The 57,671-nt window shown below is 69.8% G+C and carries 46 protein-coding genes, 1 tRNA gene, 2 pseudogenes, 1 CRISPR repeat array and 1 riboswitch (2 of these 51 running past the window's edge); of the genes and pseudogenes, 33 read left to right on the plus strand and 16 right to left on the minus strand.

Annotation, left to right across the window (positions count from 1 at the left end):
- Nucleotides 1–981, minus strand: partial view of a tetratricopeptide repeat protein gene (locus O7623_RS03210; protein WP_282227086.1) — the 5' portion only. 384 nt of this gene lie to the left of the window's left edge; the window shows 981 of its 1,365 coding nt (coding positions 1–981); it begins with the start codon at nucleotides 979–981; the stop codon falls past the left edge of the window.
- 159 nt (nucleotides 982–1,140) lie between these two features.
- A complete protein-coding gene (locus O7623_RS03215; RefSeq protein WP_282227087.1) occupies nucleotides 1,141–1,971 on the minus strand; it encodes an alpha/beta fold hydrolase in 831 nt (276 codons plus the stop codon).
- Nucleotides 1,972–2,161: 190 nt separating this feature from the next.
- On the opposite strand from O7623_RS03215, the gene O7623_RS03220 reads away from it, so the two are divergent.
- The 8 genes from O7623_RS03220 (at nucleotide 2,162) to O7623_RS03255 (ending at nucleotide 13,666) form a co-directional block, all read left to right on the plus strand.
- Nucleotides 2,162–2,872 (plus strand): ThuA domain-containing protein, encoded by a 711-nt coding sequence (locus tag O7623_RS03220; protein ID WP_282227088.1) that lies wholly within the window; start codon nucleotides 2,162–2,164, stop codon nucleotides 2,870–2,872.
- On the plus strand, nucleotides 2,842–3,960 hold the full coding sequence (locus O7623_RS03225; protein ID WP_282227089.1) for a Gfo/Idh/MocA family oxidoreductase: 1,119 nt from the start codon (nucleotides 2,842–2,844) through the stop codon (nucleotides 3,958–3,960). The genes O7623_RS03220 and O7623_RS03225 overlap by 31 nt, the downstream gene beginning before the upstream one ends.
- Nucleotides 3,961–4,080: 120 nt before the next feature.
- A riboswitch (cobalamin riboswitch) is annotated at nucleotides 4,081–4,298 on the plus strand.
- A 115-nt stretch (nucleotides 4,299–4,413) separates the two neighbouring features.
- Nucleotides 4,414–6,651: a 5-methyltetrahydropteroyltriglutamate--homocysteine S-methyltransferase gene (metE, locus tag O7623_RS03230; protein ID WP_282227090.1), complete on the plus strand. Its 2,238-nt coding sequence runs from the start codon at nucleotides 4,414–4,416 to the stop codon at nucleotides 6,649–6,651.
- 608 nt (nucleotides 6,652–7,259) lie between these two features.
- Nucleotides 7,260–7,571 (plus strand): hypothetical protein, encoded by a 312-nt coding sequence (locus O7623_RS03235; protein WP_282227091.1) that lies wholly within the window; start codon nucleotides 7,260–7,262, stop codon nucleotides 7,569–7,571.
- A gap of 190 nt (nucleotides 7,572–7,761) precedes the next feature.
- Nucleotides 7,762–9,051 carry an RNA polymerase sigma factor gene (locus O7623_RS03240; protein WP_282227092.1) on the plus strand — a complete coding sequence of 430 codons (1,290 nt, stop codon included), beginning with the start codon at nucleotides 7,762–7,764 and terminating at the stop codon, nucleotides 9,049–9,051.
- A gap of 685 nt (nucleotides 9,052–9,736) precedes the next feature.
- Nucleotides 9,737–9,889, plus strand: coding sequence for a hypothetical protein (locus O7623_RS03245; RefSeq protein ID WP_282227093.1), 153 nt, complete (start codon nucleotides 9,737–9,739; stop codon nucleotides 9,887–9,889).
- Nucleotides 9,890–10,007: 118 nt separating this feature from the next.
- Nucleotides 10,008–11,885: an ABC transporter ATP-binding protein gene (locus O7623_RS03250; protein WP_282227094.1), complete on the plus strand. Its 1,878-nt coding sequence runs from the start codon at nucleotides 10,008–10,010 to the stop codon at nucleotides 11,883–11,885.
- Complete coding sequence (locus O7623_RS03255; protein ID WP_282227095.1) at nucleotides 11,882–13,666, plus strand: ABC transporter ATP-binding protein; 1,785 nt, start codon at nucleotides 11,882–11,884, stop codon at nucleotides 13,664–13,666. The genes O7623_RS03250 and O7623_RS03255 overlap by 4 nt, the downstream gene beginning before the upstream one ends.
- A gap of 102 nt (nucleotides 13,667–13,768) precedes the next feature.
- Here O7623_RS03255 and O7623_RS03260 read toward each other — a convergent pair whose 3' ends face one another.
- A complete protein-coding gene (locus tag O7623_RS03260) occupies nucleotides 13,769–14,104 on the minus strand; it encodes a YciI family protein (protein WP_282227096.1) in 336 nt (111 codons plus the stop codon).
- 191 nt (nucleotides 14,105–14,295) lie between these two features.
- Between O7623_RS03260 and O7623_RS03265 the strand changes: the two genes are divergently transcribed.
- Both O7623_RS03265 and O7623_RS03270 read left to right on the plus strand, forming a co-directional pair.
- The gene (locus tag O7623_RS03265; protein ID WP_282227097.1) at nucleotides 14,296–15,453 is read left to right on the plus strand and encodes an epoxide hydrolase family protein; all 1,158 of its coding nucleotides are present in this window, start codon (nucleotides 14,296–14,298) and stop codon (nucleotides 15,451–15,453) included.
- 1 nt (nucleotide 15,454) lies between these two features.
- Nucleotides 15,455–16,393 (plus strand): cyclase family protein, encoded by a 939-nt coding sequence (locus O7623_RS03270; protein WP_282227098.1) that lies wholly within the window; start codon nucleotides 15,455–15,457, stop codon nucleotides 16,391–16,393.
- Nucleotides 16,394–16,695: 302 nt separating this feature from the next.
- On the opposite strand, the gene O7623_RS03275 is transcribed toward O7623_RS03270, so the two are convergent.
- Nucleotides 16,696–17,436, minus strand: a complete 741-nt coding sequence (locus O7623_RS03275; protein WP_282227099.1) for a VOC family protein — start codon at nucleotides 17,434–17,436, stop codon at nucleotides 16,696–16,698.
- Between the two features lie 42 nt (nucleotides 17,437–17,478).
- The gene (locus O7623_RS03280; RefSeq protein ID WP_282227100.1) at nucleotides 17,479–18,699 is read right to left on the minus strand and encodes a glycosyltransferase family 2 protein; all 1,221 of its coding nucleotides are present in this window, start codon (nucleotides 18,697–18,699) and stop codon (nucleotides 17,479–17,481) included.
- Between the two features lie 343 nt (nucleotides 18,700–19,042).
- Between O7623_RS03280 and O7623_RS03285 the strand changes: the two genes are divergently transcribed.
- The 8 genes and pseudogenes from O7623_RS03285 to O7623_RS03320 form a co-directional block, all read left to right on the plus strand.
- Nucleotides 19,043–20,407 (plus strand): aspartate aminotransferase family protein, encoded by a 1,365-nt coding sequence (locus O7623_RS03285; RefSeq protein WP_282227101.1) that lies wholly within the window; start codon nucleotides 19,043–19,045, stop codon nucleotides 20,405–20,407.
- A complete protein-coding gene (locus O7623_RS03290; protein ID WP_282227102.1) occupies nucleotides 20,407–21,999 on the plus strand; it encodes a GMC family oxidoreductase N-terminal domain-containing protein in 1,593 nt (530 codons plus the stop codon). The genes O7623_RS03285 and O7623_RS03290 overlap by 1 nt, the downstream gene beginning before the upstream one ends.
- A complete protein-coding gene (locus O7623_RS03295) occupies nucleotides 21,996–23,525 on the plus strand; it encodes an FAD-dependent oxidoreductase (protein ID WP_282227103.1) in 1,530 nt (509 codons plus the stop codon). The genes O7623_RS03290 and O7623_RS03295 overlap by 4 nt, the downstream gene beginning before the upstream one ends.
- Nucleotides 23,449–24,543 carry an epoxide hydrolase family protein gene (locus tag O7623_RS03300; RefSeq protein WP_282229295.1) on the plus strand — a complete coding sequence of 365 codons (1,095 nt, stop codon included), beginning with the start codon at nucleotides 23,449–23,451 and terminating at the stop codon, nucleotides 24,541–24,543. Before O7623_RS03295 ends, O7623_RS03300 begins: the two co-directional genes overlap by 77 nt.
- Nucleotides 24,544–24,889: 346 nt before the next feature.
- A complete protein-coding gene (locus O7623_RS03305; RefSeq protein ID WP_282227104.1) occupies nucleotides 24,890–26,119 on the plus strand; it encodes a glycosyltransferase in 1,230 nt (409 codons plus the stop codon).
- Nucleotides 26,120–26,599: 480 nt separating this feature from the next.
- Nucleotides 26,600–28,108 (plus strand): MFS transporter, encoded by a 1,509-nt coding sequence (locus O7623_RS03310; RefSeq protein ID WP_282227105.1) that lies wholly within the window; start codon nucleotides 26,600–26,602, stop codon nucleotides 28,106–28,108.
- A gap of 166 nt (nucleotides 28,109–28,274) precedes the next feature.
- Nucleotides 28,275–28,730, plus strand: a complete 456-nt coding sequence (locus tag O7623_RS03315; protein WP_282227106.1) for an SRPBCC family protein — start codon at nucleotides 28,275–28,277, stop codon at nucleotides 28,728–28,730.
- A 570-nt stretch (nucleotides 28,731–29,300) separates the two neighbouring features.
- Nucleotides 29,301–29,602: pseudogene (locus O7623_RS03320) on the plus strand (IS3 family transposase); the annotation flags it as partial.
- 417 nt (nucleotides 29,603–30,019) lie between these two features.
- On the opposite strand, the gene O7623_RS03325 reads toward O7623_RS03320, so the two are convergent.
- Nucleotides 30,020–30,103 (minus strand) — tRNA-Leu (locus O7623_RS03325).
- Nucleotides 30,104–30,248: 145 nt separating this feature from the next.
- Complete coding sequence (locus O7623_RS03330) at nucleotides 30,249–31,445, minus strand: monooxygenase (protein ID WP_282227107.1); 1,197 nt, start codon at nucleotides 31,443–31,445, stop codon at nucleotides 30,249–30,251.
- Nucleotides 31,446–31,746: 301 nt separating this feature from the next.
- On the opposite strand from O7623_RS03330, the gene O7623_RS03335 reads away from it, so the two are divergent.
- The 3 genes from O7623_RS03335 (at nucleotide 31,747) to O7623_RS03345 (ending at nucleotide 35,775) form a co-directional block, all read left to right on the plus strand.
- Nucleotides 31,747–34,179, plus strand: a complete 2,433-nt coding sequence (locus O7623_RS03335; protein WP_282227108.1) for a phosphoketolase family protein — start codon at nucleotides 31,747–31,749, stop codon at nucleotides 34,177–34,179.
- Nucleotides 34,180–34,258: 79 nt separating this feature from the next.
- On the plus strand, nucleotides 34,259–34,579 hold the full coding sequence (locus tag O7623_RS03340; protein ID WP_282227109.1) for an antibiotic biosynthesis monooxygenase: 321 nt from the start codon (nucleotides 34,259–34,261) through the stop codon (nucleotides 34,577–34,579).
- A gap of 68 nt (nucleotides 34,580–34,647) precedes the next feature.
- Nucleotides 34,648–35,775: a potassium channel family protein gene (locus O7623_RS03345; RefSeq protein ID WP_282227110.1), complete on the plus strand. Its 1,128-nt coding sequence runs from the start codon at nucleotides 34,648–34,650 to the stop codon at nucleotides 35,773–35,775.
- On the opposite strand, the gene O7623_RS03350 is transcribed toward O7623_RS03345, so the two are convergent.
- Both O7623_RS03350 and O7623_RS03355 read right to left on the minus strand, forming a co-directional pair.
- The gene (locus O7623_RS03350) at nucleotides 35,765–35,980 is read right to left on the minus strand and encodes a hypothetical protein (protein WP_282227111.1); all 216 of its coding nucleotides are present in this window, start codon (nucleotides 35,978–35,980) and stop codon (nucleotides 35,765–35,767) included. The genes O7623_RS03345 and O7623_RS03350 overlap by 11 nt on opposite strands.
- Nucleotides 35,981–35,982: 2 nt before the next feature.
- Nucleotides 35,983–37,056: a LacI family DNA-binding transcriptional regulator gene (locus O7623_RS03355; RefSeq protein ID WP_282227112.1), complete on the minus strand. Its 1,074-nt coding sequence runs from the start codon at nucleotides 37,054–37,056 to the stop codon at nucleotides 35,983–35,985.
- A gap of 148 nt (nucleotides 37,057–37,204) precedes the next feature.
- Here O7623_RS03355 and O7623_RS03360 point away from each other — a divergent pair, with 148 nt between their 5' ends.
- Entirely contained in the window at nucleotides 37,205–38,374 is a 1,170-nt protein-coding gene (locus O7623_RS03360; RefSeq protein WP_282227113.1) for a mechanosensitive ion channel domain-containing protein, read from the plus strand.
- Here O7623_RS03360 and O7623_RS03365 read toward each other — a convergent pair.
- The 3 genes from O7623_RS03365 to O7623_RS03375 are packed head-to-tail and all read right to left on the minus strand — an operon-like array spanning nucleotide 38,357 to nucleotide 40,445.
- The gene (locus O7623_RS03365; protein ID WP_282227114.1) at nucleotides 38,357–39,025 is read right to left on the minus strand and encodes a Crp/Fnr family transcriptional regulator; all 669 of its coding nucleotides are present in this window, start codon (nucleotides 39,023–39,025) and stop codon (nucleotides 38,357–38,359) included. The two genes, O7623_RS03360 and O7623_RS03365, sit on opposite strands and share 18 nt — an antisense overlap.
- Nucleotides 39,026–39,067: 42 nt before the next feature.
- Nucleotides 39,068–40,099 (minus strand): hypothetical protein, encoded by a 1,032-nt coding sequence (locus O7623_RS31310; protein WP_348775122.1) that lies wholly within the window; start codon nucleotides 40,097–40,099, stop codon nucleotides 39,068–39,070.
- Entirely contained in the window at nucleotides 40,086–40,445 is a 360-nt protein-coding gene (locus tag O7623_RS03375) for a hypothetical protein (RefSeq protein ID WP_282227115.1), read from the minus strand. The genes O7623_RS31310 and O7623_RS03375 overlap by 14 nt, the downstream gene beginning before the upstream one ends.
- 241 nt (nucleotides 40,446–40,686) lie before the next feature.
- Here O7623_RS03375 and O7623_RS03380 point away from each other — a divergent pair, with 241 nt between their 5' ends.
- Nucleotides 40,687–41,874, plus strand: coding sequence for an AbfB domain-containing protein (locus O7623_RS03380; RefSeq protein WP_282227116.1), 1,188 nt, complete (start codon nucleotides 40,687–40,689; stop codon nucleotides 41,872–41,874).
- Here O7623_RS03380 and O7623_RS03385 read toward each other — a convergent pair.
- The 3 genes from O7623_RS03385 to O7623_RS03395 are packed head-to-tail and all read right to left on the minus strand — an operon-like array spanning nucleotide 41,852 to nucleotide 43,037.
- Entirely contained in the window at nucleotides 41,852–42,571 is a 720-nt protein-coding gene (locus O7623_RS03385; protein ID WP_282227117.1) for a hypothetical protein, read from the minus strand. The genes O7623_RS03380 and O7623_RS03385 overlap by 23 nt on opposite strands.
- Before the next feature lie 2 nt (nucleotides 42,572–42,573).
- Nucleotides 42,574–42,876: a flavin reductase gene (locus O7623_RS03390; protein ID WP_282227118.1), complete on the minus strand. Its 303-nt coding sequence runs from the start codon at nucleotides 42,874–42,876 to the stop codon at nucleotides 42,574–42,576.
- The gene (locus O7623_RS03395; RefSeq protein ID WP_282227119.1) at nucleotides 42,873–43,037 is read right to left on the minus strand and encodes a hypothetical protein; all 165 of its coding nucleotides are present in this window, start codon (nucleotides 43,035–43,037) and stop codon (nucleotides 42,873–42,875) included. The genes O7623_RS03390 and O7623_RS03395 overlap by 4 nt, the downstream gene beginning before the upstream one ends.
- A gap of 190 nt (nucleotides 43,038–43,227) precedes the next feature.
- On the opposite strand from O7623_RS03395, the gene O7623_RS03400 reads away from it, so the two are divergent.
- From O7623_RS03400 to istB, 4 genes are all read left to right on the plus strand, one after another.
- Nucleotides 43,228–44,256, plus strand: coding sequence for a helix-turn-helix transcriptional regulator (locus tag O7623_RS03400; protein ID WP_282227120.1), 1,029 nt, complete (start codon nucleotides 43,228–43,230; stop codon nucleotides 44,254–44,256).
- The gene (locus O7623_RS03405; RefSeq protein ID WP_282227121.1) at nucleotides 44,234–44,422 is read left to right on the plus strand and encodes a DUF397 domain-containing protein; all 189 of its coding nucleotides are present in this window, start codon (nucleotides 44,234–44,236) and stop codon (nucleotides 44,420–44,422) included. Before O7623_RS03400 ends, O7623_RS03405 begins: the two co-directional genes overlap by 23 nt.
- 132 nt (nucleotides 44,423–44,554) lie before the next feature.
- Nucleotides 44,555–46,232: a CRISPR direct-repeat array (repeat unit 29 nt; unit sequence CTGCTCCCCGCGTACGCGGGGATGGTCCC).
- An 82-nt stretch (nucleotides 46,233–46,314) separates the two neighbouring features.
- On the plus strand, nucleotides 46,315–47,544 hold the full coding sequence (istA, locus tag O7623_RS03410; RefSeq protein WP_282224673.1) for an IS21 family transposase: 1,230 nt from the start codon (nucleotides 46,315–46,317) through the stop codon (nucleotides 47,542–47,544).
- The gene (gene istB / locus O7623_RS03415) at nucleotides 47,544–48,338 is read left to right on the plus strand and encodes an IS21-like element helper ATPase IstB (RefSeq protein ID WP_282224672.1); all 795 of its coding nucleotides are present in this window, start codon (nucleotides 47,544–47,546) and stop codon (nucleotides 48,336–48,338) included. The genes istA and istB overlap by 1 nt, the downstream gene beginning before the upstream one ends.
- A gap of 1,306 nt (nucleotides 48,339–49,644) precedes the next feature.
- On the opposite strand, the gene cas3 is transcribed toward istB, so the two are convergent.
- The gene (cas3, locus tag O7623_RS03420; protein ID WP_282227122.1) at nucleotides 49,645–52,482 is read right to left on the minus strand and encodes a CRISPR-associated helicase Cas3'; all 2,838 of its coding nucleotides are present in this window, start codon (nucleotides 52,480–52,482) and stop codon (nucleotides 49,645–49,647) included.
- Between the two features lie 286 nt (nucleotides 52,483–52,768).
- Between cas3 and casA the strand changes: the two genes are divergently transcribed.
- The 6 genes and pseudogenes from casA to O7623_RS03450 form a co-directional block, all read left to right on the plus strand.
- Nucleotides 52,769–54,433, plus strand: a complete 1,665-nt coding sequence (gene casA / locus O7623_RS03425) for a type I-E CRISPR-associated protein Cse1/CasA (RefSeq protein ID WP_282227123.1) — start codon at nucleotides 52,769–52,771, stop codon at nucleotides 54,431–54,433.
- Nucleotides 54,430–55,059: a type I-E CRISPR-associated protein Cse2/CasB gene (gene casB / locus O7623_RS03430; RefSeq protein ID WP_282227124.1), complete on the plus strand. Its 630-nt coding sequence runs from the start codon at nucleotides 54,430–54,432 to the stop codon at nucleotides 55,057–55,059. Before casA ends, casB begins: the two co-directional genes overlap by 4 nt.
- Entirely contained in the window at nucleotides 55,056–56,201 is a 1,146-nt protein-coding gene (cas7e, locus tag O7623_RS03435) for a type I-E CRISPR-associated protein Cas7/Cse4/CasC (protein ID WP_282227125.1), read from the plus strand. Before casB ends, cas7e begins: the two co-directional genes overlap by 4 nt.
- Complete coding sequence (cas5e, locus tag O7623_RS03440; RefSeq protein WP_282227126.1) at nucleotides 56,198–56,899, plus strand: type I-E CRISPR-associated protein Cas5/CasD; 702 nt, start codon at nucleotides 56,198–56,200, stop codon at nucleotides 56,897–56,899. The genes cas7e and cas5e overlap by 4 nt, the downstream gene beginning before the upstream one ends.
- Before the next feature lies 1 nt (nucleotide 56,900).
- The gene (gene cas6e / locus O7623_RS03445; RefSeq protein WP_282227127.1) at nucleotides 56,901–57,581 is read left to right on the plus strand and encodes a type I-E CRISPR-associated protein Cas6/Cse3/CasE; all 681 of its coding nucleotides are present in this window, start codon (nucleotides 56,901–56,903) and stop codon (nucleotides 57,579–57,581) included.
- Nucleotides 57,578–57,671, plus strand: a pseudogene (locus tag O7623_RS03450) (type I-E CRISPR-associated endonuclease Cas1); its annotated part runs 221 nt beyond the window's last position; the annotation flags it as partial. The gene cas6e and the pseudogene O7623_RS03450, both read left to right, overlap by 4 nt.

Consider the following 57,671-nt stretch of genomic DNA (forward strand, 5'->3'; position numbering starts at 1 on the left):
GCCCCGGGCGAGATAGAACTGACCCAGCCGGTGCCGTGCCTGGGCCGCGACCCGACGGGCCCCGACATCGGTGCAGATCGTCAGGGCAGCGCGTAGCAGCCGCTCGCACTCCTCGGGTTCCGCGCGGTCGGTGCGCAGCTGGGCGAGGTTGATGAGCACATGCGCCTCGGCCACCCGGTCACCAGCGGTACGCAGGTCCGGCAGGGCGCGCAGATACCGCGACTCGGCGCGGTCCTCCCGTCCACGCAGGCGGTCGATCGAGGCCAGGCTCCGCAGGGCCAACCCCCGGCCGCGTTGATCGTCGGTGCCCTCGAACCAGGTCAATGCCCGTGACAGGTCGCTCTCGGCGTCCTGGAGCCGTTGCTCGATCAGCGCCAGACCAGCGCGCGAGCAGCGCACCGCCGCCTCCCCGTACCCGTCGCCGTGCCGGATGGTGGTCTCCAGCGCGACTTCATGCGTGTGGAGCCAGTCTTCGCGGTGCAGTTTCGCCTCGAACAACGTCACTGCGGCGACGGCGAGATTCCAGCAGAGATCACTGATCCGTAGATCGGCGGCGATCCGGACGCTGGCGACCAGGCCGGCATGCTCCGACGCGAGCCATTCGATCGGGTCGGCGAGTAGCGACTCCACCAGGTGTTGCGGAAGCTCCCATAGATCCACCGCGGAGTACAGGACGGTGTAGTCACCGCCGTACTCCCGGCGGTGGGCGGCCCGGGCCAGGAACAGCAGGCACCGCAGATACCGCTCCATCGCGGCTGCTCGCTCCGCAGCCGGTACGTGCGAGTTGAGCAACTCCCGGGCGAAGACCCGTACCAGATCGTGGAGTCGGTACCGGGCGTGCACTCCGGCGTCGGCGGACCTCGACCAGCCGGCATCGAGTCCGCGCTCCGGCTGCGCCGAGACCCACGGTTGCGCGTCGTTCGGCGCGGTCACCGGCGCCGGCGAGCTGCGCTCGGCCACGGCGAGGTCCTGCACTCTCATCGCAATCGCCCTCTCGAATCGGGTCGGTCCGCTGGTGTGACCAAGAGTCCGACCCGGGGCGTATCGATGACCTGTCCGCTGTCTATCCGCCGGTGCCGCAGGCGTTGCCCGGGCGCCGGGAGCCGTTCGCACCGCGGCGACTCCCGACGCCGCCCATGGTCAGCCTTCCCGGACGAAGTCGAGCAGGGCGGCGGTGAGCTCCGCCGGCGCGTCCTCCTGTAGCAGGTGACCGGCCTGCGGGATCAGTCGCAGGGACGCCGTCGGGAACCGCCGTGCCAACTGGCGGCCCTCGGCCGCGGGAATCCACCGGTCCTCGGTTCCCCAGCAGACGAGTACCGGGATGGCGACCTCGCCGAAGCGGTGCTCGATCTCGGCGGTGTGTGCCTGGTCGGCCTGTGCGATCTGGCGGTAGAAGCCGGCTTGGCCGGTGTCTCCGAGCCAGGGCCGCACGAGCTGTTCCAGCGTGTCCGGTAGTAGCCCGCCTGCGGTGGCCGAGCTGACGTACTCCCGTACGAGCGCCCGGTGCAGGGCGGACGGCAGCGCGCTGAACACCTCGGCGTGTCGCTGGACGAGCCGGAAGAACGGCGAGCCCCAACCGCCGAGAGCGACCGCGTCCACCAGGGCGAGCCGTCGGTACCGTGCGCCGTGCAGCAGCATCGCCCGTAACGCGGTGGCTCCGCCGAAGTCATGGGCGACCACCGTCGGTTCGGTCAGTTCCCAGTGAGCCAGCAACGCGGCGAAGGTGCGGCCCTGGGAGGCGAGCGAGACATCCTGGCCCGGGGCCATCTCCGACGAGCCGTAGCCGGGCATGTCCCATACGTAGACCTGGTGGCGTGGGGTCAGTGCCCGGACGACGTGCCGCCAGACGTAGGAGGAGAAGGGAGTGCCGTGCAACAGTACGACAGGCGGTGCCGCCGCATCACCGAACCGGTCCCACCGGACCTGTCCGGCGTCGCTTTCGTACGCTTGGGTTAGCTTCCAGTGCTCCATAGTGCGCTGACCCTACCCGCTGAGCGGACGAATGGGACGAAGCGCCGTCAGGTGGGACAGGGCCGTGCCGGCCGAGAGGCGGGAGGGCTCCAGGAGGGGGCCGGCCAGGTACGGTGGTCGATGGTCGCAAGCGGGTGTCGGCACGGGCGGCAGCGGTTGCCCAAGACGGCGGACCGGGGAGGGAGTGGGCGTGGAGCGGCGCAGAGCCCTGGTGGTCCGGGGCGGGTGGGAAGGACACCGGCCGGTCGAGGCGACGGAGCTGTTCATCCCGTTCCTGGAACGCAGCGGATACGCGGTACGGGTGGAGGAGTCGACGGAGATCTACGCCGACGCCGCCGAACTGGCCGCCACCGACCTCGTCGTGCAATGCGTGACGATGTCACAGATCACCACGGAGCAGGTGGCGGGTCTGGCCGCGGCGATCGTGGCCGGGACCGGTTTCACCGGCTGGCACGGCGGCATCGTCGACTCGTTCCGTGCCTGTTCGGACTACCTGCACCTGGTGGGCGGCCAGTTCGCCACCCACCCCGGCATCCAGCCGTGTGACCGCAGCGGCGGCGAGAAGGACAACTTCCTGCCACACTCGATCACGATCACCGACCTGGGCCGGGACCATCCGATCACCGCCGGGATCGAGGACTTCGACCTGGTCACCGAGCAGTACTGGGTGCTGCACGACGATCTGATCGAGGTGCTGGCCACCACCACCCACCCGACGCGGACGTGGCATCCGTGGCACCGTCCGGTCACCTCGCCGGCGATCTGGACCCGCAACTGGGGTGCCGGGCGGATCGTCGTGACGACTCCCGGACACAGCCTCGACGTGCTGGAGCACCCGGGTGTGCGTACCGTCATCGAAAGGGGGATGGTGTGGGCGACCCGCACGGCATCGGCGTCGTAGGTCTCGGGGTCATCTCCCGCGCGTACCTGGACACGCTCGCCGACCATCCAGCCGTGCGCGTCGTCGCGGTGGCCGACCTGGACGCGGCCCGGGCCGTCGCCGCCGCCGCCAGGATCCCGGGCGCCGAGGCGGTGAGCGTCGAGCGACTGCTGCACCACCCCGACGTGGCGACGGTGCTCAACCTGACGATCCCGGCGGCACACGAAGAGATCTCGGGCGCGGCGATCACCGCCGGCCGCAACGTCTACGTCGAGAAGCCGCTCACCGTCACGTTCCCACAGGGCCGGTCGATCATCGACCGGGCCGCGTCGGCCGGCGTCCACGTCGGGTGCGCGCCGGACACCGTCCTGGGCACCGGTACGCAGACCGCCCGCGCGGCGATCGACGGTGGACTGATCGGGCGCCCGCTCTCCGCGTCGGCCGTCATGGTCACCCCGGGGCACGAGCGCTGGCACCCCGAACCCGACTTCTACTACGCCCCGGGCGGCGGTCCGCTGATGGACATGGGGCCGTACTACATCTCGGCGCTGATCCACCTGCTCGGTCCGGTCCGGGCGGTGATCGGGGCGGCCAGCCGGCTGCGCGACGCCCGGGTCATCGGTTCGGGACCTCGCCTCGGGCAGCGGATTCCGGTCGAGGTGCCCACCCACGTGACCGGTGTGCTGGAACACGTGGGTGGTGCCCTGACCACCCTCACGACCAGCTTCGACGGTGTCGCGACGACGGCCGCGCCGATCGAGGTGCACGGGGAGGACGGCACCCTCGCCGTACCCGATCCGAACACCTTCGACGGCGAGGTCCGCCACCTCGCGCTCGACGGCCCCGGCTGGCGCGCCCTCGCACCACGGGCCGGTTACGTCGCCGCCGCCCGGGGGATCGGGCTGATCGACCTGATCCGGGCTGACCAGACGTGTCCGCCACGGGCCAGCGGCGAGCTCGCGCTGCACGTACTCGACATCATGACCGCGCTGCTCCGGTCGGCTGCCGAGGGCCGGCGGATCGAGTTGACGACGGCGGTCGACCGTCCGATGCCTGTCCCGTTCACCCCGGCCGAGGACTGGCTGTCAGCCCCGTCGTCCGGGCACTGAGGACGCTGGCGCCGCTGGTGGTGCGGGGCAGGTGGTCAACCGGGGACCGCCGGTGTCGGTTCTGCGGGTGTCGAGGGGTCGGTTCTGAGCTGAGGGTGTCGAGGGCGACGCCCGGCCCGTACGATGGCGGGCGGTGCTGGTTCGTTCCATCCCGCAGGCCGGGGTGGGGCGTCGTAAGAGGGAACCCGGTGCGAGTCCGGGACTGCCCCGCAGCGGTGAGTGGGAACGACCGCCGTCAACGAAGCACTGGACCGCAAGGTCCGGGAAGCGACGGCCAGTAGGCGACCGACGTGTCACGCCCGCGAGTCCGAAGACCTGCCAGCGCTGCGTACACCGCCCGGTGTGCGCCGCCGGCGGCCTCTCGGGAGGGTCTGGGCGGAAGTCGGTGCCGTGCCGCGACCTGCCTTCCTCCCCTCCCGTGTCCGTCGGGCACTTCGAGGGAAGGACCCATTGGTGACCACCGCATTCGGCCAGAGCACTGTGCTCGGCTATCCGCGCATCGGCGCGAATCGCGAGTTGAAGAGGGCTGTCGAGGCGTACTGGGCCGGCGGCATCGACGCCGCGTCGTTGGAGGAGATCGCTGCTGGGCTGCGGGCCGAGGTCTGGCGGACGTTGGCCGACGCCCGACTCGGCGCGATCCCGTCGAACACGTTCTCCTACTACGACCACATGCTCGACACCGCTGTCGCCGTCGGCGCGGTCCCCGCCCGGTTCGCCCGGCTCGGGCTCGGTGAGTTGGACACCTACTTCGCGATGGCACGCGGGGTCGACGCCGAGCCGGCGTTGGAGCTGACGAAGTGGTTCGACACGAACTATCACTACCTGGTGCCGGAGATCGACCCGGGCCTCGCCTTCCGGGCGAACCCGGCCAAGGCACTGGGCGAGTACGCCGAAGCCCGTCGACTGGGCATCACCACCCGGCCTGTGCTGGTCGGGCCGGCCACGTTCCTGCTGTTGGCCAAGGGGGACGATCCGTTCGCCCGCCTGGACGAGCTGGTCGAGGTGTACGCCGAGATCCTCGCCGCGCTGGCGGCGGCGGGCGCGGCCTGGGTGCAGCTGGACGAACCGGCGTACGTGGCCGACCGCACCGCGGCCGAGGTCGACGCGCTGCGCCGCGTCTACGACCGGCTCGGGGCTGCCACCCATCGGCCGAGGATCTTCGTGGCCACCTACTTCGGGGAACTCGGCGACGCCCTGCCCGCCCTGCTGGACACCCCGGTGGAGGCTGTCGGGCTGGACCTGGTGGCCGGGCCGGGCAACCTCGACCGGCTCGCCGCCGCCGGTCCGCTGCGCGGCCGGACGGTCGTGGCCGGTCTGGTGGACGGGCGGAACGTCTGGCGTACGGACCTGCGTGCCGCCTACGCCGTGGGGGCGGCCGTCGCCGGGCTTGCCGATCACGTCGCTGTCGCCAGCTCCTGCTCCCTGCTGCACGTCCCGGTGGATCTCTCGGTCGAGGTCGGACTCGACCCGGAGCTGTCCACCCGGCTGGCGTTCGCTCGGCAGAAGGTCGACGAGGTGGTCCTGCTCGGCAGGGCGGTGCGCGACGGCGTCGCCACCCTGCCCGCGCCGCTGCCGGAGGCTCCGGGCGGGTGGCGGCACGACGACGTACGTGCCCGGCTGGCCGCTCTCGGCCCCGCCGACCGTCGACGTGGCGACTACTCGGATCGGGCTGCCGCGCAGCAGCGGCGGCTGGGCCTGCCGGAGTTGCCGACCACCACGATCGGTTCGTTCCCGCAGACCGACGAGTTGCGTAGGGCCCGCGCCGCACACCGTGCCGGCCGCCTCGACGACGCCGGCTATGCCCAGCGGATGCGCGCCGAGATCGCACATGTCGTCGGGCTGCAGGAGCAGCTGGGTCTGGACGTGCTGGTGCACGGCGAACCCGAACGCAACGACATGGTGCAGTACTTCGGCGAACAGTTGACCGGCTTCGCCGCCACGGAGCACGGCTGGGTCCAGTCGTACGGCTCCCGGTGTGTCCGCCCGCCGATCATCTACGGCGACGTGGTCCGCAGAGCGCCGATGACTGTCGACTGGTCCACCTACGCCCAGTCGCTCACCAGCAGGCCGGTCAAGGGGATGCTGACCGGTCCGGTGACGATCCTGGCCTGGTCGTTCGTCCGTACCGACCAGCCGTTGGCGGAGACCGCCGACCAGGTCGCGCTGGCCCTTCGCGACGAGTGCCAGGATCTGGAGGCCGCCGGGATCCGGGTGATCCAGGTCGACGAGCCGGCGCTGCGGGAGACCTTGCCGCCGCGTCGGGCCGACCAGCAGGCGTACCTGGACTGGGCGGTCGGGGCGTTCCGGCTGGCCACCAGCGGCGTCGCCGACGATACCCAGATCCACACCCATCTGTGCTACTCCGAGTTCGGCGAGGTGATCACCGCGATCGACGCCCTCGACGCGGACGTGACCAGCATCGAGGCGTCCCGGTCGAAGATGGAGGTCCTCGACGACCTTGCCGCGATCGGTTACCGGCGCGGTGTCGGACCGGGGGTGTGGGACATCCACTCGCCCCGGGTGCCGGCCCTCGGTGAGGTCGTCGAGGCGCTGCGTCGGGCGGGCGCGGCGGTGCCGGCCGGGCGGTTGTGGGTCAACCCGGACTGCGGTCTGAAGACCCGCGGCTACGCCGAGGTCGAGGCGTCGCTGCGGCATCTGGTCGCCGCCGCTGGCCAGCTGCGCGGGAACTGACGAGATCGGTGCCTGGGCGGACACCGCACAGGTGTCCGCCCAGGCCAGTGACCTCGGCGCACCGCACGGGCGCTAGTTGCAGACATGCTGCAATAGCAAGAGATCGGCATCGACAGGGGAGGGTTCGATGAACACTTCGGCTCGTTCGGCGGACGGCATCACCGATGGCGACCTCGTCACCCGATATCGTCGCGGTAGCGTTCCTACTTCCACCCCTTGACACCCGGTCGGAGCCAGCAAACGCGAAGCGAGGCCACCAAATGGATAGTGGATTCGTCGAGGCGATCCTGTTTACCGTGCAGGTCGTCGGCAACGTACTCGCCGCCTACTCTCTGGTCGTCGTTGGCATCAAGGGACGGGTTCCGTCGAGCCGGCCAATCTGGAGAGCCGCAGCGACCATGTCACGTCCAGCGTTCGCGGCGTACTTCGGTGGACCCGGCCTCTCGGTCAGTGTCCTGACGAACGACAGGTTGGATGCCTCTTGACCAACCAGTGCTGGTGTCCGAGGGGCAGCACAACCAAGACCCAACCAGGTCCGACGCCGCCGACGTCGATCCAGTTGATCTGGCGGCTGATCACGGCGGCGTTTCGGTCTCGACACCTTCACGGTGCCCATCGGCAGCTATCGCGAGCTGTTCGCCCTCGTGGCGGTCCGCCCGCGGATGTATCTGATGCGCGACGACCTCCCCACCTCGGTCGCCTACGTCGAGGGCTGCGATCAGGGCAACGCCCGCTCGCTGCTGGGCGGCTTCCGCGAGTGGCTCGTCACCCAGGCCGGCCGTGGCGACAACCTCGTGTGGTGGGCGCTTGTTTTCGAACTCGCTCTGCCGGAGTTGGCCGTCGACCCCGGGAACCTCACGCCCGAGAACGACATGGTGGCCAAGCAGACCCTGTTCCGGCTGCTGGACGAGTTTCCCTAATTGCGCGTTGAGTACGACGTCCTGTCTCGCATTCACGTACGCACCAGCAGTGGCGCGGCCGCGCGGACCGAGAACGGGCCACGGCCTCCCGGTAACCCGCCCGCCCGGTGGCACCTGCGGTGTGTAGCCCGGCCTTGTCCGGATCCGTGCCAGTTGTCATTATGGCGGGAGTTCGGGAGAAAGGAACTTCATGGGGCGGCCGACCATCTTGGGCCCGGAGGACCAGGAGGACATCGTCCGTGCGTTCCGGGAGGAGTCGGGACGAGTCGTCGCGGCGCTGATCCGGCTGACCGGTGACTGGGACCTGGCCGAGGACTGCACCCAGGACGCCTTTGTGGAGGCACTGCGTACCTGGCCCGAATCCGGGGTGCCGCGCCGTCCTGGCGCCTGGCTCATGACGGTGGCCCGCAACCGGGCCTACGACCGGTTGCGGCGCGCGACCACGGAGAGCAGCAAGCTGCGGGAGCTCGCCGCCCTGGCCGTTGACACCGGCTCCGACGACGCCGACGACGCGGGGGCAGAGATCCAGGACGATCGTCTTCGCCTCATGTTCACCTGCTGCCATCCGGCGCTGCCGCTGGAGGCCAGGGTGGCGCTCACCCTGCGTACTTTGGCGGGCCTGACGACCGCGGAGATCGCCCGCGCGTTCCTGTTGCCCGTGCCGACCATGGCCAAGCGCCTGGTCCGTGCGAAGCGGAAGATCGCCAACGCGGCGATACCCTTCCGGGTGCCGCCGCCGAACCTGCTGCCGGAGCGTACGTCTGGGGTGCTGGCGGTGCTCTACCTGTTGTTCAACGAGGGCTACGCGTCGTCCGGCGGCGCGGAGCTGGCCCGTGACGGGCTGTGCATGGACGCGATCCGGCTGACCCGGGCGCTGGTCGGGTTGTTGCCCGGCGAGCCCGAGGCGGCCGGGCTGCTCGCACTCATGCTCTTGCAGCACTCCCGGCGCCGGGCGCGGGTCGACGCCGACGGTGACCTGATCACCCTGGAGAACCAGGACCGTTCGCTCTGGGACCGGGTGGAGATCGACGAGGCGATCGGCCTACTAGACGGGCTGGGCAGCCAGCGGATCGGCCCATACCAGGTCCAAGCCGCCATCGCGGCCTGTCACGCCGAGGCGGCCTGTGCCGCGGACACCGACTGGGCGCGGATAGTCGCCCTGTACGGACGCCTCGCAGAGCTGACCCCCTCACCGGTGGTGGCGCTGAACCGGGCGGTCGCGGTAGCCATGGTCGATGGCCCGGAGACGGCCCTGCGGCTGGTCGATGACCTGGACGACTCCGGCCAGCTGCGCGACTATCACTTGTTGCCGGCGCTGCGCGCCGACCTACTGCGCCGCCTCGGCCGCCGGGGAGACGCCGCCGCGAGTTACCGGCGTGCGCTCGGGCTCACCGGCAATGAGGCTGAGCGCCGTTACCTGAGCCGTCGGATGGACGAGATGACCAGGGCCGGGACGGGGGCGTGGACGCCTGGCCCCTGAGCGCCGGCATGCCGCCGATGGCCCCGCCGATCGGCACCGGGGCGGCGCGCATCGCGCCCCATGAATGGTTGATGGCGTTGGCGGGCGGGGGAGAAGCCGCCTTCTGCGCAGTGTCGAAGATGACCCGCTGGTACGGCCCGGCACATGATGAGGCGGCGGCCTGTCACGGGCACACCGCACTCGGCGTGGACGCGCCCCGTTCCCGCCATTCGCGATATCGAAGAAACTGTGCCGATGCCTGACGCTGTCGAGCTCATCATCCCCAACAGCGCCGAGTACCACCAGCGCAATTCCGCCCTGCGGCTGACCGGCGACGAGCGGGCGGGCGTGGTCCGTTTCTGCGGTACACCGATGCACGCCGACGGGCTGCTGCGGTATCGGGGATGTCGAGAAGGACCTTGCCGTGTCGGCGCATTTCATGCTGTCGGTCCCCGATGGAACGACCGACGAGGCGCACATCCGCCCCGCCTTCCGCCGGCTCGGCGACGCCGGCGTCCGGGCGTACCCGACCAGGCATCCGCGCCCTCGGCCCCGGGCCCGGTCAGCGCGGTGGTCATGGCGGCGCCTACTGCCGCCGGGCGCAGGACTTGGTCTCGGAGATCCACGACAGCATCCACGCGACCACCCACGGCCGCTATTGACCCACGGGCGGAGAAACCCAGACCGCAGGGGCGACGTCGTTTCCGTGACCGGCAACCGGCTGAGCCTGCTCGCCCTCTACCCCTACGCCCGTCCGGACCTGTTCCCGCGCTTCGACGAGGAGGCCCGCTCCGGGTCCGTTCCGGGATGGGCGGATCCAGTTGTCCATTTGCGGGCTCCGCGTTCGTCGTTCTCCTGAATACCCACGATCTCCGAACTGGAGGACCGGTGACAGGTCAGTACACGTGCAGCGTCATCATTCCGAACTGCCACCGCAGGACCCTGCTCAGCTGCGCCGTCGTCGCAGGAGGGACGCGATGACGCCGGAGACCCGCCTGCAGACCCTGGTCCGGCTGACCCGGGACCGGCTGGAGATCGCCCGGCTGGCCGGTCGCGCCGGCGCCCCGATGATCGTCACCATCGTGCTGGTCAACCTGGTCGCTGGGCTGTTGCCGCCAGCGTTCGTGGTGGCCTCCTCGATCCTGCTCGGCAAGGTGCCGGCCGCGGTCATCGCCGGCCTGGGATCGCCAGAGTGGGACGACCTGGTGACCGCCTTCCTACTGGCCGCGGCGGCGTTCGTCGGACAGCAGATCATCGCGCCGGTGCAGGAACTGCTCGGCAAGCTCGTGGCGCGGCGCATCGACGGCCTGGTCAGCGACGAGCTCATGTCGATCGCGACCAGGACTGCGGGTGTCGGCCCCTTGGAGGACCCGAGCCTGGTGGAGCACCTTCGGGTGGCCGCCCGGGAGCTGGAGAACTGGCTGTTCAGCCCTGGCGAGGCCGTAGCCGGCCTACTCGCCCTGATCGGGCGCTACACACAGTTGGCCGGGTACGCCGTGGTGGTCGGCGTGGTGCTGTCGTGGCCCGCTGCGGCGGCGCTGGCCGCTGCCGTGGTGCTGCAGCGTTACGGACAGCGGGGTGGCCTGCGGAAGTTCGCCGAGGAGCGGTTCCTGCTCGACCCGCAGGAGCTGAGGAACGACTACCTGCGTGAGGTGGCCACTGCGGCGGGTTCGGCCAAGGAGATGCGCGTCTTCGGGCTGCACAACTTCTTCGTGGATTTCTGGCGTCACAGCTTCCTCGAATGGCTGGTGCTGGTGTGGGAGGCGCGCCGGCGGATCTATCTGTGGCAGTTCATCCGGGTCACGGTTGTTGGTCTGGTCATCACCGGCGCGGTGTTCGCCTTCGCGGGCCGGGCCGCGACGGATGCGACGGCCGGGCTGACCCTGGCCGGGTTCGCGATGGTCATGCAGGCGGCACTCGGCGCGCTGCGGCTGGGCGAGTACTGGCCGGAGTCGGACCTGCAGACCGCCCTCGGCATGCATGCCTACCAGAAGGTCAAGCTCTTCCGCGAGGGAGTCGCCGAGTACGCCGGGCAGGCTGTGCGGGACGTCGCGGCGCCGCCCGCCCCGCCGACCGGGGCGATCCACTTCGACCAGGTGAGCTTCCACTATCCGGGGGACGACCGGATGATCTTCGAGAACCTGGACCTCACCATCCCGATCGGTCAGTGTACGGCCCTGGTCGGCGTGAACGGCGCCGGCAAGACCACCCTGGTCAAGCTGCTCGCCCGGTTGTACGAGCCGACCTCGGGCACGATCCGGCTGGACGGCGTCGACATCCGCTCATACGAACTGCACGAGTGGCGGGCCCGGCTCGGGGTCACCTTCCAGGAGTTCGCCCGGTTCGAGGTGTCGGCCGCCGACAACGTCGGCTTCGGCGCGGTGGAGCACCTGGACGACCGGGCCGGGATCCGGTCCGCGATCGAGGCGGTGAACCTGCACGAGATGCTCGACACGCTGCCGCGCGGCATGGAGACCCTGTTGGCCCGGCACCTCGTGGACGGCGCCGACCTGTCCGGGGGGCAGTGGCAGCGGATCGCGTTGGCTCGGGCGCTGTTCGGCCTGCGCCACGGTGCCTCGATCCTGGTGCTCGACGAGCCCACAGCCAGCCTGGACGTCCGCGCCGAGGCCGGCTTCTTCCGGGAGTTCACCCAGCTCACGGAGGGTGCCACAACGTTGTTGATCTCGCACCGGTTCTCCACGGTGCGGCAGGCCGATCGAATCGTGGTACTCGACGGCGGGCGGGTGGCTGAGCAGGGCAGCCACGACGAGCTGATGGCCCAGAACGGCGAGTACGCACGACTGTTCCGGTTGCAGGCCGACCGGTTCACCGACCAGACGGCGAGGGTGGCATGAGGACGACGTTGAGCGGGTCCTGGCGGCTGCTGGCGATGGCCTGGCGGGCGAACCGCCGCAAGACCATCGCTGCGACGGGCCTGATGGTGGCCGGTACCGTGAGCGGCCCGATGCTGGCTCTGGTGCTGGGAATGATGACCGACGCGGTCATCTCCGGACAGGCCGGCGCGGCCGTCTGGTACGGCGTCGCGGTGGCGGTCCTGGCCGTCGTGAGCCTTACCTTTGCGCACTTCTCGTACATCTTCTACCAGGAACTGGCCGAACTGGCCGAGCTCGAAGTGGTGCGGGATCTGATCCTGCTCACCAACGGCTCCGAGGGGATCGAACACCAGGAACGCGCCGAGTACGCCGACGAACTGACGGTGCTGCACCGGGAGAGCCGTGGGCTGATCGGTGCACTGGAGTCGCTGTTCGGGATGCTAGGCCTGACCCTGGCCGTGATATTCACCGCGATCCTGCTGGCCGGCCTGAACCCGATTCTGCTGCTACTGCCGCTCGCGGCGGTGCCGCCGCTGATCTGCGGGCGCTGGGCCGAGTCGCGGATCGACCGGGCCAAGACCGAAACCGCCGAGCCGACCCGGATCGCCCTCAACCTGTTCCGGCTGTCCACCTCGGCCCGGTTCGCCGGCGAGCTGCGGGTCTTCCGGCTCCGCGACGAGCTGCGCCGGCGGCACCTGCGGGAATGGGACCGGGCGAGCCGGGGGCTGGTCCGGTCGTACGGGGTGGCATCCGTGGTCCGGACCCTCGGGCAGGTGATGTTCGGCCTGGCCTACGTCGGCGCGGTGTTGCTGGTCGTGCGGGAGGCCATCACCGGCCGCCGCACGATCGGCGACGTGGTCCTCGTCATCGTCCTCGCGACCCAGGTCAACCAGCAGGTCACCGTGGCGGTCACGCTGCTCGCCAACCTGCAGCGGATGGGCAGCATGCTGCGCCGCCTGGATTCCGTGCGGAACCTGGTCGCGGTCGACCACCCGGTGCCGGTCGACCAGGAGCCGCCGGCTCGGCTGACCACCGGGATCGAGCTTCGGGACGTGGACTTCACCTATCCGGGCACCAGCGAAGCGGTGCTGACCGGCGTGTCGCTGAGCCTGCCGGCCGGGGCCAGCGTGGCCATCGTCGGCGAGAACGGCGCCGGCAAGACCACGCTGGTCAAGCTGCTCTGTGGCCTGTACCGGCCGACCAGCGGGCAGATTCTGGTCGATGGCACCGACCTGCGCCGGATTCCGGCCGAGTCATGGCGTAGACATCTGTCGGCGGCCTTCCAGGACTTCGTCCGCTTCGAACTGCTCGCGGGCCAGGTGGTGGGTCTCGGCGACGTGACCCGGATGGGAGACGACGGCGCGGTCATCGAGGCGCTGGATCGGGCGCAGGGCAGCGACGTCCTGGAGCGGCTGGAGCACGGACTGCACACCCAGCTTGGCAAGAGCTACACCGAGGGTGCCGAGCTCTCCGGTGGTCAGTGGCAGAAGCTCGCGCTGGGCCGGGCGCTCATGCGCCAGAAGCCGTTGCTGCTGGTGCTCGACGAACCCACGTCGGCGCTGGATCCGCTGGCCGAGCATCGGTTGTTCGAGTCGTACGCCCGGCAGGCCGCGCAGCTGCGGGCCAGTACCGGGGCCATCACCCTGTTCGTCTCGCACCGCTTCTCGACGGTACGCATGGCGGATCTGATCATCGTGTTGCGCGGCGGCCGGGTGGTCGAGGCCGGCAGTCACGATGAGCTGATGCGACGCGGCGCGCTTTACGCCGATCTGTTCAGCCTTCAGGCCCAGGCCTACCGGTAGACGTGGGAAGGCGGGGATGTGTCGAGCAGAGCGCACCCGACCCGTGACGGGTCAGTGCGCTGCCGGAGCCAGCCCTCAATCGCACCGCGGTCGAGGGCTGGCTCACCCCTGCCGGAAGGGCCGCAGCTCCAGCACGCCGTACCGGGCGACCGGATGCTTGGACGCCACCTCGATCGCCTCGTCGAGGTCGGCACACTCGATGATGTCGAAGCCGGCGATCTGCTCCTTGGTCTCGGTGAACGGGCCGTCCGCTATCAGCACCTCGCTGTTGCGGACCCGTACCGTGGTGGCATCGCTGACCCCCTGCAGTTGACTGCCGGATAGCCAGACGTTGCGTCCGGCCACCTCCGCCCACTGCCCGGGACAATCGGATACCGCCGCATCCTCCGGCGGCAAGACCAGCGACTCGTCGACACAGACCAGCATGAGATATTTCATCGGTTCTCCTCCCGGCATCCATCTCTCACGGTACGACGGCCGGCGAGGTCGCGGATGGACAGCAGCGGCGAGTTTTCGTCGTGAGTTGGTCACGGGAATGCCCGCTCACGCTGAACTGGGTCCGAGCACCGACGCGGGCAACGGCAAGGGAAGAGATGCAGCCTGCTGCGTGTCGCGCCGATCATCACTGTATGCAGCCGTTTCGCGTACAGATACCCGAGATGCAGCTGAAGGATCTCAGTCGCCGGTTGGCTGAGGCCCGCTGGCCGGAGAAGCTGCCAGACGTCGGCTGGAAGCGTGGCGTGCCGGCGAGCTACCTCAAGAACCTGGTCAATTACTGGCGCACCGACTTCGACTGGCGTGCCGTCGAGGCCTGCTTGAACGGGTACCCCCAGTACACCGCCGACTTCGACGGTACGACCATCTACTTCATGCACGTGCGTTCGCCTGAGCCGGGCGCGATGCCGATGATCATGACGCACGGCTGGCCCGGCTCGGTCGTGGAGTTCCTGGACGTCATCGGACCGCTGACCGATCCCCGGGCCCACGGCGGCGACCCGGCAGACGCGTTCCACCTCGTGATGCCCTCGTTACCTGGTTTCGGCTTCTCCGGGCCCAACCCGAACGTCGGCTGGAACAACCTGCGCACAGCCCAGGCGTGGGCGGAGCTGATGCGCCGGCTCGGATACGACCGCTACCTGGCTCAGGCCGCCGACTTCGGCACCGGTGTGTCGCTCACTCTCGCCGGCGTCGACGAGGAGCACGTGGCCGGGGTGCACCTCAACACGCTGCCTACCCCGCCCAGCGGCGATCCGGGCGAGCTCGACAACCTCGACGACGAGGACCGGGCCCGGCTGGCGCGGTCGGCCCGGTTCGTCCGGGAGCTCGCCGGATCGATGAAGCTCCAGGCGACCCGGCCGCACACGGTGGCGTACGCGCTGACCGACTCGCCGATCGGGCAGCTTGCCTGGATCGTCGAGAAGTACAAGGACTGGACGGACTCGGCGAGCGTTCCCGAGGACGCGGTGAACCGCGACCGCCTCCTAGCCATCGCGAGCATCTACTGGTTCACCGGCACGGCTGGCTCCTCCGCCCAGTTCTACTACGAGATCGCCGAGAACCTGCCGATCAACGTGTCCACGGGCCGGTACCCGGCGATCAAGGCGCCGCTCGGTGTGGCGGTCTTCCCGCACGCACCGTTCGTGCCGATCCGGCGCTTCGCCGATCGGGACTTCCCGTCGATCGTGCACTGGAACGAGTTCGACCGGGGCGGCAACTTCGCCGCCCTGGAGGAGCCGGACCTGTTCATCGAGGACGTCCGGGCGTTCCGCCGACTGATCAAGGAATGACATGACCCAGCAGCCGGCCACGACAGAGGACTTCCGGGCGCTCGGCGCGCGGCTGAGCAACTGGGGCCGCTGGGGCCCCGACGACCAGCGCGGCACCACCAACCTGATCACGCCGGAGCGGCTGGTGGCAGCGGCCGGCCTGGTCCGGCGGGGCAAGGTGTTCGACCTTGGCATCCCGTTCGACGAGAACGGGCCGCAGCCGGGCGGCGGACGGATCAATCCCGTCCACCTGATGTCGGAGACCGGTGCCGAGCAGGTGTTCCCGGGCGGGTTCCGGTTCGCCGACGACTACATCTTCATGGCGCTGCAGGGCTCATCACAGTGGGACGCGCTGTCGCACGTGTACTACGACGACCGGATGTACAACGGCTTCCCGGCCGGCGGTGTGACCGTCAGGGGCGCCGCACACTGCGCAATCGACAAGCAGAGCCCGGGAATTGCCGGCCGTGGCGTGCTGCTGGACATCGCGGCGCTGAAGGGCGTCGACTGGCTGGAAAGCGGCACCGTCATCACTCCTGAGGATCTCGACGAGGCGGCCGCGCGGCAGGGCGGCGTCGAGGTCGGCCCGGGCGACATCCTGTTGTTCCGTACCGGCTGGCGCCGCAAGTTCCTGCGGGACGGCGACCGGAACGCGTTCATGGCGGGTGAGCCCGGCCTCGGCCAGATGTGCTGCGCCTGGCTGCGTGACCGCGACGTCGCCGCGGTCTGCTCGGACAACTGGGCCATCGAGGTGCTTCCGGGCGAGAACCCTGACGCGCTGCTGACCGTCCACATGGTTCTCATCCGGGACATGGGCATGACGCTCGGGGAGATCCTGGACTTCGAGGAACTCGCGGCCGACTGTGAGAACGACGGTGTCTGGGAGTTCTTCTTCGTGGCACCTCCGCTGAAGGTGAGCCGGGCGGTGGCGTCGCCGATCAACCCGCTGGCGATCAAGTAGCCACTCGACCGGGCCGCTCTGTGAGTCTCTCTGCGGAGCGGCTAAATCCTGTCCCAGTGCCGCCTCGGGCGAACAGAATCCGGGCTCCTCGACCATCGTCCGAGGAGCCCGGATCCCATTCCGCCTACAGGTTCAGGGTGTCCGGTTCGAGCTCGCTCAGCACGCGGCCGTGCAGCTCGACGTTGGTCTCGGGCTGCATCAGGGCGTGCATGTTCGTCGCATCGATGTCGTGGCCGACCTGCTGGATCGGCAGGCTCGTGGCTCAGCCGCACCTTGCTGCGTCACACAACCACGGGCGGGTCTCACTCCTTGATGACCGACATGATGTTGCCGGCCGGGTCACGGAACCAGGCGATCAGCGGCCCGCCCTTCCGGAACACGCCGTCGTCGTCGACGCCGTCGAACTTCTCCATCTCCACGCCGCGCTCGCGCAGCCACGCCACCGCCGCGTCGATGTCATCGACCGGGAAGTTGAGCATCGTGTAGGTGGCTGGCTCGTGGTTCGGCTTGGGGTATACCAGGATCTCCCGGTTGCCGCCGACATGCAGGTGCAGCATGCCGTGCTCCTCGGTCACCGGGATCCCGAGCGTGTCGCGGTAGAACTCCTGCGCGCGGGGGATGTCGTCCACCGAGAACCCGTTGAACGCCACCGAACCCGCGAGCATCCCGGAGCCACCGCGGGCGGCGGCGAGGTACTCCGCGTTGAGCTCGATGATCTGCACGTAGTTGCCGTCCGGGTCCAGCAGCGTGCCGAACAGGCCGTCCTTACGCTCCTCCAGCGGCACCACCCAGGACACGCCCATACTGTCGAGGTGTGCGGCTGCCCTGCGGGCATCCGTGACCTCGAAGTTGAGGATGACGCGCCCGGGTTCTACCGTCGTCGCCGCGACGTCGTCGCGATTGTCCACGAGCACGTCGAACCCGTCGAAGTCGAGAAAGCCGGACGGTTGCTGCAGCGGTTCGAACGCCTCGATGTACCAGGTGCGCAGCCGTTCCGGGTCGGCCGAACCGAGCAGAATGCTGCCGAGTCGTGGCGCTGACACGTAGGACCTCCAGGTGTCGATCGATGACCTCTGGTCGTCAGCCTATCGAGAGATGGCGGCCGTCTTTCGCATCAACGCTGGCGTGAGTTGTACCGATCCGCCGACTCGGGCGGCCTCCGCCAGGATCTCGGCCGACCAGCGCGGCCAGAGTCCGGCCAGGCGTGACGTCAGGACCACGACATCCACGGCGTGGTCGGGCAACAGGGTGCGAATGCCGATGGCGTGGTACGTGGCACCGAGCTCGGCCACCGCGTCGGCGTCGAAGTCCAGGGTCACCGCGCCGGCCAGTTCCGCCGGTAGGCGGCGGCCCGCGCCAAACACCGCGAGGCGGCCGGGTGGTAGCTGCGGCAGCAGATCGGCCACCTCCGCCGCGACGTCGACTGACCGGGCCTGATCGATACAGCCGATCAGGAACCGGTAGTTCTCGTCCACCTCCAGCAGGTCATCGTCGTTGTTCAGCAGGTTCCAGGCCAGCTCGGTCATCGGCTCCGGGAACCTGGCCATCATCCGGCGCATGTTCACCATGACACCGGCCAGGGCGTCGGCCAGGGGGGCCCGTTCGTGGGGTGCGTGCACCGCCCAAGCGGTGCGGCTGAGCCGGAATTCGAGGCCGGCCTTGAACAATCGGAAGCCCATCTCCAGGTCGTCCAGACCCCAGAGGACTATCCCCTCGTCGAAGCCGTCCACCCGCCAGTAGTCGTCGGCGGATATGGAGAAGTTGAGCCCCCAGAGCAGGACCCACGGTGCGACCATCCGGCCGAGGTCGAAGTCGGTCTTGGCGAACGCCGCGTGCCGGGCATCGAGGAAGGCCTTCGAGTCGTGGAACCGAGCGACGACGTCCTCCGGCAGCGACTCGGCCACCGCCTCGGCCAGACCGGGGGGAGGTTCCTTCTCGAAGTCGTAGCCCCAGGTGTAGCCCACCACGACCAGCCGTTCGCCGTTGGCGTGGGCCGCGACGTGCTCGTTCAAGAAGTCCGGCCCGACGTATACGCCGCTGTCGAGAAAGACCAGCAGCGGCGCGGCGGCCAGCCGGGCGCCGGCGTTGCGGGCCAGGCACACCCGGTTGCCCTCGTCCGGCTGGAAGTGGTATTTGATCCGCAGCTGCTGCGACGCCTCTTCGACCACCGCGCGGCTACCGTCCGACGAACCGTCGTCAGCCACGACGACCTCGAATTCGTCGGCCGGCATCCGCTGCCGGGCGAGGTTCCGCAGCGTCTCACGCAACAAGTCCCGCCGGTTGTAGGTCGGGATGACCACCGTCACCCGGGGAACCGAGCTTGCTGTCCCAGTAGCGTCCACTCTGCCAGCATGCCGACGGCAACCTCCGCACTCATCTCCCAGCGTGCCGTCCGCGACGCATTCATGAAGATGCCCACGTGACGACGGTTGGGTGACGCTTGCAAGGCGTCGCCCGACCCGGAGAGGGAGAAGTCGAGGTCATCCCGTTGCTGATGACGCTTCGGGCGATCAACCCTTTCCACATCAACGACGTGATTGTGGCTCGGTCTGGACACGACGCCCGGTCGCCCGAGTCGGCCTGATGACCCGCCACAGGGCCGCCTGTTCGCACTGCAAACCAGCACATGTCGGTAAGGGGATGAGTGCTATGCCTGTCGTCAACGAGATGCCGCGCACGTTGCGGAACGCGGCGGAGCTCGCCGAGACCGACCGGCGGGTGCTGGTGCATCCGCACCATCACGGCGGCCGGTCGAAGCGCATCACGATCGTCCGCGGTGACGGTTGCACGGTGTGGGACGCGTCCGGTGTGGAACTGCTGGACGTCATGGGCGCCGGCAACTGGGTCGCGCAGGTCGGGCACGGTCGGCCGGAACTGGCTGACGCGGCGGCCCGTCAGATGCGCAAGCTGGCGTACTACACCGGGTTCGACATCTTCGCCAACGACCAGTCCATCACGCTCGCGCAGCGGCTGGTCGACCTGGCCCCCGACGGACTGGACCGGGTGTTCTTCACCAACGGTGGCTCTGAGAGCGTGGAGACGGCCTTCAAGTTCGCCCGGCTCTATCACCACCACCGTGGCGAGCCCGAGCGCGTCTGGTTCATCTCGCGGAACTTCGCCTATCACGGCTCCACCTACGCCAGCGGCGCCGCGACCGGGTTCCCCGGCATTCACGCGGGCATCGGGCCGGAGTTCCCGAACGTGGCGCGGATCTCGCCCCCGCATAGCTACCGCGCGCCGGACATGTGTCCCGGCCGGGATCTCACCGACTTCCTCATCGAGGAGCTGGCCACCACCATCGAGCGGATCGGCCCCGGCAACGTGGCGGCGATGATCGGCGAGCCGGTCATGGGCGGCGCGGGGATTCTCATACCGCCTGCGGACTACTGGCCGCGGGTCCGCGAGCTGCTGTCGCGCCACGGGATCCTGCTCATCGCCGACGAGGTCGTCACCGGTTTCGGCCGGACCGGCGCCTGGTACGACTCGGCCGAGCGCGGTATGCAGGCCGACCTGGTGACCGTAGCGAAGGGCCTCACCAGCGGCTACGCCCCGCTGGGGGCGGTGCTCATGAGCGACGCGATCGCCGAGACGATCGCCGGCGGCGACACGTATCTGTTCCACGGTCACACCTACTCCGGCCACGCCACCGCCTGCGCGGTCGCGCACGCCAATCTCGACCTGCTTGAGCAGGAAGGCCTGGTGGATCGATCCCGCACGGTCGGCACGTGGCTGCGCGAGGCATTGGCCCCCCTGGCCGACCTGCCCGAGGTCGGCGAGGTGCGGGTAGCCGGCGCCACCGCCGGCGTGGAACTGGTGGCCGACCGGGACACCCGGGAACCGTTGATGGCCGACTGGGTCACCGTCGCCCTGCGCGACGAGCACCACGTGGCTGCCCGGGAGTACGGCAACACCCTCGTCATGGCCCCGCCGCTGGTCATCTCCCGGCCCGAGGTCGACCGCGCCGCGCAGGCGCTGGCCGACGTGCTGCGCCGCCGACCCGCCAGGCACTCGTGATGGAGTCCTACGACTACGTCATCGTCGGTGCCGGCACCGCCGGCTGCGTGCTCGCGGCGCGGCTGAGCGAGGACCCTGACGTGACGGTGTGCCTGCTCGAGGCCGGACCTGTCGACGACTCGGACAACATCCGCATCCCGGCGGCGGGCGGCAAGCTGCTGCGCTCGCAGTACGACTGGGACTACAACAGCAACGAGGAGCCACAGCTGGGCGGGCGCCGGCTCTATCTGCCGCGGGGACGTGTCCTCGGCGGCACCAGCGCGCTCAACGGCATGGTGCACATCCGGGGCAACGCCCGCGACTTCGACGAGTGGTGTCAGCCCGGCTGGACCTACGAGACCATGCTGCCGTACTTCGTCGGCTGCGAGGACAACGAGCGAGGCGCCTCGGCTTACCACGGGACCGGCGGCCCGCTGCCGGTCGCCGAGGGCCGTTCGCGCAACCCGATGGCGGCGGCGTTCGTACGTGCCGCGGTGGAGGCCGGGTTTCCGGCCAACGACGACTTCAACGGCCCGAGCCAGGACGGTTTCGGCTTCTATCAGGTGAACCAGCGCAACGGGCGGCGGTGCAGCGCTGCGGCGGCATACCTGCACCCGTCGGCTGCTCGACCCAACCTGACCGTGCGTACCCGAACCCACGCACACCGCGTCCTCGTCGAGGGCGGGCGGGCCTGCGGGGTACGGGTCCAGCGGTACGACGAGGTGGTCGACATCCGGGCGCAGCGCGAGGTCATCGTGGCCGCCGGGGCGTACAACTCTCCGCAGTTGCTGATGCTGTCCGGGATCGGTCCGGCCGAACGCCTCGCCGCAGTGGGCGTGCCGGTCCTCGCCGACCTGCCCGAGGTCGGCCGCAACCTGCAGGACCATCCCGCCCTGTACCTGGTCTTCACCCACGACGAGCCGGTCAGCCTGCTGTCCGCCGGTGAGGAAAGGAACGTTCGCCAGTTCGAGGCCGACGGCAGCGGACCGCTGTCGTCCAACGTGCCGGAAGCCGGTGGCTTCGTACGTACCCAGAGCGGCCTGGCGGCCCCCGACGTGCAGTACCACGTGCTGCCGGTGATGTTCGTCGAGTGCGCCCTCGGCGAGTCGGTCGAGCACGGCATTTCCTTCGGTCCCTGCGTGTTGCGGCCAGCCAGCCGAGGCGAGGTCAACCTTGCCTCCGACGACCCGACAGCCAAGCCGCGTATCCGGCACCAGTACTACGAGGAGACTGCGGACCTGCGGACGATGACAGCCGGCCTGCGAATCGCCATGGAGTTGGCCAGGCAGCCATCGCTGGCGCCGTACACCGTGCGCCCGTACGCGTACCCGGCTTCCACCGACGAGGCGGACCTGCACGCGTTCGTGCGGGCACACACCCAGTCGATCTTCCACCCGGCCGGCACCTGCGCGATCGGCCCCGTGCTGGACCCGGATCTGAGGGTGCACGGGGTGGACGGCCTGCGCGTGGTGGACGCGTCCGTGCTGCCGCTTGTGCCGAGGGGCAACACCAACGCCCCGATCGTCGCGGTCGCGGAGCGGGCGGCGGACCTGATCCGTGGCCGCGCCGAGCCGGCCCACACCCGCCAGGGCTTGATGGGTGTGCATCAATGAGCGAGAGGCTCGGCAGTCGGGCGGTCGTGCTCGGCGCCGGAATCGCGGGCCTTGTGACGGCCCGGGTGCTGGCGGACCGGTATGCCCAGGTCGTGGTCGTCGAGCGCAACACCGTCGTCGGCGTGACCGGCCCGCGTGCGGGTGTGCCGCAGGGTCACCACGCGCACGCTCTGCTGGCCCGAGGACAGGAGGTGATGGAGCGGCTCTTCCCCGGTATGCAGGCCGACCTGACCGCCGACGGCGTGCTCAGCGGCGACCTGTCGGGGGATCTGCGCTGGTACTTGCGCGGTCGCGCGCTGCAGCAGTCGCATTCGCGCCTGACCAGCGTCTCGGCCAACCGACCGACGCTCGAGGCCTGTGTGCGCCGGCGGGTCGTCGAGATGCCTGACGTGCTCGTGCGGGAGCGCACCGTTGTGCAAGGTCTGGCGACGACGAGCGACCACAGCCGGGTCACCGGCGTGCGGGTCGTCGGAGACGAACCAGGGGCGACACCCGAGACGATCGACGCCGACCTGGTGGTCGACGCGACCGGCCGCGGCAGCCGCACCCCGGTGTGGCTGGAGCAGTTCGGCTACCAACGGCCGGCAGAGGACAAGGTGCGAATCGACCTGGCCTATGTGTCGCAGTACTTCCGGTTGCGCACCGACCCGTTCGGCACCGACCTGGCGATCAACTCGGTGCCGCACCCGGGCAACACGCGCGGAGCCTTCTTCGGCAAGTTCCCCGATGACGTGGCCCTGTTGTCCCTTACCGGGCTGCTCGGCGACCACCCGCCGAGGGACCCCGACGGCTTCCTGGCCTTCGCCCGTTCGCTGCCGGTGCCGGACGTGTACGACGGGCTGCGCGACGCCGAGCCGCTGACCGAGCCCGTGACCTTCACCTTCCCGGCGAGCCTGCGTCGCCGGTACGAGCGGCTGTCCCGCTTCCCGGAGCGCCTACTCGTGCTCGGCGACGCGGTCTGCAGCTTCAACCCGGTCTACGGCCAGGGCATGACGGTCGCCGCCATCGAGGCCATGACGCTGCGTACGTGGCTGCTTCGCGGCGTGCCGCCCGAGCCGCGCGGGTTCCTGCGCGACATCGGTCGCGTCGTGGACGTGCCATGGCAGATCTCCACCAGCGGCGACCTCGACTTCCCAGGTGTACCCGGCAAACGGTCGGCGATGGTGCGCATGGGCAACGCTTACATGGCCCGGGTGCAGTACGCGGCGACCAAGGACCAGTCCGTCACCGCGACGTTCATGCGGGTGGCCGGCCTGGTCGACCCGCCGAGCGCGCTGATGCGCCCCGGCTTCGTCCGGCGCGTGCTGCGGCTGTCACACGACCGCACAACCGGGCCGGCGGCCGAATCCCTCACCGCATTCGACCGAACCGACCAGTTAGAGAGGCCGCGTCATGAAACCGTTCCGCATCGAGATTCCGCAGGCCGCCATCGACGATCTCAACCGTCGGTTGGCCGACGTCCGCTGGCCCGCACCACTGGGAGACGACGACTGGAGCCGCGGTGTACCGGTGTGGTACCTGCGTGAGCTCGTCGAGTACTGGCGTACCCAGTACGACTGGCGGGCCGCCGAGGCTGAGCTGAACCGGTACCCCCAGTTCCTCGCCGAGATCAACGGCGCCACCGTGCACTTCCTGCACGTACGTTCCCCGGAGCCGGACGCGGTGCCGATGCTGATCACCCACGGCTGGCCGGGCTCGGTGGCCGAGTTCCTCGACGTCATCGGCCCGCTGACCGACCCTGCCGCGCACGGCGGCGACCGGGCCGACGCGTTCCACCTCGTCATTGCCAGTCCGCCGGGATTCGGCTTCTCCGGCCCGGCCCGCCCGGGGTGGCACGCGGGCACCATCGCGCCGGTCTGGGCCGAGCTGATGAACCAGCTGGGCTACGACCGGTACGTGGTCCAGGGCGGCGACGCAGGCGCGGTCATCTCGCAGCAGGTCGCCGCCGTGGCACCGGATCATGTCATCGGGTTGCACGTCAACATGCTGATGACCTTTCCGTCCGGCGATCCCGAGGAGCTGGCCGGGCTCAGCGAGGTCGACCAGGCGCGTCTCGCACTCATGGGCCGATTCGACGCGGAGCTGTCCGGATACATGAAGCTGCAGTCGACCCGGCCGCAGACCTTGGCGTACGCGTTGACGGACTCGCCCGTGGGCCAGCTGGCCTGGATCGTGGAGCGGTTCCGGGAGTGGACCGACGCGGCAAAGGTGCCCGACGACGCGGTGTCGAGGGACCGGTTGCTGACCATCGTGGCCATCTACTGGTTCACCGCCACCGCCGGCACGTCGGCCGCGCTCTACTACGAGGGCGCGGAGGGCATGCGCGCGATGGCCTCCGGCTGGCGGCCGGAACCGATCCGGGTCCCGGCCGGTGTCGCGGTGTACCCGCACGATCCCTTCCAGCCGTTGCGCGGGCTGGCGCACCACTACCTGGCCGACATCGTGCGGTGGAACGAGCCCGACCGGGGTGGTCACTTCGCCGCGATGGAGGAGCCGGACCTGTTCGTCGACGACGTGCGAGCCTTCGGTCGTATCGTGCGGTGACGACGAGGGGCAACGCGGCGTCCCGCGATGGACAAAGCGCAGTATCGGAGTAGATCCGTTGATGCACATGGATATGCTTCTGGAGTAGATCGACGGTCCCGCTGACGGCTCCCACAGCGGGTCAACGACACTGAGGACGGTGCCTAGGCATCGGAGGAAGGAAACTGCTGGGTGCCCGAGCGCGAACGAGTGTTCCACCGCTGGTCCGCGACGGCGAGAGCGTCGCTGAGTGGAGGCTTCGTCCCGGCCGCCGTCAGCTGATCCCGCCAGCCGTGGCACTGCTCGTGCGCACGAACGACACCGTCACGGGATCGATGCGCCCAACACTGATACTTCGGAGGCTCCCATGTCGGCAACCGGTAACCCCAAAGTCTCGATAGTGATCCCGACGTACAACCGTCGCGACCGGCTGCACAACACCTTGCACCAGCTCACCCGGCAGGTGCCCGGCACGCCGGAGTTCGAGGTCGTGGTGTCCGACGACGGGTCGTCCGACGACTCGGCGACCGTCGCCAAGTCGTTCGCCGATCGGCTGAACCTGAAATACACCTACCAGGAGGATCTCGGCAACCGGGTCGCGCTCGCGCGCAACAACGGTGCGCGGCTGGCCACCGCACCGATCCTGGTCTTTCTGGACACCGGCGCGATCGCCGGGCCCGACTTCGTACTACAGCACCATCTGGCCCACAGCAACGGTTCGCCCCGGCATGCCCTGGCCGGATACGCCTACGGCTACAACCCCGGGGACCCGATGGTGCAGGTGCCCGACCTCCTCAAGCGGTTCACACCCGAGGAGATGGTGGAGGTCTACGGCCGGGTCCACGAGTTCCTCGACAGTCGCGAGCTGGCGCTGCTCAGGTGCGACGACGACCTGACCAGGCGCAGCGTGCCATGGCTCGTCTTCTGGACCATCAACTGCTCCGTGCACACCGACGACTTCTGGGCGGTGGGCGGCTTCGACGAGGGGCACCGCGGCTGGGCCGTGGAGGACCTCGACCTCGGATACCGCCTGCACCGCAGCGGCCTGCCGCTGCACTTCACCCGCAAGGCCTGGGTGATCGAGGAGCACCAGGACCGGGTGTTCGACGAGCAGTACGAGGAGTTCCAGGCCAACATGCTGCGCTTCGTGACCAACAATCCGGAGCCGGTCAACGAGATCGGCTGGACGGTGGCGGTCCACGAGAACATGTTCTGGTCGTGGGAGGAGGACAACAAAGACCTTGAACGGTACACCGACGAGGTACGCGGTCTGGACGTCTCGGCAGAGGTCGAGCTGGCGTTGCGGGGCGTCTCCGCGACCGACCGCGTGGTCGTGATCGGCGCCGGCGGCGCGCTGCCCGAGTCGATGCCCGCGGCCACCGTGATGGACTTCGACCGGGAGCTGATCGAGCGCGTGGCAGCCACCGGGCGGCACGTCACCCATCACAGCCTGGGCCTGCGTACGCCGTTGGCCGACCAGTCCGCCGACATCGTCATCCTCACGTCCCGGCTCGCCAAGTTCTGGCGCCGCTGGGAGGACCAGTTCATGATCGAGGCACGCCGCATCGGACGCGACGTGCGCTGCCTCGTGCCGTAGACCCGCACTCCCCACGATCAAGGTGGCGCGGCCGGCGTCACCCTACCCGGCGTGCCCGGATTCCGTCTCACGCATCGAGCGATCTCCAAGAGGCGCTGGTCGCGGGCCGGGGCATGACCTCTACCAGCCAATCGATCCGGGACTGCTGATGCCCATGCGGGACGTGGATCCGTACAACGCCCCGGGCTTCACGCTCGGCGAGGTGGTCGAGTCGGCGGCCCTGCCGGGCTGACACCGGCGACATCGTGCCGCACCACCTCGCCTGGCGGGAGTACGCGGTCGGCGACGCCGCGCAATTCCAGGTGTTCGAGCGCGACCGCTACCTGTCGCTGATCAACCATCTCTCAATACCGTCAGCAGCGGGTCGTCGCTATATGCGGATGTGCCTATTCAGTGCATCGAACGGGACATTCAGGCACTCGACCTGCACGCCCTGATCCACCCCGACACCAACGTACCGCTGATTCGGCACACCCCGGAATGCCTGCCCGCCGATCATCGCCGTCCGGTAGGTGGGCTGCCGAGGCCTGCCCGAAAACTCAAGAGGAGGACCGGATGCCGCCAACGCTCTCCGACGCCACATCCCTCACGGGCACCACATCCAGCACGGGCCGTCGCTTGGCGGCGCTGGTCCTGCTGTGCCTCGCCAGCTTCATGATGATCCTCGACTCGGAGATCGTGATCCTGGCCCTGCCGTCCATCCAGAACGCCCTCGGCCTGGACCCCTCGGCGGCGCAATGGATCCTCACGGCCAACGCCGTCACCTTCGGCGGCCTGCTCCTGCTCGGCGGGCGCGCGGCCGACCTGCTCGGCCGGCGCCGCGTGTTCATGTGGGGCATGGCCCTGTTCCTGATCACCTCGCTGGTCTCCGGCATCGCCTGGAGCGGTGAGGTCATCATCGTGGCCCGCGCGCTGCACGGCGTGTCGTCGGCCATGCTCGTGCCCAGCGCGCTGTCCATCCTGATGAACACCTTTCGGGAGGGTAAGGAACGCAACCGGGCCATCGCCTCGTGGTCGGCGGTCGGCGGCGTCGGCGCGACCGCCGGGCTGCTGCTCGGCGGCACGATCACGACCGGGCTCGGCTGGCAGTGGGTCTTCCTGGTCAACGTGCCGGTCGTGGCGCTCGTCATGCTGATCAGCCCGTTCGTGCTCGACGAGAGCTGGGACCGCAACCGCGTACGCAACTTCGACATCGCCGGTGCCGTCACCATCACCGTCGCCGCGACCGCCCTGGTGTACGCGATCAGCAACGGGCCCGCGCTCGGCTGGGGCAGCGCACCGATCATCTCCCTGTTCGGCACGGTGATTCTGCTCCTCGGGGCGTTCGTCGTGATCGAGGCCCGATCCGCCGCACCCCTTGTGCCGATTCGCTTCCTGCGGCTGCACACGGTCGCGAGCGGCAACCTGCTCATGGTCGCCGTGGCGATGATCGTGTGGGGTGCGAGCGTGCTCATCTCGCTCTACACCCAGCAGGTGCTCGGCTACTCGGCCATCATGTCGGGCTTCGCCACCTCGGTCATGCCCGTGGCCGCCGTGTTCGGTGCCTACATCGGGCAGGCCTTCATCACCAAGCGCGGATTCCGCGTTGTCGCCGGGATCGGACTTCTCGGGCTCGGCGTGTGCTGCCTGCTGCTGTCCCGGGTACCCGTTGAAGGACAATACTTCCGCGACCTGTTCGTCGCGCTCGGACTCTTCGGTCTCTCCCTGGGCGTCGGGCACACCACCGCCTCGATCGTCGCCCTCACGGCGGTCCCCGAGCCGGAGTCGGGCCTCGCTTCCGGGCTGAGCGCCGCGAGCTTCCAGGTCGGCGGCGCCATCGGCGTCGCGTTCGTCACGACCGTGTCGGTGACCGTCTCGGGCGGATCCACCGCGCTGCCCGATCTGACCAGAGGTTTCCAGGCCGCGTTCATCGCCCTGGTGTGCGCCGCGATCGTTGGCTTCGTCATCGCCCTGGCGCTGCCGCGAAAGTCGGTCGCGCAGGCCGGCTGACCGTGGGGCCGGCTCAAGGCCGGCCTCACGCAAGATCTTTCACGCACTCTGTCCCGTCGTCCGCCCGGCCTCGACCCGTCCCAGCGACCACAATCGTCACACTGCGTCGAGCTAACAAGATCTACTAGGGTAGTAGGGTGGCCGAGTGAGCCGCTGGGTTGAGTCCGTGGAACGCCGTATCGACGCCCCAGCCGCGCAGCTTTACGCGCTGGTGTCCGACCCCGAACGGCACCCGGAGTTCGACGGGTCGGACGGGCTGGTCGGAGTGACCGAGGTGAGCACGTCGACGCGGCCGCTGCGGGTCGGTGATTACTTCACGATGGACATGGACCTGCGCGGGAAGTATGCGATGACGAGCACCGTCGTCGAGGCGATTCCGAATCGACGGTTCGCTTGGCAGAGCAGGCCACACCCGTCCTGTGCGGCGTGGCGCAGGAAGTTCTTCGGTGGGCGGATCTGGCGCTACACTTTCGAGCCCGATGGAGACGCCACGATCGTCCGCGAGAGCTGGGACCTGAGTGAGGAGCCTGGCCGCCTGGGGATGATCTGGTTCGGTTTCGAGGTGCGTAAGATCATGGGCCGATCCTTGGACCGGATGGCCGCGATCGTTCGGTCGGAGTGACGAAACGGGTCAGGGGATCGTGTCGGCGCTGTGCGTGTGGCGTCGGGCTGGTGCCGTCGTGTCGCCGGGAAGTGGGCGCGCCGGAACTGGGCGTGTCGTTGTTGATCGAGCGATCGCGCGGTGCCCACGCCCGGCGGCGCGAGCCGGCAGGGCAGCGCCGGTAACGGAGGCGACGTCGGCCCGCTGGAGCCGGCACAGCTGGTTGTGGCGTCAGGTGGCCCAGCTGACCTGAGCGGCCCCAGATCGCGGACACTACCGCCACGGCGGCATGGGCCCGCCGTCGCCTCAGGCGCGGAAGGCATGGGGCAAGAAACCACGCCGGCTACGCGAGGACGTCGACATCCTCAAACGGGCCACGGCTTTTCTCCGCGACGGAGACCCGATGAACGTGTACCCGCTCCGTCGGGGCGGAGAAGGCGCGGCCCGACGGGACCGTGAAGCGTTCCTGTGAGCTGCTGGAGGTCTCCCGGTCCGGCCTGCTACCAGCACCGAGCCGGGCCGTCGTGTCGGGACCGCGACCACGTCGACCTTGCCGCCCGTATAGCGGAGATCCACGCCTACTCGGCCGGCACCTACGGCGCGCCCCGGGTCCGCGCCGAACTCGCCGCGCAGGGGCGGCGGCATTCCCGGTAAGCGGGTCGCGCGGCTGATGCGGGGCGCCGGGTTGTGCGGCCGGACGCCGAAGCGGTGGCGGACCACGTGGGAGGGCTGGCTGTACCTGGGCACCGTCATCGACATCGCCTCGCGGGGTCGTGGGCTGGGCGACCGCCGACCACCTGCGGACCGATCTGCCCGCTCAGGCGTTGTCCACCGCGATCGCCGTCCGACGCCCGGCCGGGCCGGTGATCTTCCACAGCGACAGGGGTTGCCAGTCTACGGTTAGGGCAAGGCTCTCAACACCCTGATCCTCGCCTACGGCGACCGGATCACCATCTAACGACCTCGATCACACCCAAACGGTCAAACACGGAAATCGCCACCCTCCTCTACCGCCGCACTCGAAGCGGGCACCCGACCCGGCCCTCGTCCAGCAATGGACCACCCAGGTCCAGGCAGAGGAGGCCGCCACCGAAGCCGAGCTACGCCAGCTCACCGGCCGCCGCACCATGACCCCCGCCGAGATCAACACCGTGGTCGAGGTGCTCTCCGGCATCGCCAACGTCCTACGCACCGCCGACCCCGTCGACAAGGCCCAGGTCTACCAGCAGCTCGGAATCGAGCTCACATACAAACCAGGCCTCCGCATTATCGAAGCGGAGGCCAACCCTGATGGATCATGTACTAGTTTGTGTCCGAGGGGGGACTTGAACCCCCACGCCCTATACGGGCACTAGCACCTCAAGCTAGCGCGTCTGCCATTCCGCCACCCGGACTTGTCCGCACCACTCTACCGCCCCGGCTCCGGTGTCAGCACCATCGGCCGGCGGCAGAGGGCCGCACGGGGCATGACTGTACACGAGCGGATTCGATCATGCACAACCGCGCACCGGTCACCGCAGATGCCGCATTCGTCACCCGTCAGGCCGGTGACCAGATGACCAGACCGAGACACATCTCGTCGCTGGTCCCGTCACCCCAGACCACGTACCGGGCGGGCTGGTCGCGCAGTTGCGGCAGCCTGGCCCGCAGCGTGGCGTCGTGGGTGCAGGTCACCCGGTAGGTGTCGCCGGGGGAGACCGTCACCGGCTCGTCCAGCGGGACGATCGCCTGGTGGTCGAAGTCGTAGTTCGGTACGTCGAGCAGCGTCCGCGCCCGGTCGGTGCCCGGGTTCAGCTCGACGGTGATCGACCTCCCCAGCAGGTGCATGTGTCCGCCGAGGCCGTACACCGTGCCGGCCTGGCGTACCGGATGGTCGCAGCTGCCGGTGTCACCTGCCGCCGGCGCCCGGCCGGCGTTGCACCACGTGACCAGCTGGTCGGCGAACCCGCCGACCTCGGGCCCGAACCGCTGCTTCACGTCCGCCAGCGCGGTGGCCCGGTCGCACAGCGCGCCGGACTCGCCCGGTGCGCACGGCAGCTCGACCGGTGCCGGCAGCAGCTCGGTTTCCAACGGCCGGATGCCGTCGACGTCGTCGACGATCCGCATCCGGATCCCCGACCGATCCGCTTGCCCGGGCCGTCCGTCGCTGGCGAGCAGGTTGTAGTGGATCTGCATGACCAGCTGGCTGCCGGCCGGCATCAGATAGCCGAGGTCGGCGTCGAACAGTGTCTCGTCGGCACCGGGCGCCCAGGAGGCGACCCAGGCGGGGTTGCCGCCGATCCCGGCGTCGCCGAAGCAGGTCCAGCCGGCTCCTGGCGACCGGTCGTCCACCGCCCGGGCCGAGGCGACCTCGGCCGGTGACACCCGGAAGAAGATCGCGTGGTGGACGATGTCGAGGTTGTCGGGCAGGAACTGGCTGCCGGTCAGCGCGACGTCACCGGTCAGCCCTGGGTCGACGAGGAAACAGCGGTACTCGTCGGTGCCGACGCCACCGGGCGCGGCCGGGGTGTACGCCTGCGGCATGGCGAGTTCGACGAACCGTTCGCCGTCGCGCAACGGCGCCGGGGGCGGTACGGCGACGCCGGAGTGCCGATGGTCGGGTGCCCGCTCCTGGCCCGCCGTCGCAGCCCCGGCCGGTCCACGGTCGGTGGTGGCGCCCGTACCCGCGCAGGCCGTCGCCAGAGCCGCGACTACAGCGACCGCCGCGACCGCCGTGATCCGCGCGGACCTGCTCACCTGACGTGCGCTCCGCCGCATGTCCATCCCCCGATCTGTACGCCGAGCCGAGGTCGACCCCGTGCCCGCTCATGCGGACCCTTCGATGGTCTACCGGACCAGCGCAGACCGGCATCAGGGAAATACCCGGACAATGATGATCAATATCGCCGTGTGCGGGACATGCCAGTGAGACCGACCGCGACCACCTGTCAAGGGGCGCAGTTCCCCAACTCATCAGGTACTGGAGCCGCGAAAGATCACGCTCCGCGCCACTACGATCGAATCCGACGGTGTTACCCGACGAGGGAGGAATCCACTCGTGACTGCCCTGACCGAACCGCGCACGCACGCCGTACCGGACGAGGACCTGTTGCGGGTCCTCGCCGCGCCCGACGACGTCGAGCTGGCGCAGCTGGACGCGTGGTGGCGGGCCAACAACTACCTGACCGTGGGGCAGATCTACCTGCGCGGCAACCCACTGCTGCGCGAGCCGCTGACGGCCGACCACATCAAGCCGCGGCTGCTCGGCCACTGGGGCACCAGCCCCGGCCTGTCGCTGATCTACGCCCACGTGTCCCGGCTGATCCGGCACACCGGGCAGCAGACGATCTACCTCACCGGCCCCGGTCACGGCGGCCCGGCGCTGGTCGCCGCCGGCTACCTCGAAGGCACGTACACCGAGATCTACCCCGACGTCACCCGGGACGAGTCCGGCATGCTGCGGCTGTTCCGGCAGTTCTCCAGCCCGGGCGGCATCCCCAGCCACGTCTCGGTCACCACCCCCGGCTCCATCCACGAGGGCGGCGAGCTCGGCTACGTACTGGTGCACGCCTTCGGCGCGGTGATGGACAACCCCGACCTGCTGGCGATCGCCGTGGTCGGCGACGGCGAGGCCGAGACCGGGCCGCTGGAAGGCTCCTGGAAGGGCGTGTCGTTCATCAACCCCGCCCACGACGGCGCCGTACTGCCGATCCTGCACCTCAACGGCGCGAAGATCGCCGGCCCGACGGTGCTGGCCCGCAAGGAGCGCGGCGAGGTCCGTTCGCTGCTGGAAGGCCACGGGTACGAGGTCATCGAGGTCGAAGGCGACGACCTGCCCGGGATGCACTTCCGGTTCGCCGCCGCCCTCGCCGACGCCTGGGGCAAGATCCGCGCGATCCAGTCGGCGGCCCGCTCCGGCGACTGGGACGGCTCCCGCCCCCGCTGGCCGCTGATCATCCTGCGGTCGCCCAAGGGCTGGACCGGCCCGGAACAGGTCGACGGCATCACCGTCACCGGCACCTGGCGCTCGCACCAGGTGCCGCTGTCCGGCGTCCGCGACAACGCCGACCACCTGGCGATCCTGGAGACGTGGCTGCGCTCGTACCGGCCGGAGGAGCTGTTCGACGCCGACGGCGCGCCGACGCCGGTGGTCACCGGCGTCAACCCCGACGGCGACCTGCGGATGAGCGCCAGCCCGCACGCCAACGGCGGCCTGCTCACCCGCGACCTGGACATGCCCGACTTCCGCGAGTACGCCGTCGACGTGCCGCAGCCGGCGCAGCTGCGCGCCGAATCGACCCGCAAACTCGGCGAGCTGATGCGCGACATCTACACCCGCAACCCGGACCGGTTCCGGTTGTTCTGCCCGGACGAGACCAACAGCAACCGGCTCGGCGCGGTCTTCGAGGTCTCCGACCGCGGCTTCATGGAGCAGGTGTACCCGACGGACACCGCGATCAGCCGCAACGGCCGGGTGATGGAGGTGCTCTCCGAGCACAACTGCCACGGCTGGCTGGAGGGCTACAACCTCACCGGTCGGTACGGCATGTTCGCCACCTACGAGGCGTTCGCGATGGTCAGTGCGTCGCAGACGGTGCAGCACGGCAAGTGGCTGCAGGAGGCGGCGCACCTGCCGTGGCGGGCGAAGGTGCCGAGCCTGAACATCCTGCTGACCTCGACGGCCTGGCGTAACGACCACAACGGCTTCTCCCACCAGGGGCCCGGTCTGATCCAGGTGGTCCTCAACCAGCGGGGCACCGTGTCACGGGTCTACCTGCCGCCGGACGCCAACTGCCTGCTGTCGGTCGCCGACCACTGCCTGCGGTCGAAGTCGTACGTCAACCTGATCGTCATCGACAAGCAGCCGCAGCTGCAATGGCTGACGATGGACCAGGCGGTCGAGCACTGCGCCAAGGGCGCGGACATCTGGGAGTGGGCCGGCACCGACGACGGCGCGACCGACCCGGACATCGTGCTCGCCTGCGCCGGTGACGTGGTCACCATGGAGACGGTGGCCGCCGCGCAGATCCTGCGCGAACGCCTGCCCGGTCTGAAGGTACGGGTGGTCAACGTCGTCAACCTGATGACGCTGCCCCGGCCGAAGGACCACCCGCACGGGATGAGCGAAACGATGTTCACCGAGCTGTTCACCGACTCGGTGGACGTGGTGTTCGCCTTCCACGGCTACCCGGGCGCGATCCACCAGCTGGTGCACGGCCGCCCGGACGCAGACCGGTTCCGGGTCCGCGGCTTCATCGAGCAGGGCACCACGACCACCCCGTTCGACATGACGGTGCGTAACCGGGCGTCGCGCTACCACCTGGTGATGGATGCGATCAACAACGCCCGGCGGCTGCCGCGCGGTGCCGCCGACCTGAAGGCCTGGTGCGAGGCGAAGCTCGCCGAGCACGAGGCGTACGTGGTGGAGCACCTGGAGGACATGCCCGAGGTGCGGGACTGGTCGCTCGGCGACTGGGCCAAGCAGGGCTGACCTGTGGGGGCGGGCCCGCCGGGCCCGCCCCCACTGTCAGGAGACCCGGCACATCGTCGACCAGCAGCGGGAGTGACACATGGCAGTCGTGAAGATCAACGCGATCGAGGTGCCGGCCGGTGCCGGCGAGGAGCTGGAGCGCCGGTTCGCCGCCCGGCAGGGCGCGGTGGAGAACGCGCCGGGCTTCCTCGGCTTCGAGCTGCTGCGCCCGGTCTCCGGCGAAGGACGCTACTTTGTCTACACCCGGTGGGAGAGCGAGGAGGCGTACCAGGCGTGGGCGGCCGGGCCGGCCCGGCAGGCGCACGCCGGCGACGGCGACGGCGGCAAGCCTCGGCCACCGGTAGCGACCGGGGCGAGCCTGCTGGAGTTCGAGGTGGTCCAGTCGGTCTCCCGCGCCTGACGGGAGCCCCGTCGCACCGGTGCCACCATCGGGTCTGAACCGTTCGGCGACCGGGTATGCCGGGCAGCATGACCTGGCTCAGCGTCCTCACCGGCACCGTCCTGATCACCGTCGTGCTGGTGGACGTGTGGTTGACGATTCTGCACCCGGACGCTGAGGGTCCGCTCGCCGGCGCGGTCCGCCGACTGGTGTGGCGGGCGTCGTCACTGGTCGGTGGGCGCGGCCGCAGCCCTCGCCGTACGCCGCTGGTGTGGGCCGGCCCGCTGCTGGTCACCGGGACCTTCCTGACCTGGATCGGGCCGCTGGTGTTCGGCGTCGCGCTGCTGGTCTGGCCCTACCTGGACGGCTACCACCGGGTGGCCGGTTACGGGCGGGCCGGCTTCGTCGACGCCCTGTACTTCGCCGCCGGAACCCTGACCGTGCTCGGCTACGGTGACCTCACCCCGGACACGCCGGCGCAGAAGCTGCTCGCGGTCGCCGTCGGCGCGCTCGGATTCGCACTGTTCGCGGCGTTGGCGACCTATCTGATCGAGCTGATCACCGGGCTGACGGTGCGCAACGGCTTCGCGCTCGCCGTACACGACCAGGTGCGGGGCACCGACGGCGCCGGCCTGATCGCGCGTAGCCTGACCGAGGAGGGGGTCGACGCGACCCGGCAGCGCTGCGCGGCGTGGGCCGAGAGCCTGCGGGCACTCGACGACACGGTCCGCCGCTATCCGTTGGTGGCGTTGACCTATCGGCCACGCCGACCGGACTACGACATCGAACCCGCCCTGGAGCACCTGACCGAGGCGACGGTCGCCGCGTTGCTGGCGGCGCGACGCGGCCCGTGGCGGGGGCTGGGTCAGCGTGCCGAGGAGCTGGCGTTCGCGCTGCTGCGCACCCAGGACACGATCGCCCGCCGGTACCTGAGCCGGCGGCTGCCTGATACCGGCCCGACCGGCGGTGACATCGACACCGACACAGGTGGCAACGGCGGCGACGAGGCGGACCGGCTGCTGGGGCAGCTGCACGGCCGGCTCGCCGAGCAGTTGGGGGAGCGCTTCGACGAGTCGTTGTCGGACGATGATCGCCTCGCCGGGGAGGTGCTGTCGCGTTCCACGGTCTTCCTGGACGGGCTGCGTAACTGGTCGGCGCCCGGGGTGAAACCGCACCCGGTCGGTGGCCGGCCGGCCGCCCGGGTGGTCAACCGGTGACGCAGCTGTCGACCGGAGCCGGGCGCGGTTCGAGACGGTCCGCGATGCCGCGCAGCGTGGCGGCGGTGCCCGCCCGTAGCCGACTCGTCAACTCGACGGGGGAGCGGCGCGGCGGGTCGGGCCGCACCGGGGCGTCGGGGCGCGCCGAGTTCACGTGGTGGGCCATCGCGGTCAACGCGGTGCTGTAGCCGGCGGGCATCTCCATGGTCAGCTCCTCGGTGCGGGGCCGGTACTCGGCCGGGTGATCATTTCGGTCGGCAGCACGACCTGCCGGCGGTGGCCGTCGGCAGGTGGGTCGAGCAGCAGTTCGGCGGCGATCCGCCCCTTGTCCTCGGCGGGTTGCCGGATGGTGGTCAGATCGGCTGCGGCGGCCTGGTCGATGTCGTCGAAGCCGGTGACCGAGACGTCGACTCCGGCGCGCAGACCCCGCGCGGCGAGGGTGTCGAGTACGCCGAGGGCGAGCACGTCGGTCAGGGCGAGGATCGCGGTGGGCGGCTGTGGCCGGTCGAGCAGCAGTGCGGCGGCGTGCTGCCCGTCGCGGCGGTCGTTGCCGGCGGTGGCCACGACCGCCAGGTGTGACCAGGGCACCCCGGCGGCGGTGAACGCGTCCCGGATGCCGGTGAGCCGGCCCCGGGTCGAGGCGTAGTGGGCCTGCTGCGGCCCGGCGAGGTCGACCGGTGCGGTGGGTCGCGCGGTGGGGAAGACGCCGTCGGCGACGACGCCGATCCGCCGGTGTCCGTGGCCGGCGAGGTGCTCACCGAGCCGGGTGGTGGCGGCGGCCTCGTCGATGCCGACGTGGTGTTCGGTCGGGCCGGCACCGTCGAGTGGGCTGGTGGCGACGATCGGTAGCCCTCGGGCGCGGATCGCGGCCAGCGCCCAGTGGGTGTCGGAGCCGCAGTAGACGCAGAAGCCGTCGACGGCGGCGTTGTCCAGCGCGCGTACCGCGACGTCCCGGTCGGCGGGCAGTGGGATCAGCAGCAGACTGGTGTCGCGTTGCTCGGTGGCGGCGGCCATGCCGCGGAGGAATCGCAGCGCGAACGGGTCGGTCACGGCGTAACTGAGGTTGCTGGTGAACAGCACTCCGATGGCGCCGGCGCGACCGCGACGCAGCGACCGGGCGGTCGGGTTGGGGCCGGGGTAGCCGAGCTGGCGGGCGGCGTCGAGGATCCGGTCGCGTAGCGCGGGGGAGAGCTGGTCGGGTCGGGCGTACGCGTTGGACACGGTGCTGCGGGACACGCCGACGTACGCGGCGACGGTCTGCAGGGTGGGTCGCTCGGTCATCGTCCACCCGCCCTTCTGTATCGATCCAGCTTCTGGATCGATACAGTAACACGGCGTACCGACCCGCCGGAACCCCCGGCCGCCCACGTCGATCGATGTGATTAGCTGGCCGCTGCCCCGCCGCAGACCCGGAAGGAGATGTCGGCCCGTGCCCGACGTCCTGCTCAGCATCGCGATCATCGCCGCAGCGGTGGCGGCGGCGGTCATCGCCGTCACCGTCGTCTACCGGATCCTGCGGATCGCCGGACGTCGATCGACACTGCTCACCGACATGTCCCGGCGCGCCTACTGGCCCACGACCATCATCGCCGCGCTGCTCGCCGCCCGGCTCAGCATCCCCGTCGCCACCACCAACGGCTGGCACGGACCCGTCCTGCACGTCATCATGCTGGCCAGCATCGCCGCCGGTGGCTGGCTGGTCGCCACCCTGCTCGGACTCGCCGCCGACACCGCCCTGCGCCGGTTCCGTATCGACGTCAACGACAACCTCGCCGCCCGCCGCGCCCACACCCAGATCACCGTCATCCGCCGCGTCGCGTTCGCCGTCGTCGGCGTCGTCACCGTCGGCGCCATGCTGATCACCTTCCCCGGTGCCCGCGCCGCCGGCGCCAGCGTCCTGGCCTCCGCCGGCCTCGTCGGCGTCGTCGCCGCCCTCGCCGCCCAGTCCACCCTCGGCAACATGTTCGCCGGCCTGCAACTGGCCTTCGGCGACGCGTTGCGCCTCGACGACGTGGTCGTCGTCGAAGGCGAATGGGGCCGCATCGAGGAAATGACCCTCGGCTACGTCGTGGTGAAGATCTGGGACGAACGCCGCCTCATCCTGCCGTCGTCGTACTTCACCACCACCCCGTTCCAGAACTGGACCCGCACCGCCGCCTCGGTGCTCGGCACCGCTGAGATCGACGTCGACTGGAGCCTGCCGGTCGAGCAGATGCGCGCCGAACTGCGCCGCATCGTCGAATCCGAGGCCGCCGCGCCACTGTGGGACGGACGGGTCTGCGGCCTGCAGGTCACCGAGGCCACCGGCGGCACCATCCGGACCCGGGCCCTGGTCAGCGCCGCGAACAGCTCCGCCCTGTGGGACCTGCGCTGCCTGGTCCGCGAACAGCTCGTCGCCTGGGTGCAGGAACAGCACCCGCAGGCGCGGCCCCGGGTCCGCGCCGAGGTCGGCCCGGACGGTGCCGGCGCCGTCGACCACCCGGCCAGCGACAACGGTACGCAGCCCACGCCCCGCCCCCGTACGGCCGAGACGACCCCGGGTGTCGGCGACCAGGACGAGTCCCCGGCCGACCCCGGCCCGTCAGCCGGAACCCGCTGACCAGTCACTCAGCGCCGCCGGATCCACGATCACGACCGTACGCCGCCCGGTGGTGACGATGCCCGCTTCCCGCAACGCGGTGAGCTCGGTGACGACCGCGTTGCGGGAGGCACCTACCAGCTCGGCGAGCTCCGACTGGGCCAACCCGATCCCGGGTCGCCCTGTGCTGCGTCGAACCTCCCGGTCGAGGTGCAGCAACGTACGGGCCAGCCGGTCCCGTACCGGCAGCACAGCCATCGCGACGCGTTGCTCATCCGCGTCGCGCAGCCGGCGCACCGTGTAGGCCGCGAAGCCCGCCGCGAAGGCGGGCCGGTTCAGGAAGTGCCGGAACTGCGGGCCGCTCAGCAGTCGGGTGACCGTCGGAGTGAGAGCGGTCACCGTCGCCGACCGGGCCATCTGGTCCACTGCGGACAGATCGCCGACGACGTCGCCGGCGGCCCGCAGCGTCAGCATCGCGTGGCCGCCGTCGCTTTCCGACCGGACGACCTTGACGCAGCCGGCGAGGATCACGTGCACATGCTGACCGGTGTCACCCTGACGCAGCATCACGGCACGGGGGGCGAAGCGGGCAGCGACGCCGGCCTGCTGCACCTGCTGCCATTCCTCCGGCGGAAGGTGGGCGACGAGACCGAGCTTCTCGCGGTCCTGCATGCGACGAATGTATCCGTCGGCGACGATGTACACCGACCGGGCTCAGCTGGCGCGGTCGCGCAGCAGCTCCACCGCCTCGTCGAGGCGCCCCTGCCGGGCCAGCAACGTCACCAGTAGACCCACCCCGTGCCAGTCGTCGGCCGCGACCCCGGCCTGCAGCAACCTGACAGCCTCGTCGACGTCGCCCCGGTCGGCCAGTACCGTCGCCAAGGCGGTCCGGGCCGCCGGTTCACCCTGGTCGGCGGCGAGCCGCCAGAACCGTTCCGCCTCACCGGCCGCGCCCTGCTCGTGCAGCAGCGTCGCCAGCCGGGACGCCGCATGCCAGTCACCGGTCTCGGCCAGCACCCGCAGCTGATCGAGGTGGCCCCGGTCGGCCAGCAGGTCCACCAGGATCCGCCCGGCCGGTGACTCACCGGCGGCGGCCCGGTCCCGCAGGTAGCCGGTCGGGTCCGGGACGGCTTCGATGCCGGGAGACTCCGGCCCGAACGCCCGGCTGCCGCCGAACTCCTGTCGTAGCTGGTCGTCGAGATCGTCGGCGAGTTTGAGCATCGCCCGGATCGCCACCAGCAGATGTGTCGGCTGGAACTCGGCGCCGAACACCGGGATCGACGCCCAGACGGTGTCGCCGCTGCAGTAGATCCGCCCGAACGGCAGCGTGGTCGTCAGCTCCGACAACCGGCGGAACAACGTCTCCGTCGGTGAAACCCCGGTCAGCAGCGGGGAGAAGACGTCCACCAGCGGCGGCTCCTCCTGGGCGCGTACCAGGATCATCGCCGAACCGGCGCGGATGCCGATGTCGCCGTCGGAGTCCAGCCGCAGCTGGTCGACGGTGGTGCCGAGGAAGCTCGCCACGACCAGCTTCACCTGGCCGGTCAGTTTGTCGCCGGCGACCGCCCGTACGTCGGCGGCGGTGACCCGGTCTGCCCGCGCACCCGGCGCGCCGACCACCGGCCGGGCGGCCAGCGCCGCCGCCAGCCGGGTGCTGGTGGGCAGCGGCACCGAGGTGGTCGTCGCGGCCGGCCGGGCGGCGAGTGCGGCGACCAGCCGGGACAGGAACCGGTCAGCCGCGCTCATCGCCGGACTCCCGACCGGTCGACGCATCCGGTGGGGCCGTCGGGTCGACGACCCGCACCTGGTCGAACATCTTCGCGATGAACAATGGCGCGACCACCCCGAAAACAAAGGTCGCGAACGCCGTGGTCGCCACGCCACCGGCAGCCGCCGCTGCGGCCAGTCCGGTGCCGGCGATGGCACGCAAAGTGACCGCGAAAACGATGATGGGCCGGTCCCGTCGGCTGCGCCACGGCCACTGCCAGCGACCTTTCGACTCGGTCGTCGGGCGCATCATGCCGTAGAGATTCAACGCCTCGGCCACTATGCTGCCGACCAGTCCCCACGTCGCTGCGATCCATAGAGACACGTCCCCACTCTACTGATCGTGGTCACCCGTTCACCCGACGGGTGCCGATCCGGTCGACGCCCCGGCGTCCGCCCTGGTCGGCCACTGCTGCAACGGTATCCGACGCCGGCAACCGGCCACCGCAACCGAATGGAGATCAACATTTCGCCGGCGGGGACTGGCGCGGTGCGGGAGGAAATGAGACTGTATCCGGCGGTTATCTGACATGTCCGGGCGGCCGGCACCGGAATCGGAGGGCAAAATGTCCGAAAAGGACGACGAGCAGACGCGGCTGCGGATCGGTGGCTGGCTACCGAACGACGGCGCACCCGGGTCGGTCTCGCCGCCGCCACCGGACGCCCCCGCCGCCGACGCATCCAGGACCCCCGGCGCCGTCGCCCGACACAGCGCCGCCAACTTCCTACGCCGGGTCACCCCGAACCGGCCGCTGACCGCCATCGTGCCCCGCTCCGGTGCCCGCAACGCCGCCCGGCAGGCAGCCGCCGCCGCAGCCGCCGCCAACCGCGTCGCCCCCGCCGACCTGCCATCCGGCGGCCTCGGCGGCACCGGCGACGCCGGCCGCGGTGCCACCTACCGGGCCGGACACACCGACCAGCAGCCGAACGCGCAACGACGGCTCGTCCTCGGCGGCGCCGCCCTCGTCACCATCACCGTCCTGATCGGAATCGCCGTCGCTCAGGACAGCACCCAGCAGGCACCGATCCGTGGCGAGTTCGCCGCCAACGCCCCCGCCGTGATCCCCTCCACCGGCGCGTCGACCGGCACCGACGACCCGGCAACCGATGCCGACCCGGATTCCGACGCCGACCTGCCCGGCGTGGACGGACCGGTCGGCGATCCCGCCGCCCCGGCCACCCCGACCCCCGGCGACGCCACCGGCGGCGGCACCGCCCCCGGCACCGGCACCACGGCCCCCGGCACCGGCACCGCGACCACCCCACCCGCTCCCGCGCCACCGACCACGCCGGCCGGCCCCGCCGAGGTGCCACTGCTCATCGGCACCCGGATCAACTTCGAGGCCGCCGGCCTGCCCGGCCACCGGATCCGCCACCGCGACGGCATCGTCGTCGTCGAACGCGTCGACGCCGGCAGCCGGTCCGACGTCAAGGCCGACGCCGCCTTCGTCGTGCGCGCCGGACTGGCCAACCGCAACTGCCTGTCCTTCGAATCGGTCAACGCACCCGGCCACTTCCTGCGCCACTACGACTTCCGGATGTTCCTGGCCCGCAACGACAACAGCGCCATCTTCCGCGCCGACACCACCTTCTGCGTGGTCCCCGGCATTGGCGGCAAGCACACCTCGCTGCGCTCACACAACTACCCGGACCGCTTCCTGCGTCACGACGGCAGTAGGCAGATGCGGATCTCGGCGATCGGCGACGGCTCCTCGGCGGCGACGGCGACCTTCATCGCCCGTACCCCCGTCTGACCGCACCGGGCTCGCGGCGCATCGACCACAGCGGCGGCCCGGCGGGGGACAGGTGCCGGGGACCGGGCGTCCGCCACCCGTGGCGGGCCAGCAGGTCCCGTACGTACGGCTCGTCGGTGACCGTGTGCCCGACGAGCCCGGCGGCGTCCAACCGACGCTGATGGTCGTCGAGCAGCGCGGCACCGATCCGCCGCCGCCGCAACCACGGCGCCGCCGCCCACCACACCAACTCGTGCCCGGCGACCTCGGTCGTCTCGCCCGCCTCGCCCGCCGCCACGGCCACCTCGGTCGCCTCGGCGCGCTGGTCCGGACGCTCCGGTCGGTCCGGGCCCGTCGGTAGCCGCAGCGCCGCGCTGCGATGCTCGTCGCGCGCCGCCCGCAGATGCGCGAACCGCCGCCGATAGATGCCGACCGCGCCGAGCAGCGCCCGGTCGTGGGCGGTCACCGTCTCCAACACCATCGGGTACGGCTGCCAGACGGCCACCCCGGCACCGTCACCGGCCACCCGGACGATCCCATGCGACAACGCCTGCGTCAGCTCCACCTCGAACACCCGCAGGAACGTGGTGTACCGGGCCGCCACGCCCCCGATCAGCCACGACGCCACCGGATTCGACACGAACGCCTCCGCCAGCAACGCCGACAACTCGCCGACGTCGCCGGCCACCGCCGGCCGTACGGCCGTTTCGCACTGCACGGTCACTCTCCTTCACGCTTGGTGGTCATGGTGGTGGCGCTGCGCGTGCGCGCCGTCCGGGCCCAGGCCAGGAAACGGACGTACGCCACCGCCGGGGCCAGCCCCGGCAGATCGTGCGCGGCCTCGACGGACCGCTCCGCCACGTACATGCACAGACCGATCCGGTCGTACGCGGCGATCAGCTGCGCCTTCGCCGGATCGCACGGCCACGGCTGCCCGCACACCCGGCACCGCCACGACGGCCGTACGGCCACGTGGTCGACCTCGGCCACCCGGCCCCGGCCGCCGACGCGGTCGACGGTCATCGACCGACGTCGAGGGTGACGAACTGCCCGGAACCGCATTGCGGGCAGCGCAACGTGTGCCCGCACACCGGGCACCAGCGCCGCCGCAGCCGACACAGCAGCAGGCCCGGCGGAATGCCGAGCAGGACACCGGACAGAATGAACGCGAGAGCGGACAACATTCGATTTCCTCCCGAGCGAAGATCAATTAATCGTGCGGCAGGAGCGCGCGGTGCCGGGCCCGCCGCAGCTGGTAACGGGGGCTCCCAACTGCGGCGGGTGACTATGGACAGCACCGGTACGAGTTATCTAACGTGGACCACATGCAATTGACAAGGCGTGTTGCGCCGTCATCGCCATGGGCGTGGTCTGGTGGAAGGCAATCAATTCGGTGCCGGGCGCCTTCACGATTATGAAGGCGTTCGTCAGTTGAATGTCAGCCACGTGATGACTAGACTCACCACAGAGGATGAAGGGGGCGAGCTCTTGTCCGGCTCGATCGGCACCACCCTGCTCCGCCGACACATCGGCCGCTGGTTCACCGTCTTACGGGAGTCCGCCGGCATCAGTCAGGACGCCGCCGCCAGGGCGCTGCAACGCGGCTCGTCCACGATCTGGCGCATCGAGGCCGGCGACGAGCGGATCCGCTTCCGCGACGTCGACGTCCACGCGATGTGCACCCTCTACCGGGTCGCTCCGGAGACCCGCGACCGACTGCTCGTCCTCACCAAGGAGACCCGCGACGCCCCGAAACGCGCCTGGTGGCACGACTACACCGAGTCCGCCCTGCCAGCCTGGTTCGGCCTCTACGTCTCCCTCGAAGACAGCGCCGACACCATCCGCCAGTACGAGCCCGAGTCGGTTCCCGGGCTGCTTCAAGTGCGCTCCTACGCCGAAGCAGTGACCCGACTGCCGGTAGGGCTCCTCACTGACGAACAGATTGCACACCGTGTCAAGGTCCGGCTGGAGCGGCAAGGGCTTCTGGTCTCACCGAGGCCACCCCACCTGCGGGTGATGCTGAACGAGGCGGTGCTGTACCGAATGGTCGGGGGCACTGACGTGATGACGGAGCAGCTCCGTCACCTGCTCGACGTCACGGATCGGCACAGCATCTCTATCCGGGTCGTGCCCTACACGGTTGGTGCTCATGGAGGTATGAACTCCGCCTTCAGTTTTCTGACGTTCCCCAACGCTCCACTGAGCCCGGACCCTGTCGAACCACCCTTGATCTACGTTGACACCTTGACTGGTTCGCTGTACCTCAACAAGGCAGATGAGGTCAGGGCGTACGAGTTGGTCTGGAAGGATCTTGAGAGTCGTGCCCTCGACGAGTCAGCGTCGCGGGACTGTATCCGTCACGCATTGGAGGCAATCGCAAATGGACAGCCTGACCGGCGCTAACTGGCACAAGAGCACCCGAAGTGGTAATTCCGGCAACTGTGTCGAAGTGGCCACGAACCTGCCTGACCTCGTCGCCGTACGGGACAGCAAGGACACCGCCGGCCCGGTCCTGACCTTCACACCCGCCCAATGGGTAACCTTCACCACCGCCCTACCCATTCGGTGAGTCTCGCAGGGGCGGATGCAGGCAGGTACCCTCACTGCATCCGCCCCAACCCTCGTCGTCTGTCGGAGTAGCGTCCAAATGAAAGTGAACGAAAACCGGCCGGTAACGTTGTAGAAGTCCAGCTCAGCAAGTCTGCTCCCCGCGTACGCGGGGATGGTCCCCCACCACCCCAGAACACATCAAAGACGACTGCTGCTCCCCGCGTACGCGGGGATGGTCCCCAGAGCCAAAAAGCGGTCCCGATCATGCTGCAACCTGCTCCCCGCGTACGCGGGGATGGTCCCGTGAGCACTTCGCGGGCGGCCCACTCGATCGACTGCTCCCCGCGTACGCGGGGATGGTCCCCGGCAGATCAGATCCGCACTCACACTCAGAGGCTGCTCCCCGCGTACGCGGGGATGGTCCCCGGACCGGGCCGCCGATCAGCTCAGCCATCCTCTGCTCCCCGCGTACGCGGGGATGGTCCCCGGCCGATGCTCGGTGGCGAGCCGCTGTCGGACTGCTCCCCGCGTACGCGGGGATGGTCCCGCCGAGGGCATGAAGGCGGCCGAGACAGGCCTCTGCTCCCCGCGTACGCGGGGATGGTCCCGTGATGCCGGAGGCGATGGCCCGCGCGGCCTACTGCTCCCCGCGTACGCGGGGATGGTCCCAGTCGGCGGCAATGGACTCGGCGACTTCAGGACTGCTCCCCGCGTACGCGGGGATGGTCCCCGGGCCATCAGCTCGTCGACGGCGGCAGCGACCTGCTCCCCGCGTACGCGGGGATGGTCCCTCGACGAAGACCAGCGAATCGCCCGCGCCTGCCTGCTCCCCGCGTACGCGGGGATGGTCCCCTGCCCCTTGGCGAGCTGCTGCGCGACCGCAGCTGCTCCCCGCGTACGCGGGGATGGTCCCACGAAGATCGGCCAGTGGGACGCCGCGAACTTCTGCTCCCCGCGTACGCGGGGATGGTCCCTGCCCAGGCCTCGGCGCCCGCGGCGACCGGCACTGCTCCCCGCGTACGCGGGGATGGTCCCTCGCCGACGCAGCGGCCGTTGTCGTCGTGGCCCTGCTCCCCGCGTACGCGGGGATGGTCCCGTGGGCGGCACCGCGAGCGTGCTGCGGGCGGTCTGCTCCCCGCGTACGCGGGGATGGTCCCCGGTGCCCTGGGGGCTGCGCTGGTGCTCCGCCCTGCTCCCCGCGTACGCGGGGATGGTCCCTGGATCAGCCGCGCCATCGCGGCATGGTCTCCCTGCTCCCCGCGTACGCGGGGATGGTCCCGGGCGCCGCTGTGAGCCGGTCGTCGCCGACTGCTGCTCCCCGCGTACGCGGGGATGGTCCCGCACGTTCGACAACCATGCTCGCCGGCTGCTGCTGCTCCCCGCGTACGCGGGGATGGTCCCTGTGGCTATGTCGGTCGGGGTGGTGATCGTCCCTGCTCCCCGCGTACGCGGGGATGGTCCCTCAAATTCCTCGTTGTCGACCTCGGCGCTTTCCTGCTCCCCGCGTACGCGGGGATGGTCCCGCTTCGCCCTCGGCCCACGGGTCGACCGCAGGCTGCTCCCCGCGTACGCGGGGATGGTCCCCGACAGGCCAAGGTGTACCAACTGCTGTTCGGCCTGCTCCCCGCGTACGCGGGGATGGTCCCGCTGGCTGCGGTCGTGGGCCGAACGGGTCCGCCTGCTCCCCGCGTACGCGGGGATGGTCCCTCCCGTGGGGCCGCCTGGAGCCGTGCCACCACCTGCTCCCCGCGTACGCGGGGATGGTCCCGCCTCCGGGGACACCGAGGTCGTCTCCGTGACCTGCTCCCCGCGTACGCGGGGATGGTCCCGTCGTCCACTACTGTCAGCTCCGCGTGAAAACTGACCACGTGGTTCCGGCTGAATCGGGACCACCTCCTGAAGCATCGGGAGGTGCTGAGCGTGGAGGACTGGGCGGAGATCCGGCGGCTGCGGCGGTCGGAGGGTATGGCGATTCAGGCCATCGCACGGCGGTTGAGGATGTCTCGCAACACCGTGAAGAAGGCGTTGGCCAGTGATGAGCCGCCGCGGTACCGACGGGCTGCGAAGGGCTCGATCGTGGACGCGGTCGAGCCGCAGATCAGGGCGTTGTTGGCGGAGTTCCCGGACATGCCCTCGACGGTGATCATGGAACGGGTCGGGTGGACCCGTGGGAAGACGGTGTTCTGTGACCGGGTGCAGCGGCTGCGGCCGTTGTTCCGCCGGCCTGACCCGGCGCAGCGCACCGAGTACCTGCCGGGTGAGCTGGCGCAGTGTGATCTGTGGTTCCCGCCGGCGGACGTGCCCCTGGGGTTCGGTCAGGTCGGACGGCCGCCGGTGATGGTGATGGTGTCCGGGTACTCGCGGTGGCTGACGGCGGTGATGATCCCGTCCCGGCAGTCGGCGGATCTGCTGGTCGGACACTGGACGTTGATCTCCGGGTGGGGTCGGGTGCCCAGGACGTTGGTATGGGACAACGAGTCCGCGGTCGGCCAGTGGCGTGCCGGCAGGCCGCAGTTGACCGAGGCGATGAACGGCTTCCGTGGCACTCTCGGGATCCGCGTGCTCCAGTGCCGGCCGGCGGACCCGGAAGCCAAAGGCCTGGTGGAGCGGGCGAACGGCTATCTGGAGACGTCGTTCCTGCCCGGGCGCCGGTTCAGCTCGCCCCGGGACTTCAACGCCCAGCTTGCCGAATGGCTGGTACGGGCGAACCAGCGTCGGCACCGGGTGCTGGGCTGCCGGCCGGTGGACCGGTGGGAGGCCGACCGAGCGGCGATGCTGACGCTGCCGCCGGTCGCGCCGGTGGTCGGCTGGCGGCGGAGCACCCGTCTGCCCCGCGACCACTACGTCCGGCTGGACGGCAACGACTACTCGGTGCACCCGATGGTGGTGGGCCGCCGGGTCGACGTGGTCGCTGACGCCGACCGGGTGCAGGTGCTCTGCGAGGGCCGTCTCGTCGCCCGGCACGACCGGTGCTGGGCGCGGCATCAGAGCATCACCGACCCGGCTCACCGTCAGGCCGCCGCCGATCTGCGGACCGCCGCGCGGCAGGCGCCGGCACCGGCGGTCACGGCCGAGGTGGAGCACCGCAGGTTGGCCGACTACGACCGCATGTTCGGTGTCGATGCCGAGGCGGCCGCGTGATGGCCTCCAGAACGACCGGCAACCGCAACGTCTCCTCCGAGATCGCTTTCCTCACCCGTGCGTTGAAGGCGCCCTCGTTGGCGGCGTCGGTGGACCGGCTCGCGGAGCGGGCCCGGGCGGAGTCGTGGACGCACGAGGAGTTCCTCGCCGCCTGTCTGCAACGCGAAGTGGCGGCCCGGGAGGCCCACGGCGGTGAGGGACGTATCCGGGCGGCGAGGTTCCCGGCACGCAAGAGCCTGGAGGAGTTCGACTTCGAACACCAGCGGTCGTTGAAGCGGGAGACGATCGCCCACCTGGGCACTCTGGACTTCGTGGCGTCGAAGGAGAACGTCGTGTTCCTGGGGCCGCCCGGCACCGGCAAGACCCACCTGTCCATCGGTCTCGGTATCCGGGCCTGCCAGGCCGGACACCGGGTCGCGTTCGCCACCGCCGCTCAGTGGGTGTCCCGTCTCGCTGACGCCCACCACGCCGGCCGGCTGCAGGACGAGCTCGTCAAACTCGGCCGGATCCCGCTGGTGATCGTCGACGAGGTCGGCTACATCCCCTTCGAAGCCGAAGCGGCGAACCTGTTCTTCCAGTTGGTTTCGAACCGCTACGAACGTGCCTCGCTGATTGTCACCAGTAACAAGCCCTTCGGCCGGTGGGGAGAGGTCTTCGGTGATGACGTCGTCGCCGCGGCCATGATCGACCGGCTTGTTCACCACGCCGAGGTCATCTCGATGAAGGGCGACAGCTACCGGCTCAAGGACCGCGACCTCGGCCGCGTCCCGGCAGCGACCAAGACCAACGACTGAAGATCAACCAAACCGGGGTGGTCCAGTTTCAGCCGGACCACGGTGGTCACGATTGGGGCGGCGTTGACAACTACACCGGCGAAGCGCTGCGGGACTGCTCCCCGCGTACGCGGGGATGGTCCCCAGAAGGCGCTCGACGCCCGCACCCGGCTGGCCTGCTCCCCGCGTACGCGGGGATGGTCCCAGGGTTCCGGCTGCCCGGCAGTACAGCGGGTGCTGCTCCCCGCGCACGCGGGGATGGTCCCCCCTGGCCAGAATCTGACCTGCCCCTGCACTGCTGCTCCCCGCGCACGCGGGGATGGTCCCCCGCACCGGTGGGCAGAAAAGGCACATAAACACTGCTCCCCGCGCACGCGGGGATGGTCCCTGTGGCGGGCGCTGCGCGTCGGACACGGCCTGCTGCTCCCCGCGCACGCGGGGATGGTCCTTGGCAGGGAACGCCAACAGGCACCCCGAAGGACTGCTCCCCGCGCACGCGGGGATGGTCCGGTGGCGCTGGCAGACGGGCCAGCCCGCTTGTGCTGCTCCCCGCGCACGCGGGGATTGTCCCTCGGGGTGCTGCTGCATCCACTGGGATGCGAACTGCTCCCCGCGCACGCGGGGATGGTCCCCCGCGCGTACGGCAACTGGCTGAGCGCCTTGCTCTGCTCCCCGCGCACGCGGGGATGGTCCCGTGACGCCGGCCGCCTGCGCCGCCGCCTTGCTCTGCTCCCCGCGCACGCGGGGATGGTCCTGCTGGATTGCCATTGCCGCCTGCGGGCGGCCCCTGCTCCCCGCGCACGCGGGGATGGTCCCCACTGCAGCGCACCGAGGTCGGTGGTCTGGCCCTGCTCCCCGCGCACGCGGGGATGGTCCCAGAGGTTCTGGGGAAGCCCGGCCGGCGTACCGCTGCTCCCCGCGCACGCGGGGATGGTCCGGAGCTGCAGGCTTTCCTCGGCCAGCTGTTCGGCTGCTTCTCGCACGCGCGGGGATGGTCCCGACCAGACGGTGCGTGTCCTGCTCGCCGACGACTGCTCCCCGCGTACGCGGGGATGATTCGGGACAGGGAACCGCTAACCCTCACAGCTGGGCTGCCCGCGTGTGCGGGAATGGTCGTGTCCTGGCTGGGTCAGCGCTTGCCGCGTTTGATCAGCGCGAGTGCGGCTGCGACGACGGCCACCGTTCCACCGACGCACAGCAGGCTCATGATGAGCAGTACGACCACGTGCCACGGCTTCAATGCATGCATGACTGCATACCTTATGGGGCAGGGGCGACGAAGTGGATGCCCGCTGGACGTGGCAACCACGAGGTGCTCCCGCCACGGTTATCCGTCTACCCTGGTCACCGTGAGGCCATCGGTGGCGTCGTAGTGCAGGTCGAAGCCGGCGACCCGGGCGTACCCGGTGTCGTCGATGTCGAGCACGAGCTCGCCGTCCAGCCAGTGCGACGTGCTCCAGGCAGGGAAGCAGTTGCGGGCTTCCAGTTCGGCGATGACCGCGTCGAGGCGGCTGCTCATCATCTGCGGCAGGGCCAGCGTGCAACGAGCGACCGAGCGGGCCAGCCTGCTGTCAGGGCTGGTCTCGGTCGGTACCTCCCGGCTGGGGTCGTCCCGGACCCAGTCCGGCACGTGAAGCCGGCCGTCACGGCGTACCAGAAGAATCACTTCCAGACACTCGGCGGAGTCGGCACGGACGTGACCACGACCGCGTGCGTCGTCACCGCGCGCGTCGGCGTCGCCGATGTGCGCGGCCAGCCAGCCGATCAGGGCGGTGGCCTGCGGGTCGACCGAGTCGAGACGGTAGGCGCCGGCCTGCGTCCGATGTCGCTGCCGTCTGGTGTCGGCGGCCTTGTCCGCCTCCCGCATCGCCGAATGCCAGTCCGCCGGGCCGACGAGCGGTATGTCGTACGCGGCCTGCACCAGCGTCGGAATGTCCTTTGGCAGCTCCACCGGCCGGCCGCCGTCGAGATGCGGCCAGAGGACACCGGCGGCCCGCCACAGGTCAGCGTCGCCGTAGACGATCCGTGACCCCTGCACCGGCTCGGGCGGCTCCGCCGACCAGTCCGCACCCGTGACGACACAGCGGGCGGCTGTCAGATGCGCCGGCCGGCTGCGGTCGTGGCGGTGCAATCGGCCCATGCGCTGCAGCAGCAGATCGACCGGAGCCAGGTCGGTGACCAGTAAGTCGAAGTCGACGTCCAGCGACACCTCGGCGACCTGGCTGGCCACGACCACGTACCGCTGTGGCCGGTCGGTGGCTCGCGTCGGCGGGCCGAACCGGTCCACCAGCCAGCGGTCGTTGGCGGCCCGGTCCGGAGCGAGGAAGCGGGAATGCGCCACGAACACCGGGATGTCCGCGCCGAACCGCTCCCGCAGGACAACCGCCGTCTCCTGGACCCGACGCACCGTGTTGCGGACCACCAGCGCGCAGCCGCCCCGGCCGATCTGGTCGGCGAGCAGGTCGGCGAGCGGATCGAGGTCGTCGTCGAGGCGGGACACCCGCACCGACACCGCCCGTCCTGACGACGCGGCGGTGCGCACCGTGGGGACACGCGCCTCGCCGGAGGTGGTGAGCACCGGATAGCCGATGTCGCCGGCCAGGTCTGCGTACGGGTCCGGTCCGGACGTGCGTCGGGTCCGTCGCGGGGTGGGGCCGAGCCTGCCGTCGTCGTACGCCCGCATCATCGCTTGGCGTCGCGTCGCCGGTAGCGTCGCGGACAGCACGATCACCGGTACGCGGTAGGCCGCCAGCCACTCCAGAGCCCGGTCCAGATACTGACTCATGTGCACGTCGTAGGCGTGTGCCTCGTCGATCACGACGACCTTGCCAGCGAGCCCGAGATGGCGCAGTACCACGTAGCGGGCCTTCAGCGACATGAACAGCAACTGGTCGATGGTGCCGACGACGAAGTCCGACAGCAGGATCTTCTTCCGGGAAGCCAACCATCGGTGTACGGCCAGGTCGACGCCGGCTTCGTCGACACCGATCGAGCTGGCGCGTCCACTCATTCGCAAGATGCCGTACTCGTCGTTGAACCGGGACTTGCCGTGCGCCAACGCCACGGCGTAGGCGCCGCGTTCCTGGTCCTGGTCAGGTAGTCGCTCCAGCCAGGTCAATCCTCGGGACAGCATCGCGTCACTGGTGGCCCGGGTCGGCAGGGCGACGAAGCATCCGGATGCTCCGAACTTGGCGGCGAGCACCTCGACGGCAGCGAGTGCCGCTTCGGTTTTGCCGTCGCCCATCGGCGCCTCGACGATCATCAGACCCGGTGCGGTCATCTGCCGGGCCTGCTCGATCACGGCCCGCTGCACCGGGTACGCCCTCGCCCCGGCCGGCAGCCCGAACCGGGTGGCGATGATGTCGTCGGGGGAGAGGTCCAGGTCGACGGCGTGCCACGGGGACGGCAGGTCCACCTCGTCCCATCCCCGCTCGGCCCGGTCGGCGTCGGCAGTGTAGGAGGCAGGGAACCACTCCTGGTTGCTGGCGATCCAGTCGGCCACGACGATCACTCCGGTCAGCAGCGCCTGCACGGGCTGGGGGAGTCGGACGTCCCGCCAGGCCGGCAACCGGTCTCGCACCCCGCACCGGTCGGTCATCCAGTCCAGCAGCTCCCGCTGCACGGTCAGCCACGGCCCGGTGCCGAGCAGGTGGTCGAGGTGGCGGGCCGTGTGCAGCTCTTTGTCCGACGGCGGTACGCCGTGGTGGCCACCGACCACGACGGCGAACGTGCTCGCCGCTGAGGCTGTCCAGCCGTGGTGGTCGACCAGCCAGCCCTCCAGCAGGATCTGCCCGGCGAGGGCGTGCGGCGCGAGGCGCCTATCGGCGTTGATCCGGTTGTCGTCGCAGTTCAATCCGTGTCGGCGCATCCGCCCGGCGAGGTTCGGCATCTGGCAGGCGAACGCAGGCGTGCACTTGCCGATGTCGTGCAGCCCGGCCAGCCAGGCCACCAGCCCTGGCCCATCTGCGGCTCCGCCGGGAAGCGCCGCGCTGAACTGCCGCCGTACGGCGTCGTTGAGCCAGTGCTGCCAGAGCCGCTGCGCCACATCGGAGGCGTCAGCCAGGTGCTGCCACAGCGGCAGCCAACCAGGTCCGCCATCGTCGCTCGTTTTTCCCCATGCGGACGCCGCCGCCGGGCTGAGCTGCTGTGTCTGATGTGCACCCACAGGCGTTCATCAAATGCGACGGGTCGTCATCTGGCCATAGCGGATTCGCCCGTAGCATCCGCCCGATCGGATGACCCTGTGTCAGGTAGAAGACCGCACTTTTGCAATCTACGGTCTTGTTTCGGTTCTCGATCCAGCGTGGCTCGCCGACCCTGCGGCGTGTTTATGCAGCTCATGCCGCTTCCAAGGTTTGTATGCGACTGCGATTCGTATTCGAAGATCAAGTTCAGGATGTCAGTGGCCGGCGATAGTGTGCCGATCCGTGTCAGCGCTTGGCGTGACGACGATGAGGAAGCCCATGTCCTTTGATCTTGTTGATCAGCCCTGGCTGCTTGTGCAGCGGCTCGACGGGCACGTCGAAGAGGTGTCGCTCGTCGATGCGTTCCGGCGGGCTCCCGAGCTGCGCCGGCTCGCTGGAGAACTACCCACCCAGGAGTTCGCCCACCTGCGGCTACTGCTCGCGGTGCTCCACGCGACCCTCGACGGGCCGGACACTTCGACCTGGGAGCAACTCTGGGAGACACCGACGCTTCCGGTGGACGACATCGCCGACTACCTCGACGAACACCGCGAACGGTTCGACCTGCTCCACCCGACCGCACCGTTCTACCAGGTCGCCGACCTACGAACCGGCAAGGACGAGGTTTTCGGGCTCGAACGGCTGATCGCCGACGTCCCCAGCGGGGCGCAGTTGCTGTTCACCGCCCGCTCGGGGCCGGCTTTGCACCGTATCTCACCGGCTGAGGCCGCCCGCTGGCTGGTCCATGCCCACGCGTACGACATCTCCGGCATCAAGTCCGGCGCGGCCGGCGACAGCCGAGTCAAGGGCGGCAAGGTCTACCCACTCGGCACCGGCTACACCGGATCCCTCGGCGGAGTCTTCGTCGAAGGCGACAACCTGCGCGAGACCCTGCTACTCAATCTCGTGCCGTACAACGTGCCTTATCTCCGCAGCGACGACGATGACCGACCGACCTGGGAGCGTGACCCGCTCGGCCCGGCAGCCCAGGACGACCTGACCCCGTCGGGCGTGATGCGGCTCTACACCTGGCAGTCACGGCGCATCCGACTTTTCGGCGACGCCGACGGCATCACCGGCGTGGTCCTGGCGTACGGCGACCCGCTCAGCCCACGCGACCTGCACCAGCGGGAGCCGATGACCGCTTGGCGGCGCAGCCCCACCCAGGAGAAGGCACTCAAGACGACACCCGTCTACCTACCCCGCACCCACACTCCTGACCGGGCGCTGTGGCGCGGCCTCGACGCCATGCTGCCCGGCACCGCTGGCCGCGGTCGCAGCGGCGAGCCACCAGCCAACCTCGACCCCGGCATCCTCGAATGGACCGGCTATGCCGCGAACCGGGGCCTTCTGCGTCGACCCGTCATCCGACTCCGCGCCGTTGGAGCTGTCTACGGCACGCAACAGTCCGTCATCGACGAGGTACTCGACGATGCGGTCACCATGCCGGTCCGGGCCGTCACCGACCCGCACGTCGCCATCGAGATCCAACGCGCAGCCGACGCCGCCGATCGAGGCGTGCGGGCACTCGTCGCCCTCGGTCGTAACCTGCTGCGCGCCGCTGGCGTCCGGGAAGACAACCGGCTGGACGGTGCGCGTGAGGCGACCGCCGCCGAGGCGTACGCCGCACTCGACCAGCAGTTCCGCGACTGGCTGCGTGGTCTCGTCGACGGGGTGGACCTGGCCGATTCCCGCACCGCATGGCACCGGAGCGCCGCGCGCACGCTGCGAGGCATCGGCGACCGGATGGTCGCCGAAGCCGGACCGGTCGCATGGGCCGGCCGCCAGATCGACAACAACCTCGTCACCAGCGCCAAAGCGGACGTCTGGTTCCGCCACCAACTGTCGAAAGCGCTGCCGCTGGCTGGCGCGGATCAGCCGGCGGAGCCCGACACCACCGACCGTCCGCAGGAGGAAGTGGCCCTGACATGATCCAGACCAACCCCCCGACCCGGGCTGCGGTCCGCAGGAGAAGCCCATTCGGTGATCACGTCGCCGGAGAGGTCGCGAAGCTCCAGAGCGCGTTCATCAACGACGCACCCAGCGCGATCGCTACCCTTGCCCGGCTGCGAGCCGCCGCCGGCAGCCCCACCGGTTCCCGGCTCGACGTACTCGGTGCCACCGCCGTACCTACAGAGTTTCTGCCTCGACGGCTCGACGACGACCCGGAGCCGGTCGAGCACGCCAAACACGCCGCACTCACCCTGTGGGCCGTGCACCAGCAGTCGTCCCACGAGCGCAGGATGCACCGCGACGGAAACGGCTTCGGCCGTGCTGTCGCGCTACTCGCCGCGCAAAACCCCAACCCGGAATCCGTCCGCCGCCGGTTCGTCGCCATGGGCACCGCCGCCACGTACACCGAGGCGCTGCACCACTGCCGAGGGCTGATCCGGCTGCTGCGCGACAAGCACATCACCCTCGACTACGGCCTGTTCGCCGACGACCTGCGTGAATACCAGGTGCCAGGCGGGCCGGACAAGATCCGCTCGTTGTGGGGCCGCGAGTTCCATCGCACTGACACCAAAGCCGACAGTGACACCCCGGAGGACCAGTCATGAGCCGTACCGTGATCGATATCCACATCCTGCAGACCGTCCCGCCGAGCAACCTCAACCGCGATGACACCGGCTCGCCGAAGACCGCCGTGTACGGTGGCCAACGCCGCGCCAGGGTTTCCAGCCAGGCATGGAAGCGCGCTACCCGCACCGCGTTCGACACGCTGCTCGACCGTGCCGAGCTGGGGGAGCGGACGAAACGACTCGGCGAATCCGTTGGTGAGCTCATCGCCGCCCAGGCACCCGACCTCACGACAGCCAAGGTCGAACTCGCCAACAAGGCGCTGGCCGCGCTCGGTCTCGTCAAGCCAGCAAAGGCGCCGAAGGCCAGCAAGAACAAGGCAGACGACACTGTTGCGGCCGCCGAATCCGAATACCTGGTCTTCCTCAGCCACAGCCAGCTCGACGCCATCGCCGCACACGTCGTAGCCGCACATCGTGCCGGCAAGGACCCCGACGGCAAGGAGCTGAAGAAGCTCGCGAACCAGCGCCACTCCGTCGACATCGCGCTCTTCGGTCGGATGCTCGCGGACCTGTCCGACATCAACGTCGACGCCGCCGTGCAGGTCGCCCATGCGATCAGCGTGCACGCCGTCAACAACGAGTTCGACTACTTCACCGCCGTCGACGACCGCAAGGACGACGCGAATGAGCAGGGAGCCGGTATGATCGGCACCGTCGAGTTCAACTCATCCACCCTCTACCGGTACGCCGCGCTCGACGTCGACCGGCTCCACGACAACCTCGGCGACCCTGAAGCAACCCGCCGGGCCGTCCACGCATTCCTCACCGCGTTCGCCAGGAGCATGCCGACCGGCAAGCAGAACACCTTCGCCAACCGGACGCTGCCCGATGCCGTCGTCGTCCGGCTGCGCAACACCCAGCCGATCAACCTCGTCGGCGCCTACGAGGAGGTCGTCACCTACGACTCACCGGCCGGCCGGGTCCGCGAAGCCGCCGGACGCCTTGCCGCCTACGCGACATCGGTCGAGACCACCTACGGCGAGGAGCCGATCGGCGCCTGGGTAAGCCGGGTCGGCGACCACACCGCAGCGCTCGACTCGCTCGGTGACGTGCTGCCCTTCGCCGAACTGGTGACCGCCGTCGCGGACGAGGTGGCCGTACGACTCGGGAAGGAAGAATGAACACGTTGCTGCTGCGGCTCGCCGGACCGCTACAGGCATGGGGAGCCAGAAGCCGGTTCGTCCACCGCGGCACCGAGATCGCGCCCACCAAGAGCGGCGTCATCGGCATGCTCGCAGCCGCAAAAGGCATCCGACGCACCGAGCCGCTGACCGAACTGCTCGACCTCAGTTTCGCCGTCCGTATCGACCAGCCCGGCACCATTGTGCGTGACTTCCAGACAGCGCAACGACTCGACGGATCATCCCTGCCGTTGTCCTACCGCCACTACCTGAGCGACGCCGTCTTCGTCGCCGCCGTCGGTGGCACCCGGGACCTGCTCACCGGACTGCATGACGCACTACGTCGTCCGCAGTTTCCGCTCTACCTCGGCCGACGATCCTGTCCACCGGTTTTGCCCGTCAGTCTCGGCGTGCATGACGGCATACCAGTCGATGTGCTGCGCCAACACCCCTGGGAGGCGTCTGCGTGGCACCGGCGCACCAGTCGGTCAGCGACCGTCACCCTGGAAATCCTGCGGGACGCCGACACCGCCGACCCCTTCACCGAAACGATCCGTGACGAACCCGTCAGCTTCGACCCGACCCACCGTCAACACGGTTGGCGGCTGGTCGTCCGGGAACACGTCGATCTGCCCCACCCTGAAGCGCGGGCAGCACACATCCCCGCCCACGACCCGATGATCGTCACCGGAGGCTGACGTGTACCTCACCCGCTTCCGCTTCAACAAGGCACGCAGGGACAGTCGGCGCCTCCTCGGCTCCCCACAGGTCATGCACGCCGCCGTGATGTCAGGGTTCGCCACCGACAGCGACCACACACGCGACGGCCGCCGCACCCTGTGGCGGCTCGACACCAGCGACAACCAGCCGGTGCTCTACATCGTCAGCCCCGGCCGACCCGACCTCACCCACCTCGTCGAGCAGGCCGGCTGGCCGACCAGCGGGGAGAAGTGGCTGACCCGCCCGTACGACAGCTTCCTCGACAGCCTCGCCGTCAGCCAACAGTGGGCGTTCCGGCTGACCGCCAACCCCGTCCGTGACGGCCGCCCCAAGGATCCGACCGCCGACACCCGCCGGTACGGCCACGTCACCGTCGCCCAGCAAACCAGATGGCTCGTCGATCGGGCCGAACGCCTCGGCTTCGACATCCTGCGAGGAGCCGACGACGAACTCAACCTGATCCTGCACAGCCAGACAACCCAGAGCTTCGGCCGACGTGGGGGAGACCACCCTGTCGTCATCCGTACCGCGACCTTCGACGGCGTCCTTTCCGTCCGTGACCCGGACGCGCTACGCCGTGCACTCACCGCCGGCATCGGGCACGCCAAGGCGTACGGATGCGGGCTGATGACCCTCGCCCCGGCAACCGCCGCACGATGAAGGTCCCCGGCGTACCGCCGCCCGAACTGCCCGACCTGGTGCGCGCTCAGGACCGGATCAGCTTCATCTACCACGACCGGTGCATCATCC

It is taken from the genome of Solwaraspora sp. WMMD791, from assembly GCF_029581195.1.
In the GTDB taxonomy this organism is placed as follows: domain Bacteria; phylum Actinomycetota; class Actinomycetes; order Mycobacteriales; family Micromonosporaceae; genus Micromonospora_E.

Coding starts and splice junctions, on each gene's coding strand:
- O7623_RS03405 (WP_282227121.1), top strand. CDS start 44,234: ATGGACAGCCTGACCGGCGCTAACTGGCACAAGAGCACCCGAAGTGGT.
- casB (WP_282227124.1), top strand. CDS start 54,430: ATGATCCAGACCAACCCCCCGACCCGGGCTGCGGTCCGCAGGAGAAGC.
- casA (WP_282227123.1), top strand. CDS start 52,769: ATGAGGAAGCCCATGTCCTTTGATCTTGTTGATCAGCCCTGGCTGCTT.
- O7623_RS03295 (WP_282227103.1), top strand. CDS start 21,996: ATGAGCGAGAGGCTCGGCAGTCGGGCGGTCGTGCTCGGCGCCGGAATC.
- O7623_RS03350 (WP_282227111.1), bottom strand. CDS start 35,980: ATGGAGATGCCCGCCGGCTACAGCACCGCGTTGACCGCGATGGCCCAC.
- O7623_RS03345 (WP_282227110.1), top strand. CDS start 34,648: ATGACCTGGCTCAGCGTCCTCACCGGCACCGTCCTGATCACCGTCGTG.
- O7623_RS03255 (WP_282227095.1), top strand. CDS start 11,882: ATGAGGACGACGTTGAGCGGGTCCTGGCGGCTGCTGGCGATGGCCTGG.
- O7623_RS03285 (WP_282227101.1), top strand. CDS start 19,043: ATGCCTGTCGTCAACGAGATGCCGCGCACGTTGCGGAACGCGGCGGAG.
- O7623_RS03240 (WP_282227092.1), top strand. CDS start 7,762: ATGGGGCGGCCGACCATCTTGGGCCCGGAGGACCAGGAGGACATCGTC.
- O7623_RS03215 (WP_282227087.1), bottom strand. CDS start 1,971: ATGGAGCACTGGAAGCTAACCCAAGCGTACGAAAGCGACGCCGGACAG.
- O7623_RS03250 (WP_282227094.1), top strand. CDS start 10,008: ATGACGCCGGAGACCCGCCTGCAGACCCTGGTCCGGCTGACCCGGGAC.
- O7623_RS03305 (WP_282227104.1), top strand. CDS start 24,890: ATGTCGGCAACCGGTAACCCCAAAGTCTCGATAGTGATCCCGACGTAC.
- O7623_RS03355 (WP_282227112.1), bottom strand. CDS start 37,056: ATGACCGAGCGACCCACCCTGCAGACCGTCGCCGCGTACGTCGGCGTG.
- O7623_RS03380 (WP_282227116.1), top strand. CDS start 40,687: ATGTCCGAAAAGGACGACGAGCAGACGCGGCTGCGGATCGGTGGCTGG.
- O7623_RS03365 (WP_282227114.1), bottom strand. CDS start 39,025: ATGCAGGACCGCGAGAAGCTCGGTCTCGTCGCCCACCTTCCGCCGGAG.
- O7623_RS03290 (WP_282227102.1), top strand. CDS start 20,407: ATGGAGTCCTACGACTACGTCATCGTCGGTGCCGGCACCGCCGGCTGC.
- istB (WP_282224672.1), top strand. CDS start 47,544: ATGGCCTCCAGAACGACCGGCAACCGCAACGTCTCCTCCGAGATCGCT.
- O7623_RS03270 (WP_282227098.1), top strand. CDS start 15,455: ATGACCCAGCAGCCGGCCACGACAGAGGACTTCCGGGCGCTCGGCGCG.
- O7623_RS03390 (WP_282227118.1), bottom strand. CDS start 42,876: ATGACCGTCGACCGCGTCGGCGGCCGGGGCCGGGTGGCCGAGGTCGAC.
- cas7e (WP_282227125.1), top strand. CDS start 55,056: ATGAGCCGTACCGTGATCGATATCCACATCCTGCAGACCGTCCCGCCG.
- cas5e (WP_282227126.1), top strand. CDS start 56,198: ATGAACACGTTGCTGCTGCGGCTCGCCGGACCGCTACAGGCATGGGGA.
- O7623_RS03310 (WP_282227105.1), top strand. CDS start 26,600: ATGCCTGCCCGCCGATCATCGCCGTCCGGTAGGTGGGCTGCCGAGGCC.
- O7623_RS03260 (WP_282227096.1), bottom strand. CDS start 14,104: ATGAAATATCTCATGCTGGTCTGTGTCGACGAGTCGCTGGTCTTGCCG.
- O7623_RS31310 (WP_348775122.1), bottom strand. CDS start 40,099: ATGAGCGCGGCTGACCGGTTCCTGTCCCGGCTGGTCGCCGCACTCGCC.
- O7623_RS03265 (WP_282227097.1), top strand. CDS start 14,296: ATGCAGCCGTTTCGCGTACAGATACCCGAGATGCAGCTGAAGGATCTC.
- O7623_RS03395 (WP_282227119.1), bottom strand. CDS start 43,037: ATGTTGTCCGCTCTCGCGTTCATTCTGTCCGGTGTCCTGCTCGGCATT.
- O7623_RS03340 (WP_282227109.1), top strand. CDS start 34,259: ATGGCAGTCGTGAAGATCAACGCGATCGAGGTGCCGGCCGGTGCCGGC.